The 57671-nt window shown below is 71.4% G+C and carries 47 protein-coding genes (1 of these 47 running past the window's edge); 32 read left to right on the top strand and 15 right to left on the bottom strand.

Going from position 1 to position 57671, the window contains the following annotated elements; genetic code table 11:
• Positions 1-1206, top strand: partial view of an adenylate/guanylate cyclase domain-containing protein gene (locus tag K8638_RS10990; protein WP_223754418.1) — the 3' portion only. Its footprint begins 270 nt before the window's first position; 1206 of the gene's 1476 nt are visible here — the last part of the coding sequence; its start codon lies beyond the left edge, outside the window; its stop codon occupies positions 1204-1206.
• Between the two features lie 390 nt (positions 1207-1596).
• Here K8638_RS10990 and K8638_RS10985 read toward each other — a convergent pair whose 3' ends face one another.
• The gene (locus tag K8638_RS10985) at positions 1597-2055 is read right to left on the bottom strand and encodes a hypothetical protein (protein WP_223754417.1); all 459 of its coding nucleotides are present in this window, start codon (positions 2053-2055) and stop codon (positions 1597-1599) included.
• A gap of 165 nt (positions 2056-2220) precedes the next feature.
• Here K8638_RS10985 and K8638_RS10980 point away from each other — a divergent pair, with 165 nt between their 5' ends.
• The 8 genes from K8638_RS10980 (at position 2221) to K8638_RS10945 (ending at position 15127) form a co-directional block, all read left to right on the top strand.
• Positions 2221-3030: a GNAT family N-acetyltransferase gene (locus K8638_RS10980; protein WP_223754416.1), complete on the top strand. Its 810-nt coding sequence runs from the start codon at positions 2221-2223 to the stop codon at positions 3028-3030.
• 42 nt (positions 3031-3072) lie between these two features.
• Positions 3073-3957 (top strand): hypothetical protein, encoded by an 885-nt coding sequence (locus tag K8638_RS10975; protein WP_223754415.1) that lies wholly within the window; start codon positions 3073-3075, stop codon positions 3955-3957.
• Between the two features lie 40 nt (positions 3958-3997).
• Positions 3998-4786, top strand: coding sequence for a GNAT family N-acetyltransferase (locus K8638_RS10970; RefSeq protein WP_223754414.1), 789 nt, complete (start codon positions 3998-4000; stop codon positions 4784-4786).
• 155 nt (positions 4787-4941) lie between these two features.
• Positions 4942-8181: a PD-(D/E)XK nuclease family protein gene (locus K8638_RS10965; RefSeq protein ID WP_223754413.1), complete on the top strand. Its 3240-nt coding sequence runs from the start codon at positions 4942-4944 to the stop codon at positions 8179-8181.
• Entirely contained in the window at positions 8178-11843 is a 3666-nt protein-coding gene (locus K8638_RS10960; protein ID WP_223754412.1) for a UvrD-helicase domain-containing protein, read from the top strand. Before K8638_RS10965 ends, K8638_RS10960 begins: the two co-directional genes overlap by 4 nt.
• Positions 11844-11855: 12 nt before the next feature.
• Positions 11856-13166, top strand: coding sequence for an adenylosuccinate synthase (locus K8638_RS10955; RefSeq protein WP_223754411.1), 1311 nt, complete (start codon positions 11856-11858; stop codon positions 13164-13166).
• 86 nt (positions 13167-13252) lie between these two features.
• Positions 13253-14632: a tetratricopeptide repeat protein gene (locus tag K8638_RS10950; protein WP_223754410.1), complete on the top strand. Its 1380-nt coding sequence runs from the start codon at positions 13253-13255 to the stop codon at positions 14630-14632.
• 63 nt (positions 14633-14695) lie between these two features.
• Entirely contained in the window at positions 14696-15127 is a 432-nt protein-coding gene (locus tag K8638_RS10945; RefSeq protein WP_223754409.1) for a PH domain-containing protein, read from the top strand.
• A gap of 32 nt (positions 15128-15159) precedes the next feature.
• On the opposite strand, the gene K8638_RS10940 is transcribed toward K8638_RS10945, so the two are convergent.
• Entirely contained in the window at positions 15160-16083 is a 924-nt protein-coding gene (locus K8638_RS10940) for an FHA domain-containing protein (protein WP_223754408.1), read from the bottom strand.
• A gap of 123 nt (positions 16084-16206) precedes the next feature.
• Positions 16207-16977, bottom strand: a complete 771-nt coding sequence (locus K8638_RS10935; protein WP_223754407.1) for a YqjF family protein — start codon at positions 16975-16977, stop codon at positions 16207-16209.
• Between the two features lie 122 nt (positions 16978-17099).
• Here K8638_RS10935 and K8638_RS10930 point away from each other — a divergent pair, with 122 nt between their 5' ends.
• A complete protein-coding gene (locus K8638_RS10930) occupies positions 17100-18299 on the top strand; it encodes a carbohydrate-binding family 9-like protein (RefSeq protein WP_223754406.1) in 1200 nt (399 codons plus the stop codon).
• Positions 18300-18313: 14 nt separating this feature from the next.
• On the opposite strand, the gene K8638_RS10925 is transcribed toward K8638_RS10930, so the two are convergent.
• Together K8638_RS10925 and K8638_RS10920 are read right to left on the bottom strand one after the other, a co-directional pair.
• Positions 18314-18568 carry a hypothetical protein gene (locus K8638_RS10925; protein WP_223754405.1) on the bottom strand — a complete coding sequence of 85 codons (255 nt, stop codon included), beginning with the start codon at positions 18566-18568 and terminating at the stop codon, positions 18314-18316.
• Positions 18501-21035 (bottom strand): DNA internalization-related competence protein ComEC/Rec2, encoded by a 2535-nt coding sequence (locus tag K8638_RS10920; protein WP_223754404.1) that lies wholly within the window; start codon positions 21033-21035, stop codon positions 18501-18503. The genes K8638_RS10925 and K8638_RS10920 overlap by 68 nt, the downstream gene beginning before the upstream one ends.
• Before the next feature lie 186 nt (positions 21036-21221).
• Between K8638_RS10920 and K8638_RS10915 the strand changes: the two genes are divergently transcribed.
• Entirely contained in the window at positions 21222-21716 is a 495-nt protein-coding gene (locus K8638_RS10915) for a CarD family transcriptional regulator (RefSeq protein ID WP_223754403.1), read from the top strand.
• Positions 21717-21790: 74 nt separating this feature from the next.
• On the top strand, positions 21791-22441 hold the full coding sequence (locus tag K8638_RS10910; protein WP_223754402.1) for a hypothetical protein: 651 nt from the start codon (positions 21791-21793) through the stop codon (positions 22439-22441).
• A 377-nt stretch (positions 22442-22818) separates the two neighbouring features.
• Here K8638_RS10910 and K8638_RS10905 read toward each other — a convergent pair whose 3' ends face one another.
• Entirely contained in the window at positions 22819-23871 is a 1053-nt protein-coding gene (locus K8638_RS10905) for an FHA domain-containing protein (protein ID WP_223754401.1), read from the bottom strand.
• A 124-nt stretch (positions 23872-23995) separates the two neighbouring features.
• Between K8638_RS10905 and cysS the strand changes: the two genes are divergently transcribed.
• From cysS to K8638_RS10875, 6 genes are all read left to right on the top strand, one after another.
• Positions 23996-25507 carry a cysteine--tRNA ligase gene (cysS, locus tag K8638_RS10900; RefSeq protein ID WP_223754400.1) on the top strand — a complete coding sequence of 504 codons (1512 nt, stop codon included), beginning with the start codon at positions 23996-23998 and terminating at the stop codon, positions 25505-25507.
• Between the two features lie 48 nt (positions 25508-25555).
• Positions 25556-27259, top strand: coding sequence for a M28 family metallopeptidase (locus K8638_RS10895; RefSeq protein ID WP_223754399.1), 1704 nt, complete (start codon positions 25556-25558; stop codon positions 27257-27259).
• 55 nt (positions 27260-27314) lie between these two features.
• On the top strand, positions 27315-29441 hold the full coding sequence (gene uvrB, locus K8638_RS10890; protein WP_223754398.1) for an excinuclease ABC subunit UvrB: 2127 nt from the start codon (positions 27315-27317) through the stop codon (positions 29439-29441).
• 22 nt (positions 29442-29463) lie between these two features.
• The gene (gene uvrC, locus K8638_RS10885) at positions 29464-31404 is read left to right on the top strand and encodes an excinuclease ABC subunit UvrC (RefSeq protein WP_223754397.1); all 1941 of its coding nucleotides are present in this window, start codon (positions 29464-29466) and stop codon (positions 31402-31404) included.
• Positions 31405-31539: 135 nt separating this feature from the next.
• Positions 31540-32058, top strand: coding sequence for a DUF507 family protein (locus tag K8638_RS10880; RefSeq protein ID WP_169349410.1), 519 nt, complete (start codon positions 31540-31542; stop codon positions 32056-32058).
• A gap of 67 nt (positions 32059-32125) precedes the next feature.
• The gene (locus tag K8638_RS10875) at positions 32126-34093 is read left to right on the top strand and encodes a hypothetical protein (protein ID WP_223754396.1); all 1968 of its coding nucleotides are present in this window, start codon (positions 32126-32128) and stop codon (positions 34091-34093) included.
• Positions 34094-34112: 19 nt separating this feature from the next.
• On the opposite strand, the gene K8638_RS10870 is transcribed toward K8638_RS10875, so the two are convergent.
• From K8638_RS10870 to K8638_RS10855, 4 genes are read right to left on the bottom strand one after another with little or no spacing between them, the layout of a single operon-like run.
• Positions 34113-34484, bottom strand: coding sequence for a hypothetical protein (locus K8638_RS10870; protein ID WP_223754395.1), 372 nt, complete (start codon positions 34482-34484; stop codon positions 34113-34115).
• 60 nt (positions 34485-34544) lie between these two features.
• Positions 34545-35450 carry a DUF3108 domain-containing protein gene (locus K8638_RS10865; RefSeq protein ID WP_223754394.1) on the bottom strand — a complete coding sequence of 302 codons (906 nt, stop codon included), beginning with the start codon at positions 35448-35450 and terminating at the stop codon, positions 34545-34547.
• Between the two features lie 19 nt (positions 35451-35469).
• Positions 35470-37155, bottom strand: a complete 1686-nt coding sequence (locus K8638_RS10860) for a DUF4091 domain-containing protein (RefSeq protein ID WP_223754393.1) — start codon at positions 37153-37155, stop codon at positions 35470-35472.
• A 26-nt stretch (positions 37156-37181) separates the two neighbouring features.
• Positions 37182-37988 carry a DUF3108 domain-containing protein gene (locus K8638_RS10855; protein ID WP_223754392.1) on the bottom strand — a complete coding sequence of 269 codons (807 nt, stop codon included), beginning with the start codon at positions 37986-37988 and terminating at the stop codon, positions 37182-37184.
• Between the two features lie 313 nt (positions 37989-38301).
• On the opposite strand from K8638_RS10855, the gene K8638_RS10850 reads away from it, so the two are divergent.
• Positions 38302-38508, top strand: coding sequence for a hypothetical protein (locus K8638_RS10850; RefSeq protein ID WP_223754391.1), 207 nt, complete (start codon positions 38302-38304; stop codon positions 38506-38508).
• A 19-nt stretch (positions 38509-38527) separates the two neighbouring features.
• Here K8638_RS10850 and K8638_RS10845 read toward each other — a convergent pair whose 3' ends face one another.
• Entirely contained in the window at positions 38528-39199 is a 672-nt protein-coding gene (locus K8638_RS10845; protein ID WP_223754390.1) for a YggS family pyridoxal phosphate-dependent enzyme, read from the bottom strand.
• Positions 39196-39795: a nucleoside triphosphate pyrophosphatase gene (locus tag K8638_RS10840; RefSeq protein ID WP_223754389.1), complete on the bottom strand. Its 600-nt coding sequence runs from the start codon at positions 39793-39795 to the stop codon at positions 39196-39198. Before K8638_RS10840 ends, K8638_RS10845 begins: the two co-directional genes overlap by 4 nt.
• Positions 39796-39848: 53 nt before the next feature.
• Here K8638_RS10840 and K8638_RS10835 point away from each other — a divergent pair, with 53 nt between their 5' ends.
• Complete coding sequence (locus tag K8638_RS10835) at positions 39849-40937, top strand: diguanylate cyclase (protein WP_223754388.1); 1089 nt, start codon at positions 39849-39851, stop codon at positions 40935-40937.
• A gap of 93 nt (positions 40938-41030) precedes the next feature.
• Here K8638_RS10835 and K8638_RS10830 read toward each other — a convergent pair whose 3' ends face one another.
• On the bottom strand, positions 41031-42599 hold the full coding sequence (locus K8638_RS10830) for a peptidylprolyl isomerase (RefSeq protein WP_223754387.1): 1569 nt from the start codon (positions 42597-42599) through the stop codon (positions 41031-41033).
• A gap of 220 nt (positions 42600-42819) precedes the next feature.
• On the opposite strand from K8638_RS10830, the gene mreC reads away from it, so the two are divergent.
• From mreC to K8638_RS10805, 5 genes are all read left to right on the top strand, one after another.
• Positions 42820-43680: a rod shape-determining protein MreC gene (gene mreC / locus K8638_RS10825; RefSeq protein WP_223754386.1), complete on the top strand. Its 861-nt coding sequence runs from the start codon at positions 42820-42822 to the stop codon at positions 43678-43680.
• A complete protein-coding gene (locus tag K8638_RS10820; protein ID WP_223754385.1) occupies positions 43677-44177 on the top strand; it encodes a hypothetical protein in 501 nt (166 codons plus the stop codon). Before mreC ends, K8638_RS10820 begins: the two co-directional genes overlap by 4 nt.
• Complete coding sequence (mrdA, locus tag K8638_RS10815; RefSeq protein ID WP_223754384.1) at positions 44174-46213, top strand: penicillin-binding protein 2; 2040 nt, start codon at positions 44174-44176, stop codon at positions 46211-46213. The genes K8638_RS10820 and mrdA overlap by 4 nt, the downstream gene beginning before the upstream one ends.
• A 7-nt stretch (positions 46214-46220) precedes the next feature.
• Complete coding sequence (gene rodA / locus K8638_RS10810; protein WP_223754652.1) at positions 46221-47348, top strand: rod shape-determining protein RodA; 1128 nt, start codon at positions 46221-46223, stop codon at positions 47346-47348.
• Between the two features lie 113 nt (positions 47349-47461).
• The gene (locus tag K8638_RS10805; RefSeq protein WP_223754383.1) at positions 47462-48160 is read left to right on the top strand and encodes a PilZ domain-containing protein; all 699 of its coding nucleotides are present in this window, start codon (positions 47462-47464) and stop codon (positions 48158-48160) included.
• A gap of 130 nt (positions 48161-48290) precedes the next feature.
• On the opposite strand, the gene K8638_RS10800 is transcribed toward K8638_RS10805, so the two are convergent.
• Together K8638_RS10800 and trxA are read right to left on the bottom strand one after the other, a co-directional pair.
• Positions 48291-48632: a hypothetical protein gene (locus tag K8638_RS10800; protein WP_223754382.1), complete on the bottom strand. Its 342-nt coding sequence runs from the start codon at positions 48630-48632 to the stop codon at positions 48291-48293.
• A gap of 406 nt (positions 48633-49038) precedes the next feature.
• Positions 49039-49368: a thioredoxin gene (gene trxA / locus K8638_RS10795; RefSeq protein ID WP_223754381.1), complete on the bottom strand. Its 330-nt coding sequence runs from the start codon at positions 49366-49368 to the stop codon at positions 49039-49041.
• Positions 49369-49551: 183 nt separating this feature from the next.
• Between trxA and K8638_RS10790 the strand changes: the two genes are divergently transcribed.
• From K8638_RS10790 to K8638_RS10760, 7 genes are read left to right on the top strand one after another with little or no spacing between them, the layout of a single operon-like run.
• Positions 49552-49929 (top strand): hypothetical protein, encoded by a 378-nt coding sequence (locus K8638_RS10790; protein WP_223754380.1) that lies wholly within the window; start codon positions 49552-49554, stop codon positions 49927-49929.
• Positions 49930-49961: 32 nt separating this feature from the next.
• Complete coding sequence (locus K8638_RS10785; RefSeq protein WP_223754379.1) at positions 49962-50783, top strand: inner membrane protein YpjD; 822 nt, start codon at positions 49962-49964, stop codon at positions 50781-50783.
• A 2-nt stretch (positions 50784-50785) separates the two neighbouring features.
• Complete coding sequence (gene hemA, locus K8638_RS10780) at positions 50786-52120, top strand: glutamyl-tRNA reductase (protein WP_223754378.1); 1335 nt, start codon at positions 50786-50788, stop codon at positions 52118-52120.
• Entirely contained in the window at positions 52117-53058 is a 942-nt protein-coding gene (gene hemC, locus K8638_RS10775; protein ID WP_223754377.1) for a hydroxymethylbilane synthase, read from the top strand. The genes hemA and hemC overlap by 4 nt, the downstream gene beginning before the upstream one ends.
• 13 nt (positions 53059-53071) lie before the next feature.
• Positions 53072-53833: a uroporphyrinogen-III synthase gene (locus K8638_RS10770; RefSeq protein WP_223754376.1), complete on the top strand. Its 762-nt coding sequence runs from the start codon at positions 53072-53074 to the stop codon at positions 53831-53833.
• 45 nt (positions 53834-53878) lie between these two features.
• Entirely contained in the window at positions 53879-55675 is a 1797-nt protein-coding gene (locus K8638_RS10765) for a matrixin family metalloprotease (protein ID WP_223754375.1), read from the top strand.
• Positions 55660-57504: a GspE/PulE family protein gene (locus K8638_RS10760; RefSeq protein ID WP_223754374.1), complete on the top strand. Its 1845-nt coding sequence runs from the start codon at positions 55660-55662 to the stop codon at positions 57502-57504. The genes K8638_RS10765 and K8638_RS10760 overlap by 16 nt, the downstream gene beginning before the upstream one ends.
• Positions 57505-57671: the final 167 nt, after the last annotated feature.

Genomic DNA, 57671 nt, shown 5'->3' with positions numbered 1-57671 from the left:
GGAGTCACGGGCCTCGCGGGCCTGGCCTGGCACGCCTTCAGCTATCCGCACTTCCCCTTCTTCAGTCACGTGAAGCTCGCCGTGGGCTACTGGCTGCTCGGCGGAGGCATCCTCACGCAGGTGGAGTACCTCATCTTCGAGTACCTCCAGCCCTCCACCCAATCCCCAGCGCGACGCCTGAGCGAGCGCCTGGGGCGCCGGCTCATGGAGAGCTTCATCCTCTTCACCACCGTCCCCGTGCTGGTGCTGCTGCTCACCCTGTTGCGAATGGTGGACGAGCTGGGAGGAGGCCGGCAGTCCCTCATTGATGCGGCTCTGCTCTCCGGCGTCATCACCGTGGCGGCGCTCCTCGCGGCCCTGCTGTACGGGCGGAGCGTGAGGCAGGACTCGGAGCGGCTGCTGGACGCGGTGCGCCGGGTCGGCAGCGGTGACTTCCAGCCGGGCGTCGTGACCAGCCGCCCCGACGAGTTGGGCCTCGTCGCCGGCGGTATCAACGACATGGCCGAGGGACTCCAACTGCGCGAGCGCATCCGTGAGGCCTTCGGCCGCTTCGTCTCGCCCCAGGTCGCCAACGAGTTCATCGAGAAGTACGCCCGCCCGGGGCGCGCCGCGGAGCTGGGAGGCCGGCGCCGCGACGTGGTCCTCCTCTTCAGTGATCTGCGTGACTTCACGCCCCTGTCGGAGTCGCTCTCTCCGGAAGAGCTCATCGAGGTGCTCAATGGCTACTTCGCGGAGATGGTGGCCGCCATCCAGATGCACGGTGGCATGGTGGACAAGTTCATCGGCGACGCGGTGCTGGCGGTCTTCGGTCTCACCGAGGGCGCGGACAATCCGGCCGCCGCCGCCGTGGCCGCCGCGCGGGAGATGGAGCGGCGCCTGAAGGACTACAACGCGAAGCTCGCCGGGCGTGGACTGAAGCTGCGGTCCGGCATCGGCATTCATGCGGGCGAGGTCGTCGCGGGGTACCTCGGCAGCACGGAGCGGCTGGAGTTCACCGTCATCGGCCACACCGTCAACGTGGCCGCCCGTATCGAGAGTCGCGCCCGCGAGCCATTGCCCTCGCTCCTCTTCAGCGAGGATGTGGCCCGCCGTCTCGCGGGAAGGCTCGCCGTCCGTGAGGTGGAGTGTGTCTCCCTCAAGGGAGTCGCGGAGCCGATGCGCCTCTTCACGGTGGCGCAGGAGGCCGGCGACTCCCGGGCCGCCTGATTCATTGCGCGGTAGGGAATCGCACGAGAGGGCTCTCGCTCCTCGCATCCCCCATCTCGAAGCCCAGACGCGCGAGGCGGCACAGCTCGCTGTCGGCCCACTGGCGCACCCGGCCCAGGGGGCCGACATGGCGGGGAGGCAGGGGACCCTGAGCGGCGAGGACCTGGCGGGTCACGCGGAACGGACGCTCCATTCCGCGCCAGGGTGGTCCGGGAGGGACTGATATGGCGGGGAGGCAAGGGCGATGAACCGTGCGGGCCTGGCGGGCCATGTGGAATGGAAGTTCCATTCCGCCCCTGGACGGCTCGGGGGAGGCTGGCATGCCGGAGAGGCAGGGCTGGTGGGTGGAGAGAGCCTGGGCGGCATCCGCGTGCTGAATGAGTCTGTCGCTCACCTCCGGCCGGGAAGCACCGTCACCCAGAACGCGTCAGGCGCCTTCGCCGCCGCGCCACGCAGCAACCGCTCGCGCTGGCGTGCCTCGGTGACCCAGACCCGGCCATCTCCCGTCACGGTGAGGTTGACGGGAGACTCCATTCCGGAAGTGAGGACCTCGATGGGCCGGGGCCCCGGCGTATCGCCGAGCACGTCGATGCGGACCACGCGCCCGTCGCCGCTGCCAATCGCCCCTTCCAGGACGAGCAGCCGTCCATCGGCGGCGAAGCGCATCCCGTCGGGGTTCTCCAGGCGGCGGGGCAGTTCCACCTCCGTGACGGTGGGGGCGGCTCCCTGCCCGCCGGATTCCAGCCTCGTGGTCCGGCGCTCGCCACCAACCACCGCATCCTCTGCGCCGCCCCTTCGTAGCTCCGGGGCCGCCGGCCCCTGACGAAGCCCGAGGACCTGGGCCAGCATGCGTGCCTCTACTTCAGCCTCCTCTCGGATGGACAGTCGTGGACCCTTCACCGGGGTGAGGAGCAGGTGCAGGCGCGGGGCCGCCCGGTGCTCGTCGCGGACAATGCGGAGGCGCGGCCGGGCCGGGGGCTTCGCAGCGTGGGATTTGCTAGAGACTCCCACCGCATGGAACTCACGCCCGCCTCCGAGCTGCCGCTCCGCGCCCTGTCCACGCTCTTCGCCCGCTCGTTCGAGGGCTACTTCGTCACCGTCCCCGATGCGCCCGCGCTGTTCGACGCACGCGTGCGGAGCGAGCACATCTCCCTGGCGGACAGCCGCGTCGCTCGAGTGGACGGAGCGCCGGTGGGGCTGGTGCTGATGGCCCGGCGGGGGAGGGTGAGCCGCGTCGCGGGCATGGGCATCGTGCCCTCGCATCGCAACCGCAAGCTCGGCGGCGGCATGCTGCGGCCGTTGATGGAGGAGGCCCGTGCCCGTGGCGACGCACGGATGCTGCTGGAGGTCATCGAGCAGAACGCCCCCGCGGTGAAGCTCTACGAGCGGCTGGGCTTCCAGCGCGTGCGCCGGCTGGTGGGCTTCATCGGGACGCCGGCGCCGGAGCCGGCCTCGCTGGAGGAGGTGGAGCCCCGGGACTGCGCGCGGCTCCTGCCGGAGGGGTTGCCCTGGCAGCTCACGCCGGCCACGGTGGCGGGGCTGTCGCTGCCCGCGCGGGCGTTCCGGCTCGGGCCCGCGGTGGCGGTGCTCGGGGAGGTCTCCGCGCCCACGCTCGCGCTGCGGGCCCTCGCGGTGGAGCCGGAGGCGCGGGGGAAGGGCTTCGGACGCAGGTTGCTTCGCGCGCTCGTGGCGGCGTGGCCCGGCAAGCCGCTGGCGGCGAGCGCCATCGTTCCGGAGGGGCTGTGCGACCGCTTCTTCCTCGGCGCGGGGTTTTCGTATCCGGCGCTCTCGCAACTGGAGATGTCCCACGAGCTGTCGCTGTAGGCTGGCTCACATGGGGAGGGCCTCGTGATGAGATGCACGCGTGTGCCGAAGCGCATTCTTCCGTGGGTGGTGCTGGGCATTCTGGCCGGCGGGGCCGCTCCTCGGCCCCGGGCACCGGCAGCGGATTGTGGCACCCGCTTCGAAGGCCTGGAGCGGCTGCTGCAACCCGGAGCCACGGTGCTGCTCGGTGAAGTGCACGGCACACAGGAGATTCCCCGGCTTCTGGGCGACCTCGTCTGCCAGGCGGCGAGCCGGGGCATCGGCGTCTCCGTGGCGCTGGAGATGTCGGCCGAGAACGACGCATCCTTCGAGGCGTGGCTCTCCTCCGCTGGCAAGGAGCAGGACCGCCAGCGGCTGCTGTCGGGGCGGGTATGGAGGAGCCCCTACCCGGATGGCAGGACGAGCAAGGCCATGCTCGGCATGCTCGACCGGCTGCGGGGGTTCAGGCTGCGCGGCTGGCGCGTACGGGTGTTCGGAGCCGGTCTGGATTCACCGAGCCGTTCCGGGGACACGGCCATGGCCCTCGGCGTGCGCCGCATTCGAGAGGAGGCTCCCCGGGACCTCATCCTCGTCCTCGCGGGCAACAATCACACGCGCGTGGACGCGGAGCAGGCCATGGGGGGCCACCTGCGCGTGTGGGGTTTCCCATTGACGTCGCTGGTCGTCACGACCGCCGGGGGGACCGTGTGGACGTGCCGGGGGCCCACCTGCGGCGAGGCGCCCCTGAAATCGGAGACACCGGACGGAAAGCCCCACCTCGACCTCACGCCCAAGGCCACGAGCGTGCAGGGGGGCTGGGCGGAGGCGTCCTCCTCGCACCCCGCCTGGCATGGAAGCCTCTTCATCGGGCACGTCACGGCCTCGCCGCCGGCGGGGACTCCGGATGACCCGGAAGCACCGGCGAAGAGCAGCTCCGGAGCCCCGTAGCCGCCCGGGCGCTGCGCTGCACCTGCTACGGTGCGCCGCCATGAACCTCATCGAGCGCCTGCAGGACTCCATGCGCCAGTCCGCGAGGGAGCGGTACACGGCCGTCCACGTCCCGCCCTTCACGGCCTTCTTCCACCCGTTCGATGCGATGGTCTACTTCAACTACGCCATCCCGGACGGGCCCGTGCCGGGAGACGTGAGCGACGCCCTGCGGCGGTTGCGCTCGGAGTTCGAGGCGCGCCAGCGCACTCCGCGCTTCGAGTACGTGGATGCACTGGCCCCCACGCTGGCCAGCCAGCTTCGCGACGCGGGCTACCAGCAGGAGGCCGAGGCCCGGCTGATGGTCTGCACGCGTGACACCTACGTTCCCTTCCGCGCGCCGGAGGGACTCTCGTTCTCGGTGCTCTCACCCGACTCGCCCCGCGAGGAGGTCCGCGAGTTCTGCGTCACCACGCGCAAGGGCTTCTCCCCCGGCGAGTCCGTCGTGGTGAGCGATGACGAGGTCTCCAAGACTATCGCCGACCTCAAGGACGGCCGGGCCTTCCTGGCGAGGATGAACGGGCAGCCGGTGTCGGGCGGACTGATATCGCCACCGCATCGGGGCACCTCCGAGCTCGCCGGGGTGGCGACGCTCCAGGAGTGGCGCGGGCGCGGCATCGGCGCGGCCCTGGTCTCCCGGGCGGCCGAAGAGGCCTTCGCGCGCGGGGTGGAGGTGCTGTTCCTGAGCACCATCTCCGAGGAGGCCGGCCGTCTCTACGAGCGCGTCGGGTTCCGGTTCGTCACGCGGATGCTCTTCTACGTGGATGCCCCGGCCCCCGCGCATTCGTGAGTCCCGGGAGAACGTGGCCGCGTCCACCGGGATGATGTCGGAGTAGTCCACATTCTCAGGGAGGGCAGGCAGGCGACCGTTGAAAGACCCTGGGCGGCGGGCCCGGAATGGAGCATGAAAGTCACCCGTCCGGTCGTTCTACACTCCGCTCTCGCATGTCCTCCCGCCCCGGCCGCACCCTCCATGTGTACCCCGACGCCGGCCGGCGGCAGGCCGCGCTGCGCGCCCTGGGGGATGCGAGCGGCCTGACGGTGGGCACCAGCCTGCTCACCTGGGACGACCTGCTCCAGGGACTGGGCGGTGCGCGTGAGCTGAACCGCCGCCCGTGTCCGGCGGTGGCGGCGCGGGCCGTGGTGGCCTCGCTGGGGCCGGCCCTCGGGCCCACCCCGTTCGGCGAGTACGTCCGGGAGCCCGCCTTCGCCCGCGCCGCGCTGGACGTGGTGCTGGACCTGAAGGCCGGCCGCCTCACCCCGCGTGAATTGCAGGACGCCGTGGAGGTGCTCCCGCAGGAGCGGCGGGCGAGGGTGCGGGTGCTCGCCCGCCTGTACCACCTGTACGAGCAGAAGATGGCCGAGCTGGGGCTGGCGGACCGCGAGGACGTGTTGCGCGGCGCTCGCGAGGCCCTGGGCCGTGGCGCGTGGCCGGTGGGCTGGGAGGGCGTGGGTACGCTCGTGCTGCACGGCATCTACGACGTGCGGCCCTCCGGGCTGGAGCTGCTGCTGGCGCTGGCCGCGGCGTGCGAGTCGCGGCGGGTGACGCTGCGGGTGGAGACGCCGGTGGGTGGCTCGCCCTCGGCGGACGCGGCGCTGGCGGCCCTCTTCCGCGCCTTCGAGAACCGCGGCGAGACGATGCCGCACGTGGACCTCTTCAAGGCGGACGTCACCTTCGAGGGCCGGCCCCTCATCGACCTGGGCCGCCACCTGTTCTCACCGCGCGCCGAGCGCGACGTGCTGAAGGACGCGGTGCCCGCGCTGCGAATGTGGAGCGCGGCCACTGCCCGGGAGGAGGCCCGCCTCGTCGCTCGCGACGTGAAGCGGCTCATCGCGGAGGGCGCCTCGCCCGGGGACATCGCCATCGCGTGGCGCGAGCCGGGGCCGGAGGCCGCGTGGCTCTCGGAGTCGCTGGGCGAGCTGGGCGTGCCCGTGCGCCTGCCGTGGGGCGAGCCCCTGGCCCTGGCGGGGCCGGTGCGCCTCGCGCTGGACCTGCCGCTGCTGGTGGAGGACGGCTTCCCCGCCGAGCGCGTCGCGGACCTGGTGGGCAGCCGCTACGCGCCCACGCTGTCGCGAGGGGGCCCGGACGCGCCCGCCAGCCTCTTCGCGCTGGCCGCCGTCCGTGACGACCGGCTGGGCGCGGTGCGCGGGCGCGGCGCGTACGACGTGCGCCTGGAGGGGCTCGCGCGCAGGCAGCTGGCGCTCTACGGCGCGCAGAAGAAGGACGCCGGCAACCGCGTCCACGCCGTGCAGGTGCTGCGCGAGCGCTGCATGCTGCTGGTGGACTTCTGCCGCCGCATCCCCGAGGAGGGCACCGCCGGGGAGTTGCTCGCCGCGTGGTGGTACGTGGTGGAGCGGCTGGGCCTGATGGACTCCGAGGGGCCGCTGGAGCCGCGCGAGGAAGGCGGTCTGGGGGCACGGGCGGTGGATGCGCGGGCACGGGACGAGGCCGCGCGCGAGGCGCTCCGCCTGCGCGTGCAGGGACTGTTGCGGACGATGAAGGCGGTGGGCGGTGGGCCGAAGCTGCGCCGCCGCACCTTCGGCCGGTGGCTGCGGGACGCCATGGCGGACGCGCACCTGCCGCCGCGCGGGCCCCGGAGCGCCGCGGTGGAGGTGCTGGAGGTCGCCGAGCTGCCGGGCCGCACGTTCCGCCACCTCTTCCTCGCGGGAATGACGGAGGGGCGCTTCCCGGGGCGGGACGTGCCTTCTCCGCTGCTGGGGGACGCGGAGCGCGCCGCCCTCAACAAGCACCTGGGCCGCGACATCTTCCGCCTCACCGGCGGCGAGTTCGAGGACCGCGCGCCATGGCGCCTCACGGAGGACCGGCTGCTGTTCGCCAGCGCGCTGGTGGCCGCGGAGGCGACGGTGAGCCTGTCCTTCGCCATGGAGGCCGCGGGCGGGCAGGAGCAGGTGCCCTCCGCGTTCCTGGAGGAGGTGCGCCGGCTCACCGCGCTGAAGTGGACGCCGCGCTCGCTGCCGCCCATTCCCCCGCTGGACGAGGTGCTCACCGAGGCCGAATTGCGCCGCTGCGTCGCGCTGGAGGCGCTGGCCCACCCGAAGCTGCGCGTCACCGAGCCGGACTCCGCGGCCCCGTTGCTGCGGCGCCAGTTCGAGAAGGAGGTCTGGTACGCGGGCGCGCGCGAATTGGCGGAGGTCGAGCGGGAGCGACTCCTGTTCTTTACCCACCCGGATCAGGCTCCGGGGCGGTACACGGGCTCGGTGGATGCGAACACCCTGCGCGAGTCGCTGCGGGAGACGTTCCGCTTCGACCTCACCCGCCCGCTGTCCGCGTCGGCGCTGGCGCGCTTCGGCAACTGCGGCTTCCAGGGCTTCCTCACGTACGGGCTGAAGGTGGCGGAGCCGGACCAGCCGGGCGAGGAGTTCGACGCACGCGGGCGCGGCACCTTCTGGCACCGGGTGGTGGAGGAGGTGTTCCAGGCCCTCAAGAAGCATGGCCTGCTGGGCAAGGCGCCCGAGGAGATTCCGGACGAGGTGCTGGACGCCGCGCTCAAGTCCGCCATCTCCCACTTCGAGAAGTTCCACCACGTGGGCCATCCGGCGCTGTGGAAGCTGGCGCATGAGCGTGCTCGCGCCATGGCCCGCCGCATCCTCGTGGACGAGCGGCGCGGACTGCCCTTCGAGAAGATGGTGCCGGAGGGGTTCGAGCTGCAGTTCGGCCCCGCCGCCGAGGACGACAAGTGGCGCAACGTCATCCTCCCCATCCAGGGGGACGCCATCGTCTTCGAGGGCAAGATTGACCGGCTGGACCAGGCGGGCGGCGACGTGGGCGTCATCGACTACAAGTCCGGCCGGCTGGACAGGCGCGCGCTGAAGGAGAAGTTGCTCACGTCGGACTTCCAGCTCCCGCTGTACCTCTTCGCGGCGCGGGCCAGTGGCCACCGGGACGCGAAGCAGGCGGCCTGGTTCTCGCTGCGCACGGGTGCCACCATCCACCTCACCGAGGTCGTCTCCGAGCAGGAGTTGGATGAGCTGCTGTCCACGGACCCCGAGGTGCGCGCGAAGGTGGCGGAGAAGAACGGCCTCAACCTGCCCAACGCGGTGGAGTCGCTGGTGAACACGCTGCGCGAGGGGCGCTTCGCCGCGCGGCCCCAGGACTGCGGCATGTGCGGCTTCCGCGCCGTGTGCCGGATTACGGAGCGCCGGATGACGGAGGAGGGCGGATGAGCGGCGCTCCCTCCCCGTTCGCGCTGGAGCGCAACCTGGCCCTGATGGCGGGCGCCGGCGCGGGCAAGACGTACAGCCTGGTGACGATGACGCTGCACCTCCTGGCCGGCGCGCGCGAGGCCGGCCCCGCGGTGCGCCCGTCGCGGCTGTGCATGCTCACCTTCACGGACAAGGCCGCCGCGGAGATGCGCTCGCGCGTGCGCCAGCGCCTGGACGGACTGGCCCAGGGTGACACGCGGCAGGACCAGGAGAAGGAGCTGCGCGCCTCGCTGGAGCGGCTGGACAAGCCCTTCCCCCTGCCGGACGCGTGGCGCCAGCTTCGCGAGGAGCTGGGCGCGGCCACCGTGGGCACCTTCCACTCGCTCTGCGGGCAGCTCCTGCGCCGCGCGCCTCCGGCGGTGGGCATCGACCCCAGCTTCGAGGTGCTGGACGAGCTGGAGGCCACGGGCCTGGTGCAGGACGTGTGCGAGCGCGTGGTGCTGGACGCGCTGGAGGACGGCGACGCGCAGGTGCGCGAGCTGTGCCAGGAGCTGGGCTTCTCCGGCTCGGGCTTCTCCGACGGGCTGGTGGCCGCGCTGGTGTCCGTCTACCGCAAGCTGCGTGAGGAGGGACTGCGCGCCGCCACCGCCGCGGTGGGAGACGCGGCCGAGGCCCGCGTGGAGCTGGACGCGGCCATCACGGATTGCATTCGCCTGTGCTCCGAGGCGCGTGGGCTGGACGCGAAGGGCGAGTGGAGCCGGCTGCTGGGCGGGCTGGAGCGCGCGCTCAACGGGATGACGGCGGAGAACTTCGGCCAGGGCGAGCGCTTCCCCTGGCTGCGGGCCTGCTTCAAGGCGGACGGCCGCAACTTCGCGAGGCTCAGCAAGGGCGCGGCGGCCCCCGTGCGCGAGCTGTACTGGCGCGTCTTCGGCAAGAGCGACGGCTCCGTGCCCCGGCTGGATGATGCCTGGGCCGCATGGCGCACCGCCCCCTTCGAGGCCACCTTCCGCGAGCTGCTGGGGCAGGTGGAGGAGCGCCACGACTCGGAGCTGTCGCGCCGCAACGTGTTCGACTTCACCTCGTTGCTGGTGAAGTCCCGGGACTTGCTGCGCGACTTCCCGGAGTTCCGCCGGCAGGTGCAGGAGCGCATCGGCGCGCTGCTGGTGGACGAGTTCCAGGACACAAACCGCCTCCAGCTGGAGCTGGTGCTGCTGTTGTCGGAGCAGCGAGAGGGTGGGCCACGCGAGCTGGCGCCGGACGCGGACCTGGTGGCGTCGCTGCCGCTGGAGCCCGCCTTCCTCTGCGCGGTGGGTGACCGGAAGCAGTCCATCTACGAGTTCCGCGGCGCGGACGTCTCCGTCTTCTCCGTGCTGGCGAAGAAGATTGAAGCCGAGGGCGGCACGCGCGACTTCCTCCAGCACAACCGCCGCTCGGTGCCGGGGCTGCTGTCCTTCTTCAACCGCACCTTCGCCGGGGTGCTCGTCGCGGCCGACGCGCACGCACCGCGCCCCTTCGAGGTCGTCTACGTCCCCGAGGAGGACGACCTGTCCGCCGTCCGCTCCTCGCTCACCGAAGCGCCGGTGGTGGAGCGGCTGCAGCTGGAGGAGGCCGACACGGCCGCGGACCTGCGCTGGCTGGATGCGGACTGCGTCGCGCGGCGGTTGCGGTGCCTGCTGGCGCCCGGGGCGCCGCCCACCGTGAAGAACGAGGACGGCGAGGGCGCTCGCCCGGCGCGCGGTGGCGACGTGGCCATGCTCTTCCGGACCTTCACTCACCTGGAGGTGTACCGGCAGGCGCTCATCCGCCACGGCGTGCCGCACCGGGTGCTGCGCGGGCGCGGCTTCTACGGCGCACAGGAGGTGCTGGACCTCGCGTCGCTGCTGTCGCTGCTGGCGGACGCGGAGGACTCGCTGGCCTTCGCCGCGGTGCTGCGCTCGCCGCTGGTGGGCCTGTCGGACGCGTCGCTGTTCCTCCTCGCGGGGGACCAGCCCCTGTCCCTGACGTCACCGAGGCTGTCGGACTCGCGGGTGCTGGAGCCGCTCCCCGAGCGCGAGCGGACACGGCTGGAGCGCTTCCTCGGCGCGCTGCCCGCGCTGCGGCGCGAGCGGGACAGGCTGGGCGTGAGGGAGCTGCTGCTGTCGGCGCTGGACGTGACGGGCTACCGCGAGGCGCTGGCGGGCTCGCCCTACGCGGAGCAGGCGAGCGCCAACGTGGAGAAGCTGCTGTCGCTGGCCTCGCGCCGGGACGAGCGGGGCACGGGCGGGTGCGTGGCCTTCGCGCGCGAGCTGCGGATGCTGGCGGAGAACGACCCCACCGAGGCGCAGGCGGACCTGCTGGACGCGGGCGACCCGCGCGCGGTGCAGCTCCTCACCATCCACCGCGCCAAGGGCCTGGAGTGGCCCATCGTCGTGGTGCCGGCCCTGGGCGGACGGCGGCGCACCACCAGCGCCCGCGCGCACTTCGAGCGCGCGCACGGCATCGCCCTGCGCCCCTGGGTGCCGGACTCGCTGGACGGCTACACCTCCAAGCGCTTCGAGGCGGTGAAGGCCGAGCTGAAGGCGCGCGAGGACGCCGAGTACCGCCGCCTCCTCTACGTGGCCCTCACCCGCGCCCGCGACATGCTGGTGCTGTCCGGTGGCGCGGAGCCTCGCGGGGGCAAGGACTCGTGGTGGCACCTCATCGACGGGCGGCTGGAGGTGGACGCGGAGCTGCGCGAGCTGGTGGACGACCTGGACGTCGACTCGCTCCCGCCGCCCGCGGACCCGGAGCCGCCGGGGCCGGAGGCGATGGCTCGCGCCGGGGCCCGGCTGGAGGCCGCGCTGCTGCGGGTGCGCGGCGCGCACGCGGAGGAGGGTGACTCGCGGGGGACGGCGGTGTCCTCCGTGGACGCGGTGCGGGACTTCCTCGCGTGCCCCCGGCGCTTCCACTACGTGCATCGGCTGGGACTGAAGGGGGCGGCGTGGCCCTGGGAGACGCCGCCCCGGGACGCTCCGCCGCTGGTGGAGCCCGACGGGTGGCTGCCCGCCGGGAGTCCGGAGGGGCTCACGCTGCGCCTGCTGCGCGGGGTGGACCTGCGGCTGGCGGCGGCACCGGACGCGGAGCCCGCCGAGCGCCGTGCGCACCTGGAGGTCCTGCTGCGGGACGCGGGCGCGCTGCCGGATGAAGAGGGCATGGAGGGCGTGCTGGGCACGGTGGAGCGCTTCCTGGGCACGGAGCTGGCCCGGCGCATGTCGGCGTCTCCGGCGCAGGCCGTCCACCGCGGGCTGCCCTTCCTGCTCTCCCTGGACGGTGGCGCTGCCCTGGAGGGCGAGGTGGACCTCCTCTGGGAGTCACCGGAAGGGGAGGCGGTGGTGGTGGCCTTCAAGTCCGGAGGGCGGCACCCGCTGGGCGCGGCGGCGTACGCGCACGAACTGGCCGCGCTGGAACTGGCCGCGCGGCGGATGGTGCGTGAAGGCGTGCCGGTGCGGGTGGGTGTGGTTTTCCTGGTGGAGGCGAGTCCGGAGCCGGAGTGGCTGGTGGGGGCAAAGGGGCTGGAGGCGGCAGCCGGGCGGCTCGCCGGGGCGGTCCGGGCGCTGGCGCGTGGGGAGGTCCAGGGGGACTGGCCGGGACGCGAGAGGGCGACCTGCCAGGCCCTCCATTGCGGCTTCTCGGAACACTGTCACCCGGCCCCCCGCGCGTGCTAAGGCGCGGGCACCATGCCGAACGTCGTCGTCATCGGAGCGCAGTGGGGAGATGAGGGTAAGGGCAAGGTCGTTGACCTGCTCACCGAGCATGCCCAGGTGGTCGTCCGTTTCCAGGGCGGCAACAACGCGGGCCATACGCTCGTGGTGGGGGGCCAGAAGACGGTCCTCCACCTGATTCCCTCGGGCATCCTCCACCCGGGCAAGACGTGTGTCATTGGCAACGGAGTGGTGGTGGACCCCGCCGTCCTCGTCGGGGAAATCGACGCGCTCAAGGCGCGCGGCTTCCTCAAGGACGATGGGCAGCTCCTCATCTCCGACAATGCCCACGTCATCTTCCCGTGGCACAAGCTGCTGGACAGCTTCCGCGAGAAGGCACGCGGCGGCAGCGCCATTGGCACCACGGGCCGTGGCATCGGCCCGTCCTACGAGGACAAGGTCGCCCGCCGCGGCATCCGCATGCGCGACCTGCTCAACCCGGAGCGGCTGCGCAAGCGGATTGAAGAGCGCCTGCCGCTGGCCCTGGAGGAGCTGAAGGACCTCTGCGCGCAGGCCGGCGCAGACGTGCCGCAGCTCGAGGTGCCCCAGGTGCTGGCCGAGTTCTCCGCCCTGGGCGAGCGGCTCAAGCCCTACGTGCACGACGCCTCGCTCTACCTCTCCGAGCAGGTGCGCCGCGGCGCCCGCATCCTCTTCGAGGGCGCGCAGGGCACGCTGCTGGACGTGGACCACGGCACCTATCCCTTCGTCACCTCGTCCAACTGCGTGGCGGGCAACGCGGCGGTGGGCTCGGGCCTGGGCCCCACGGCCATCGACAAGGTGATGGGCATCAGCAAGGCCTACACCACCCGCGTCGGCGGCGGCCCGTTCCCCACCGAGCTGAACGACGCCATCGGCGAGCAGCTCCGCAAGGTGGGTGACGAGTTCGGCGCCACCACCGGCCGCCCCCGCCGCTGCGGCTGGCTGGACGGCGTGGTGCTTCGCTACGCCGCGCGCGTCAACGGCCTGTGGGGCATGGCGCTCACCAAGCTGGACGTGCTCAGCGGCCTCAAGACGCTGAACATCTGCAACGCGTACGACCTGGACGGCCAGCGAATCACCGAGCTGCCCGGCGACTACGAGGACCTGGCCCGCGTCAAGCCCATCTACGAGACCATGCCGGGCTGGGACGAGAAGCTCGCCGGCGTGCGCACCTTCGACGAGCTGCCGGAGAACGCCAAGCGCTACGTGCGCCGCGTGGAAGAGGTCAGCGGCGTCCCCGTGGTGTGCGTCTCCGTGGGCGCCGACCGCGGCGAGACGGTGCTCCTCCAGAACCCGTTCCGGAGCTGACCGCACGGGGGCCCCGGCTGGAGTGGGCTGACGCGGCCCCCCGTTTTCTGCTACGGCTTCCGGGGTTGGCATCTCCGGGAGCCGTCATGGTCGTCTTGCGCAGGTTCGTCATCGCCATGTCCGCGGCGTTGCTGCTGGGCGCCGCGGAGCCCTCCGCGCCCGCGCGCGCCGCCTTCGAGCGGGCCGAGTCGGCGCTGTCGGCCGGCAGGTTGGACGAAGCGGCCGCGGCCTATCGTGAAGCACTGACCGCCACGCCCGGCTACGCCGCCGCGCTGAACGGCCTGGGCACCGTGCTCTTCCGCAAGGGGCAGGTGGCGGACGCCATCGCCCGCTTCCGCGAGGCCACCCAGGCGGACCCCGGGATGAAGATGGCGTACTTCAACCTGGGCTACGCCGCGCGCAAGGCGGGCGACCTCGCCACCGCGGCCCAGGCGTACGAGCGCTACACCCAGCTCGAGCCGAACGACGCGGACGGCTACTACGGGCTGGGGGAGTGCTACCGGCAGCTCGGCCAGAAGGACAAGGCGATTCCCGCGTACCAGGCGTACATCGCGCGCGAGAAGCGCCCCGGCGAGCAGGTCTGGGTCCGCAAGGCGCGAGAGCACCTGGCCGCCATGGGCGCCGAGCCGCTGCCGGCCACCACGGCCACGGCCTCCGCGCAGCCCGCGGCCGCCTCCGCGCCGGTGGCGGAGCAGCCCGCGCCCTTTCCCGAGTCCCGTCCCACCGGCGCCGCCGCGGTGCCCGAGCCGGAGCGCACGCCGAACCCGGCGCTCGCGGCCTCGCGCATCCGCGACGGGGATGCGCTGATGAAGGAGCGCCGCTACCGCGAGGCGGCCTTCGCCTTCCTGGACGCGTCGCACGCGGACTCCGGCCATGTGGAGGCGCTCTTCAAGCTGGGCAACGCGATGGCGGTGCTCGGCTATTACGGGCAGGCGGTGGAGAAGTGGGAGCGCGCGGCACAGCTCACCCAGGACGCCGCCATCCGCCAGAGCGCGCAGGACAACATCACCCGGGCGCGGGCGAAGATGGCGCAGGCGGGCGCCTCGCCGCAGGCGGCGGGACAGCCCCCGGGCTCCGGACCGGTGGCGGATACGACGCGGGCCCAGGCCCGCCGCGCGTACGAGCAGGGCGTGCAGCGCATCGGCAGCCGGGACTACGGCGGCGCGTTGACGAGCCTCACCCAGGCCATCCAGCTCGAGCCGATGCTGGCGGTGGCCTACACCGCCCGGGGCAGCGCGAACATCGGACTGCGGCGCTATGCGGAGGCCGCCGCGGACTACCAGTACTCCCTGGAGCTGGAGCCCGCCGCGGCGTCGCCGCTGTACGGGCTGGCCGAGTCCTACCGCGCGCTGGGGCGCAACGCGGAGGCGCGTGTCCTCTACGAGCGGTATGCGGCTTCGTCCGCCACGGACGTTCGCGCCCAGCTCCAGGAAGAATCCCGACAGAAGGCCGCGAAGCTGCGTTGACCGCCCGCCAGCAGGGCGGGGGGGCAGGTGGACCCTGTCAGCCGTAGGCACTAACTTGGAGGTATGACCGGGCGCGACGCGGATGTGGACGGACGGCAGGTCTTCAGGCCCCGCAGGGTCCTGGCGGCCTGCATGGCTGTGGCAGGGCTGCTCTGGGTCTCGGTGTTGCTGTACCTCTTCCGCTTCGACGGGGTGCCGCTGAAGACCTTCTTCTCCGCGGGCTTCTTCGTCCTCTTCTTCGCCGTCTCGCTCGCGTACTACGCGCGCACGCTCATCGTCGTGGACTCGCGGGGCATCACCTACCGCGGCATGGTCCGCACGCGGCGCTTCTCCTTCGCGGACATCCGCAAGCTCGACGTGTTGCCCGGGCCCGTGACGGTCTACGCCATCCGGGGCAAGTGGGGCTTCGTCCACTTCACCAGCTTCTTCCAGCACCACCGGCGGCTCGCCCGGATTCTCGTGGAGCGGGCCGGGCTGGCACCGCTGGCGGGGTGATGGGCGGGGAGGGGCGGCCCTGCTTCGGCCGCTCAGCCCGTGCCCGCCAGCGCGTACGTGACGAGGAGTCCAGCGAGCGCCGCCACCGCGCCCAGGCCAATCAGCCACCATTCGCCACGGACCTTGAAGGCCGCGCGCTTGGCCGCCGCTTCCGTCCCGGGGGACGGGGCCTCCGTTGGCACGGTGTCCGTGTGCAGCGGTGTCCCGGGCTCCTGGGCTGCGTCCTGTGACGGGGAATCCGTGGCCCCCGAATCCGGGGCGACGGGCTCGGGAGGAGGGGCAGGCGGGGGCGGCGGTGGTGGTTCCGCCAGGGGGGCCTGGAAGCGCAGCAGTGAGCGGCCCAGCTCGATGACGTCCCCGTCCACCAGGGGCGCGCGTCCCAGCACGCGCTGGCCGTTGATGAAGACTCCATTGGGGCTGGCCAGGTCCTCCAGTGTGAAGCCGTCCTCGTCATGGAGGATGCGCGCGTGGGTGCGGGACACGGCCCGGTCTCTCAGGCGGAGCGTCACCTCGCTGCCCCGGCCGATTTCCGTGCACTGCTCCGCGAGCGCGTGGGTGCGGCCCACGTCCAGCCCGGTGAGGCAGGTGAGGGTGGCCGCCCGCGAGGGCGCCAGCCCCTCCGCGCTCGTGAGCAGCCCCTTGAGCACGGCCACCGTGCCCACGCCGCGCTCGCCCTCCGCCTGCTGGAGCACCCGCAGACACATCTCTTCCGGCAGGCCGAGCACTTCCCCCGGCAGCACCAGCCGGGGGACGCCCGGAGGCGCGAGCACTCCATTCACGGAGAAGGTGCGCGCCGCCTCCACCATGAGCCGCCGGGCCTCGATGCGCAGGGCCAGCAGCTTCGGGGGCAGCCCCTCCAGCCGGATGTGGTCCTCCGGGCCGCCGCCCAGCAGGTGCAGTCCCTCGGACAGTTCGAACGGGGTGGTGGTGCCCAGGTGCTCGAATTCGAAGCGCATGGCCCGGCCCGGGAGCAACCCACGGACCGGCGGGACACTCCGGGTTCCGCGAGGTTGCCGGACCGGAGCGTCCACGCGGGGCGAGGGCCGTCCATGCCGTGGGACGGTCGCCCCCTGGGTCACCTACGCCGCCTGGCCGGCTCGGGGCGCTGGTGTCCCACTCCCACCGAGCGGCAGCCGGGTGCCCGGGTACACGGACACCTCCGAGCCGTCCGCCACGAACGCCGAGCTGGGCGTCCCGCGCAGGAACGGGGCGAAACGCGCGCCATACATGGCGCTCACGTCGCAGTCGAGCTCCGCCCCGTCCACCTGCCACACGGACCAGCGCGGGTGCTCCACGCGGTACTCCGCGCACCCGCCGTCCCGCTGCGGCGTGTAGCCCCAGTAGTGCTCGGTGATGAACTCCGCCTCCGAGTCCGGCGCGCTGGCCTGGGGCGCGCCGCGTGTCTTCGCCGCCAGGTGGTGCCAGCGCCCACCCGCCTTCCAGGCGTACTCCAGCCGGCCCGGAGTGCCCCGCTCCGCGTCCCGCATCTCCACGGTGTGCCGCATGGGCAGCGCCACGTACGGCTCGTTGTAGAGGACACGCGCCACGGTGGCGATGGCCACGCGGGGGACGATTTCCTTCACGAACGCCACGCCCCGGCGCCAGCCCTCGGGGCCCCGGTAGCGCACGTAGTAGCGCAGGTTGACCTCGTCGAAGTTCTGGTGGAACGGCACGGAAAGGCCGCGCACGCGCGTGTCCAGGAAGCGGAAGCCCACCATGCTGGCGAAGGCCTTGCCCTGCCACAGGTCCAGCTCCGTCCCCCGGGGCACCAGGGGGCGCAGCACCTCCGGGTCGACCTCGTAGTTGAGCATCACGAGATACCGCCACGTGGCTGTCAGGAAGGGGCGCATGCGCTACTCGTAACGCGCGCAGCGTCCGGACGTCCAACCCGCCCCGGCTCCCCATTCGCGGGAACTCATGGGACGTAGCAGCCCCCATCCCGCGTCGAAGCCCGCTAGGATGCCCGGCCCCGATGCGCCCTCCGTCCCCTGTCCTCGCCCCGCTCCTGATGCTGATGTGCCTCGCCGCCGCCTGCCGCGACGAGCAGGCCGGTCCGCCCCAGCGCGCGCCCCGCCTGCCCGCGCCCGCGCAGGCGCGTACCCTGGAGGCCGCGCCCACGGACCTCACCTACCGCAGCGGCGCCACCTTCGCCGGCGGCGCGGTGGTGTACCTGGGCTCGAAGGTGACGCCACAGAAGGCCGCGCCCGGCGAGCAGGTGCGGCTGGCCCACTACTTCCAGGCCCAGCGCCCGCCGCCGAAGGGTTACGGCTTCTTCGTCCACGTGGTGGACGCCGCCAGCGGGGGCATGCTCTTCAACGCCGACCACGAGATTCAGGACGGCGCCGCGCCGCTCGCGACCTGGCCCGTGGGCAAGGTCGTCGAGGACGTCCACTCCGTGCCCATGCCGGGCGTGCCCGCGCGCGTGGTGCTCGGCTTCTGGAACGACGACGGCCGCCTGCCCGTGGATGACCCGCGCGCGCATGACGGCATCCAGCGGATGCTCGGGCCTCCGCTCGGCGGCGCTCCGGAGCTGCCCGAGTACCCCGTCACGCGCGCGAGCAAGGCCCCCACGCTCGACGGTGTGCTCGACGACGCGGCGTGGAAGGCAGCCCAGCCCGTGGTGCTGCGCGGCAGCTTCGACGGGCGTCCCGCCCAGCTGCGCACCGAAGCGCGCCTCGTCTACGACGACGCGGCCCTGTACGTGGCCTTCGACATCGAGGACCCGGACATCTGGGGCACGCTGAAGCAGCGCGACGACCCCATCTACGAGCAGGAGGTGGTGGAAATCTTCCTCGACGCCAACGCGGACGGGCGCACGTACAACGAGCTGCAGGTGTCTCCGCACAACGTCATCTTCGACGCCTACTTCCCGGCGCGCCGGCAGGGCATGGACAAGACCTGGGACTCGGAGATGAAGACGGCGCTGAAGGTCCGCGGCACGCTGGACGACGCGAGCGACCGCGACGAGGGCTGGACGGTGGAGATGCGGATTCCCTTCGCCCGCCTGGCCGAGGTGCCTCACGTGCCACCCCAGAAGGGGGACCGCTGGCGCTTCAACCTCTACCGGCTGGAGCACCACGGGCGCCGCGCGGTGGAGGGGCAGGCCTTCTCGCCCCTCTTCGTGGGTGACTTCCACGCGCTGCCGCGCTTCGGCTGGCTGACCTTCCAGTAGACGGAGGCCCCGCGCTACGCGTGCGGGCTGATTTCCCAGTGGGCGTCTGCTACCGAGCGCTCGGACGGGTCCCCCAGGAAGCGCAGGAAGCCGCGCAGCTCCAACGTGTCGACGAGCTCCTCGGCTTCGAGCTCCGAGAAGCCCTTTATTTCCACGAGCAGGTCTCGCATGAGCGCCTTGCCGCGCAGGTAGCCCACGGGCTCACCGGGGCCAAGCGAATGCTTCAGGTCGGTGGTCAACTGCTGGAGATCGAGGTCCTCGGAAATCATCCTCGCTACGGTGCGGATGCTCTTCCCGGCGGGCAACCCGGGCTTCCTCCGGCGACGGCTCGCGTGCAAGGAAGGAAACCAGCCGGACGTCCTGCCCATCACTCTCCACCGTGATGGCTCCGCCCAGGTCCGTTCTCCAGCACTCACTGCCCAGGGCCCGGTAGCGCGCCTCGACCTCCGGGTGGGGGAAGCCGTAGCGGTTGCGCCGCCCCACGCAGAAGACGACGTGCCGGGGCCGGGTCCGCGCCAGCAGGGACTCCGTGGACGAGGTGCGCGAGCCATGGTGCGGCGCCTTCATCACCGTCACCGGCCCCAGCCGCTCCACGAGCGCGGCCTCTCCGGCCTCCTCCACGTCACCCGCGAGCAGCACGGTGACGTCGCCATGCCGCACGAGCAGCACCACGCTGCGGTCATTCACCCCTTCCAGCAGCTCGCGCTCCTCCGGCCCGGGTGGCCCCAGGACCTCCAGCGTGGCCTCACCCAGGCGCAGCGGTGGGTGGCCGGCCTGCACCTCCTCCACGCGCGCCTCGCGGGCCGCGGCTCTCACCTGGCGGGACAGCGGTCCGTCCTCGTCGCCCGCCGGCAGCCACAGCCGCTCGGTGGACACCTGCGCCAGCGCGGAGGCCAGCCCCAGCGCATGGTCCGGGTGGGGATGGGACAGCACGGCCACGTCCAGCGCGGAGATGCCCCGGTGGCGCAGGTACGGGAGGACGAAGCGCTCCCCGGTGTCCATGCCCCCGGGCACGCCTCCGCCGTCCACCAGCGCGTGGTGTCCGCGAGAGCTGAGCACCACCGCGTCCCCCTGGCCCACGGAGAGGAAGGTGACGCGCAGGCCCGGCTCCGGCGCGAGGCTGGGTGCCAGCACCGCGCCCACCACGGCAAGCGGGGCCAGCCATCCGCCCAGCCTCCAGCGCCCCGAGCCGAGGCTCCACGCCAGCAGCCCGGCCGCGTACAGCGCCGAGGCCAGCCCCCCCAGCGCGGGCACCTCCACCGCGGCCAGGGGCGCGGCGGCGAAGACGCGGGTGATGACCAGCAGCAGCTCGGACGCCCAGGCTCCGGCCCACAGCACTGGCGTGGCGAGCACGGGCGCCACGACGAAGAGCGCGGCCCCACCGGCGGCCAGTCCCGTGAGCAGCCCGCAGAGGGGCAGGGCGACGACGTTGGAGAGGAGCCCCGCCAGACTCACGCGCCCGAAGGCCGCGGCCACCACGGGCAGTCCCGACAGCGTGGCGGCGGCGCTGGCGGCCAGCGTCTGCGCCACCGACTCGCGGGCCTGTGCCCACCAGCGGAGGAGCCGCCGGGGCTCGCGCGGGTCCGGCGGAGCCAGGGGCAGGGCCTGCCGCAGCGCGGGCGACAGCAGCACCAGGCCCAGCACCGCGAGGAACGAGAGCCGCAGCGAGAGGTCCTCCACGCTGGAGGGCGCCCACGCCACCATCACCACCGCGGCGGCCGCGAGGCCATTGAGCCCGTCCGAGCGCCGCCACAGCGCGAGCCCCAGCAGCACCACCGTGGCCATCACCGCCGAGCGCACCGCGGGAGGCTGGTTGCCGGTGAACAACACATAGGCCCAGACGAAGGGCACCGCCGCCGGTGCCGCCACCTGGCGCGCGTCCAGCTTCCGCCACCGAGCCCCCGCGCGGACCAGCGCGCGCCGCAATAGCGCGAGCGTCATCAGCGCCAGCGCCGCCACATGCAGCCCGCTGACGCTCAGCACGTGCGCCAGTCCCGCGCGCGAGAAGGCCTCCTCCCACGCATCGTCCAGCTCCGCGCGCTGCCCCGCGGCCAGCGTGAGGAACAGCGCCGCCGAGTCACGCGAGGGCGCCACCGCGTGCACCGCCACCGCCAGCCGTGCGCGCGCGTCCTCCAGCACGCGCCGCCAGGCCGGGGCGGGGGAGAGCACCAGCACGCGCCCCGCGTCGGCCCCGCCGGTGAACGCCACGCCCTGGCGCCGCCTCGCTGCCCCGAAGTCCTTCTCCCCGGGATTGCCGGGAGGCGCATCCGGCAGAAGCCGCGTCTCCACGCGCACGCGCTGCCCGGGCAGCAATTCCGGCGGCGCTCCTCGAATGGACAGGTTCACCCGGAAGCGGGCGGGTTCCATCGACCCCTCGGGAACCCCCGCACGCGCCACCGCCACCCGCACCCGCGTGGTGCCGTCGAAGCGCTCCACCCGCTCCGCCTCACCCTCCAGCAGCGCGGGGCCTCCGGCGGCGAGCCCCGCTGGCACCTCCACCCGGGCTTCCCAGCATGCGAGCCCCGCCCCCGCTGACCAGAAGGCACCCAGCACCGCGAGATGGGCACCAGGCAGGCGAGCAAGCGCAAGGCCGAGTGCTCCCAGCAAAGCCCCACAAAGCAGAAATGATCCGCTCGAGAAGTGTGTTGCTGGTGCGCAGAGAGCGCCGAGCGAGAGGCTCAGCGCCGGAAAGAATAAAGGGCGCGCTCCGACGTCGCGCCATGCATGACGATCCACCGCCCGCCCCCAACCCACCGCCACACGTCACGTTGGCGCGCACAACCGGCGACACCGCGTACGAAAACCGACAACGTAGTCGGGCGCGGATTGGGTGGTCAAGGCGATATCGTTGCCAGTGTATGTGGTTTGTGGTAGTAGTGCCCGGCTGGAAGGCCGGGAGCGAGTCTTTCAAGGAGGCAGTTAGTGCAGACCAGCTTCAAGACTGGTGACAAGGCGGTTTATCCGGGCCAGGGCGTCGGTGAGGTGATGGGTATCGAGCACACCGAAGTGGCCGGACAGCGCCAGTCGTTCTACGTGCTGCGCATCCTCGAGAACGGGATGCGGATCATGATCCCGATCAACAAGGTCGGGTCGGTCGGCCTCCGCGAAATCATCAGCGAGGAGGACGTCAAGCAGGTCTACTCCATCCTCAAGGAGAAGGACATCTCGGTCGACTCCACGACGTGGAACCGTCGCTACCGGGAGTACATGGAGAAGATCAAGACGGGCTCCGTCTTCGAGATCGCCGAGGTTCTGCGCGACCTCTACCTCCTGAAGGGCGACAAGGACCTGTCCTTCGGCGAGCGCAAGATGCTCGACACGGCCCGCTCGCTGCTCATCAAGGAGCTGTCGCTGGCCAAGGACTGCTCCGAGGAAGAGATCGAGGCGGACCTGAAGAAGATCTTCAACCTCGCCTGAGCCACCGGGCTTTCCGCCCGAGACTCTCCGCCCCGGGTTCCCTCGCAGGGACTCGGGGCTTCGTCTTTATGCGCGTGAGCGAGCCGCAGCCCACATCACCGGAGCAGGAGGAGCGGGACCGCCGCATCGCCGAGCTGGAGGCGCGGATGGCCCGGCGCCGCGTGGGCGTGAAGCCCGTGTCGGCGGTGCTGGCCATCGCCGTGGCCCTCGTGCTGCTGGGCATGCAGTGGCGGGACCTGGCGTACTTCTTCTCCCCACGGGAGCCGCTGACGCTGGGGGCGGAGGGCGCGTACCGCGTCGGGGCGCTCGACTCCAACCGCTACGCGCAGGTGCACGGCGTGCCCACGGTGCGCGGCGCCTACGAGCGTGGTGGCGACGGCGCCCTCTACGTGCTGGTGGGGCTGCGCGAGTCGCCCTTCATGGTGCGCCGGGCCGCGCTGCCCGGAGAGGAGTGGAGGACGGGGCGGCCGCCGCCACAGCCGGACCAGCGCCCCTTCGCCGTGCGTGGGCGGCTGCTGGTGGAGGACGAGGCCCCGCGCTACCGCGAGGCGCTCACCCTGCTGCGGAGCATGGGCGAGGTCCAGCCGCATGACGGGAAGCTGTGGCTGATTGTCGAAGGGGAGCGGCCGGGAGCGGACAGGGGACGGGTGCTGGTGGCCCTGGCGCTGCTCGCGTTCATCGCGCTCAACGCGGTGCTGCTGGTCAAGGGGCTGCGGCGGGGCTGAGGGCGTGGCAGGCCACGTGGAATCGAGGTTCCGTTCCGCCTGGGGCGGCCGGGGCTGACCTGCCGGGAAGGTGGAACTCCTGGGGGGCGAGGGCGTGGCAGGCCACATGGAATCGACGTTCCGTTCCGCCTGGGGCGGCCGAGGGGCTGACCTGCCAGGGAGGTGGAGTCCCTGGGGAATGGGAGCGTGGCGGGCCATGCGGAACGGACGTTCCGTTCCGGATAGAGGCTCCCGGGTGGCAGGCATGCCGGGGAGTCGGGGCTGGCATGCCCTCAGGCTCCGGGCATTCCGAGCATGTCCTCGGTTCCGTTCCTGCTACCGCCTGGGCGAGAGGGCTCCCCGGCGGAGCGCATCCGCGTCCTGAATGCGCCGGCGCATCAGCGCCTGCGCGAAGAAGGCGCGACCTTGCCGCGTGCCACATCCGCCGCGCTGGGGCCGGGCTCCGCTTGCCGCGTGGCTTCGGTCCGGGGTCCGGGCTCGGCGACCTGGGATTGTTCGGGCGAGGTGGGAGCCGTCACCGGGCTCGCGGAGGTCTCGGCTCCGGCTGCGGGAGGCTCGGCATCCGGCGCCGCTGCCGTCTGTGCCTCCGGCGTGCCGTCGGAAGCCTCCGCCGGGCCCGGGGCCGCTGGCGCGTCCTGCTCGGGAGCCATCCGCATGAGCGGCGCCGAGGGGCCCGGCTGGGGCGCCGGCGGCGTGGACGCGGCCTCGTCCCCCTCCGGCAGGCTCACCGCGATGAGGGTGAGCAGGGCCGCCACCGCGGAGCCCACGGCCGCCGCGATGAGCGCCACCCTCAAGGTGTCCGTGCCCGTCCACCGCCGGCCCGTGGCAATGGTGGCCGTCACCGAGGGGGCACCCACGGCTGGTGTGCTTCCGGGGCCGCGCAGGCGCAGCAGCGCGTTGCCCATGGAAATCTCGTCGCCGGGCATCACCACCACCTCGGAGGTGACGCGGTTCCGATTGAGGAAGGTGCCGTTCTGGCTGCTCAGGTCCTTCAGGAAGAAGTTGTCTCCGCGCCGGGTGAGCTGCGCGTGGCGGCGGCTGATGGACGGGTGCTGCAGCCGCAGGTCGGACGAGGACGAGCGCCCCATCACCAGCGGCCCCTGCTTCACGGGGACGAGCTGGCCCGTACCCGGTCCCCGCTCGACGTACAGGAAGGCAGGCGCATAGCCCGGGTCCGAGTACTCGCGGCCCAGGTCGAACCGCGCGGCCAGCTCGCGGTCATGGCTGCCGCGCTCCGTGCCCTGCCGCCGGCTCCGGCGCGAGCCCGCCGGGTACTGCGGCACGCGCTGCGGGCGCGGGTCGTCAGCCCGGAGGGGGGCTACCTCGTCATCATCGAAAGGAAGCTCCAACTCCACATCGGAGTCCTTCGGCGCCTGCGTGCCCGGCGGGCGGGGAGGGCGGGGCGGGCGCTTGGGATTCGGTGGAGCCATGTGGCCATTCTCCCTGATTGGAGGGCGGCGGGGAGGGGCGTTGTTCCCTCGCGTCCGAAGTCCACCATCCCCCTCGAATCCCCGGGCGAATGCTGGCCTGTGTGGGGACCTGGATCCTAGAGTGATGGCCACACCCACGACCACGGACACAGGAGGATCGTCGCACGTGACCCCGCAATCCATCCGGCTCTTCAACACGATGACCATGCAGAAGGAGCTGCTGGAGCCCGCCGTGCCCGGCGAGGTGGGTGTCTATGTGTGTGGTCCCACGACCTATAGCTACATTCACATTGGCAATGCCCGTACCTTCACCTCGTTCGACGTGGTGGTCCGGTACCTGCGCCACCGGGGGCTGAAGGTGACGTACGTCCGCAACTACACGGACGTGGACGACAAAATCATCAAGGCCGCGGCCGAGACGGGCGAGGCGCCGGTGGCCCTGGCGGCCCGCTACGTGGAGATCTTCCGCGAGGACGCGCGGGCGCTTCACCTGCTGGAGCCGGACGTGTCGCCCAAGGTGAGCGACCACATCCCCGAAATCATCGGCATCATCCAGAAGCTGGTGGACAGGGGACACGCGTACGCGTCCCAGGGCGACGTGTACTTCTCGGTGAAGAGCGACCCGGACTACGCGAAGCTGTCCAAGCGCAACCTGGAGGACCTGTCCGTCGGCGAGCGCGTGCAGCCGGGCGAGCAGAAGCGCGAGCCGCTGGACTTCGCGCTCTGGAAGGCGGCCAAGCCGGGGGAGCCCGCCTGGGACAGCCCCTGGGGGCCCGGGCGGCCGGGCTGGCACATCGAGTGCTCGGCCATGAGCGCGAAGTACCTGGGCGAGTCGTTCGACATCCACGGCGGCGCGCTGGACCTCATCTTCCCGCACCACGAAAACGAGATTGCCCAGAGCGAGTCGGCCAGCGGCAAGCGGCTCGCGAAGTACTGGATGCACTGCGGCTTCCTGGACCTGGAAGGCGCGAAGATGTCCAAGTCGCTGGGCAACGTGGTGCGCCTGCGCGACGCGCTCGCGAAGGTGGACCCGGAGGCCCTGCGCTTCTTCTTCCTCTCCACGCACTACCGCCACCCGCTCAGCTTCACCGACAAGGGGCTGGCGGACGCGGAAGCGCGCATGGAGTACTTCTACGAGACGCTGCGCAAGGTGGACGAGCGCGTGGCGGGCAAGGACTTCGGCAAGGGGCCGGTGCATGGCGAGCCGCACCGCTTCTTCACCGAGTTCGAGGCCGCCATGGACGACGACTTCAACACCGCGGGTGGCCTGGGCGCGCTGTCCGGCCTCTTCGTGCTGATGAACGAGCTGGCGGACAAGCCCCCGGTGAAGGACAAGGCGCTGGTGGGCCGCACGCTGCAGGCGCTGCGCGAGGACGTGCGCAAGGCCTCCGGCATCCTCGGCCTCTTCGAGGATGACGCCGGCCAGTGGCTCTTGCGCCGCCGAGAGCGGGCCGTGCGTGAGCGGGGCATCGACGTGGCGGAGGTGGAGCGCCTGATTGGTGAGCGGGCGGCCGCCCGTGCCGCGAAGGACTTCGCCGCGGCGGACCGCGTGCGCGGGACGCTCAAGGAGAAGGGCGTGGAAATCATGGACACGCCTGCCGGCACGACGTGGAAGGTGGCCCCGGCGCAGGGCTGAGGCGGCTGCTGCATGGGCCCGGAGCTTCGTGTTAGGGCTCCGGGCATCATGAAGCGCCTGCCGGCCCTGCTCCTCGCCCTGTGCTCCCTGACCGCGCTCGCGCAGCGCGCGCCGCTCGTCACCCCCGCGGAGCAGTCCGCCGCCAGGGACATCGTGCCGGACGTGCTGCGCGCGCACGTGCGCTTCCTCGCGAGTGATTTGCTGGAGGGCCGTGGCCCCGGCACTCGCGGGGACGCCCTGGCCCAGGCCTACATCGCCTCGCAGTTCGAGGCGCTCGGGCTGAAGCCCGCCGCCGAGGACGGCTCGTACTTCCAGCGGTTCGACCTGGTGGGCATCACCAGCAATCCCCAGCAGATGACGTTCCGCGCGCCGGGCGGCACGGCGGAGCTGAAGTTCCACGAGGACTTCATCGCCGTGTCCGGCGTGCAGGCGCCCGAGGCGAAGCTGGAGGAGTCCGAGCTGGTCTTCGTGGGCTACGGCATCCAGGCGCCCGAGTACCAGTGGGACGACTTCAAGGGGATGGACCTGCGTGGCAAGACGCTGCTCATCCTCAACAACGACCCCGAGGACGACCCCCAGCTCTTCGCGGGCCGCACGCGGCTCTGGTACGGCCGCTGGGATTACAAGTACGAGCAGGCGGCGAAGGTGGGCGCGGCCGGCGCCATCATCCTCCACACCACGCCCAGCGCGGGCTACCCGTGGCAGGTGGTGCAGACGTCGTGGTCGGGCGAGCAGTTCGAGCTGCCGGCCAGCGAGGAGGGCCCGCGCGTGCAGGTGAAGGCGTGGACCACGGAGGCCGCCACGCGCCGCGTGCTCCAGCTCGCGGGGAAGGACCTGGACGCGCTGCGGGCCGCCGCCCAGAAGCGGGACTTCCAGCCGGTGCCGCTCGGGGTGAGGGTGTCCACGCGCTTCCCCAGCGAGGTGCGCCGCCGGCCCACCGCCAACGTGCTGGCGATGCTGCCCGGAAGCGACCCGAAGCTGTCCCAGGAGGTGGTGCTCTACAGCGCGCACCATGACCACCTGGGGAAGAAGGAGGGCGGCAAGCCGGGCGAGGACACCATCTACAACGGCGCGCTGGACAACGCGGCCGGCGTGGCGGCGATGCTCGCGGCGGCGAAGGCCTTCCGCGCGCTGCCCCAGCCCCCGCGCCGCTCCATCCTCTTCGCCGCCGTGGCCGCGGAGGAGCAGGGCCTGCTGGGCTCCCAGTACCTCTCCGAGCACCCGCCGGTGCCTCACGGCCGCGTCGCCGCCAACATCAACATCGACGGCGCCAACATCCACGGCCGCACCCGGGACCTCACCGTCATCGGCCTGGGCAAGTCCAACCTGGACGCGCTCATCATCGGCCTGGCGAAGACGCAGGGCCGGGTGGTGAAGGCGGACCAGCTCTCCGACCGGGGCTTCTTCTACCGCTCGGACCAGTTCAACTTCGCGAAGCAGGGCATCCCCGCCGCCTACTTCGGCAGCGGCATGGACTTCGTGGGGCGGCCGGAGGGCTGGGGCAAGCAGCAGCGCGAGGCGTGGGAGGCGAAGCACTACCACCAGCCCTCGGACGAGCTGCGTCCCGAGTGGGACTTCTCCGGGGCGGTGGAGGACGTGCGCCTCTTCTTCCTCCTGGGCGCCCACATCTCACGCGCCCCGGAGCTGCCCCGCTGGAACCGGGGGGATGAGTTCGAGTCCGCCCGCCTGAGGGCCCTGGAGGCGCTCAAGGCCCCGAAGATGCCCCGGACTTCCGAGGGCGCTTCGAAGTAGCGAGCAGGCACGAACCGGCGGCCTTCTCGTCCGTGGAGTGTTAAACCTCACGGATATGCCCGAGTTCCAGATCGTCAGCGACCACAAGCCCGAGGGCGACCAGCCGAGGGCCATCGGAGAGCTCACGGAGGGCGTGCTGCGGGGTGACCGCTACCAGACGCTCCTGGGCGTCACGGGGTCCGGCAAGACGTTCACCATGGCGAACGTCATCGCCAACGTGAAGCGGCCCTCGCTGGTCATCGCCCACAACAAGACGCTGGCCGCCCAGCTCTACGGCGAGTTCAAGGCGCTCTTCCCGAACAACGCCGTCGAGTACTTCGTCTCGTACTACGACTACTACCAGCCCGAGGCCTACGTCCCGTCGACGGACACCTTCATCGAGAAGGACTCGTCCATCAACGACAACATCGAGCGGATGCGCCACTCGGCCACCCACTCGCTGCGCACCCGGGACGACGTCATCATCGTCGCCAGCGTGTCCTGCATCTACGGCCTGGGCGCGGCCCGCAGCTACGTGGACCTGGCGGTGCGCGCGGACGTGGGCGGGGAGCTGGACCGCGACACGTTCATGCGCCAGCTGGTGGCGGCTCAGTACGAGCGCAACGATCTGGACTTCCACCGCGGCACCTTCCGCGCGCGCGGCGACACCGTCGAGGTCTTCCCCGCCTACGAGGAGGAGCGCGCCGTGCGCGTCTCCTTCTTCGGCGACGAGGTGGAGAAAATCACCGAGTTCGACCCGCTGCGCGGCGTGACGATTGGCACGCTGGACAAGATCGTCATCTTCCCGGCCAGCCACTACGTGGCCGGAGAGGACGTGCGCAGGCGTGCGTTGCAGACCATCCGCGACGAGCTGTCCGAGCAGCTCCAGACCTTCAAGCGCGATGGCAAGCTGCTGGAGGCGCAGCGGCTGGAGCAGCGCACCATGTTCGACCTCGAGATGATCGAACAGGTGGGGTACTGCAGCGGCATCGAGAACTACTCGCGCCACTTCTCCGGCCGCGCCCCGGGGGAGCCGCCCCCGTGCCTCATCGACTACTTCCCGCGCAACCTGATGGTCCTCATCGACGAGAGCCACCAGACGGTGCCGCAGATTGGCGCCATGTACCGGGGCGACCGCGCGCGCAAGGAGACGCTGGTCAACTTCGGCTTCCGCCTGCCCAGCGCGCTGGACAACCGCCCGCTCAAGTTCGGTGAGTTCGAGGAGCTGGTGCCCCAGGCGCTCTTCGTCTCCGCGACGCCGTCCGAGTACGAGCTGCAGAAGTCCCACGGCGTGGTGGTGGAGCAGATCATCCGCCCCACCGGCCTGACGGACCCGGAGGTGGAGACGCGCCCCGTGGGCAACCAGGTGGACGACCTGCTGGAGGAGGTGCGTCTGCGCGTGGCCCGCAAAGAGCGCGTCCTGGTGACGACGCTCACCAAGCGCATGGCGGAGGACCTCACCGAGTACTTCGCAGACGTGGGCGTGCGCGTGCGCTACCTGCACTCGGACATCGACGCGATTGAGCGCACCGCCATCATCCGCGACCTGCGCAAGGGTGAGTTCGACGTGCTGGTGGGCATCAACCTCCTGCGCGAGGGCCTGGACATCCCCGAGGTGTCGCTGGTGGCCATCCTCGACGCGGACAAGGAGGGCTTCCTGCGCAGCCACGTGTCCCTCATCCAGACCATCGGCCGCGCCGCGCGCAACCTGAACGGCCGCGTCATCATGTACGCGGACACCCTCACCGACTCCATGAAGAAGGCGCTGGACGAGACGGCGCGCCGCCGCGAAATCCAGAAGAAGTACAACCAGGAGCACGGCATCACCCCGCGCTCCGTCAAGAGCAACATCACCGACCTGTCCGAGCACGCCGCCTACGACGCGGAGGACGCGGGCGCCCTGCCCATGGCCGCCGAGGGCGAGGACGACGTCCTCCAGCCCAAGGAGATCAAGCGGCTCATCGAGGAGTTCACCAAGGACATGCTCGCCGCCGCGGACGAGATGCAGTTCGAGAAGGCCGCCGAGTACCGGGACCGGGTGCAGCTCCTCAAGGACATGGACCTGGGGCTCAAGCCGGCGTCCCGCTCGCTGCTGAAGTCCCCCGCGAAGAAGGCGGAGGAGGAGCCGGCGCGCGGGCGTGGGAAGGGCCGGGGACGGGCTGGCGCGGGGGGCCGCACGTCGCGGGCCCGCGGGCGCCGGTAGCCGGTAGGAGGGGACCGCGCGAATGGACGTGAAGCTCCAGGAGAAGCTGGACGCGCTGCCCACCGAGCCCGGCGTGTACCTGATGAAGGACCGCCGCGGGCAGATCATCTACGTGGGCAAGGCCGTCAACCTGCGCAACCGGGTGCGCTCGTACTTCACGCGCACCGGGGACACGCGCGTCTTCGTGTCGCTGCTGGACCAGCTCCTGGGCGACATCGAGACGGTGCTCGTCCACAACGAGAAGGAGGCGCTCCTCCTCGAGAACGAGCTCATCAAGAAGCACAAGCCGCGCTTCAACGTGCTGCTCAAGGACGACAAGCAGTTCATCTCCTTGAGGCTCGACAGGACGCAGGCGTACCCGCGCCTGGAGGTGGTGCGCAAGTACGAGAAGGACGGGGCGCGCTACTTCGGGCCGTACTCCAGCGCGGGCGCCATCCGCGAGACGCTGCGCATCATCAACCGCTTCTTCCGCCTGCGCACCTGCACGGACCACGTGCTGGCCAACCGCAAGCGGCCGTGCCTGCTGCACCAGATTGGCCGCTGCCCCGCGCCGTGCGTCTACCCCGTACCCCCCGAGGACTACCGCCGCAGCGTGGACGAGGTGACGATGTTCCTGGAGGGCAAGGCCACCGAGCTGGTGGAGGGCCTGCGCCTGCGCATGAAGCGCGCCTCACAGGAGCTGAAGTTCGAGGAGGCCGCGCGCGTGCGCGATCAGCTCCAGGCGATTGAGCGCAGCCTGGAGCGGCAGAAGGTGGCCACCACCGACTTCAAGGACCAGGACGTCTTCGCCCTCTACCGCGAGGGAGACCGCATCCTGTTCTACGTCCTCTGGGTGCGGCAGGGCCGCCTCAACGGCGGGCAGGCCTTCCCCTTCGGGAGCCAGGAGTTCCCGGACGCGGAGCTCATCTCCTCGTTCGTCAACCTCTACTACGACCAGGGCAGCTTCGTGCCGGAGGAGGTGCTGCTGCCGCTGGAGCCCGACGACGGCACGGAGGGCCTGGAGGTCCTGCTCTCCGAGCGGAGGGGCGAGCGCGTGCGCATGCTGGTCCCCAAGCGGGGGGAGAAGCACGACCTCGTGCAGATGGCCGTGAAGAACGCCGAGCAGGCCTTCCTGGAGCGCCGCCGCACCAAGGACGAGACGGACGGAGTGCTCTCCCGCCTCCAGCAGAAGCTGGGCCTGCGCAACTTCCCGCGCCGCATGGAGTGCTTCGACATCTCCCACTTCCAGGGCTCGGCCATCGTCGCCTCGCAGGTGGCGGTGACGGATGGCGAGACGGACAAGTCGCGCTACCGCAAGTACAAGATCAAGACGCTGGAGAAGCAGGACGACTTCGCCAGCATGTACGAGGTGGTGACGCGCCGGCTGAAGCGCGGGCTGGAGGATGGCGACCTGCCGGACCTGCTCGTCATCGACGGCGGCAAGGGGCAGCTCGCCAGCGCGCACGCGGCCATGAAGGACCTGGGCGTGGAGAAGGTGGACGTGGTGGGCCTGGCCAAGAGCCGCGATCTGGAGGTGTTCGACCGGGACGCGGAGAGCGCCCGGAGCCCCGAGCGGGTCTTCGTGGTGGGGCGCAAGGACCCCATCGTGCTCCAGCAGAACTCCGCGGAGCTGTTCATGCTGACGCGCATGCGGGACGAGGCGCACCGCTTCGCGATCACGTTCCAGAAGCAGGTGCTGCGCAAGAGCCGGGTCCGCTCCGCCCTGGAGGACATTCCCGGGGTGGGGGAGGCGCGGCGGAAGATGCTGCTGCGCCACTTCGGTTCGCTCAAGCGGGTGGGGGAGGCCACCATCGAGGAGCTGGCGGAGGTGGTGGGGCCCGCGGTGGCCGAGCGGGTCCATGCCGGCCTCCACGGCCACCCGGAGGAGGATGTGGAGGACCCCGTACGTCAGGCCTCGCTGGACGACGCGAGCGAGCCGGTGGACGAAAAATCGCAGGGAGGGTCGCCACCCGGAGCAGCGTGATTAATTTCCGCTCCAGACTGCGGGGGAAGCGCGCTGAAACCGCGAAGTTCCCGGGGTTTTTCATTGCGACTGGGCTCGGCGCTGATTTATAGCGGTTGACGATCCGAGCATGTTTCTAGAGGGTGAGGGACCGACATGAGGCTGTATCCGAAGGTGATCCCGATCATCTCGCGCGAGGGAATTCAGCAGCTCATGCAGGACGGGGACATCGAGGTGGAGCCGATGCGCGTGGCTGACGCCGAGATGGACCTGTCGGCCATCATGCGCGAGTACCTTGCCAACGAAGAGCGTGTGAACCAGGCGACGCGCGAGGCGCTGGAGCGTCGCGGATATGACTACTCGAAGTTCAACCAGGTGAAGCGCGAGATGGCGGACGTCCGCGGCTTCAAGATGGGCGACGAGGGCATCGAGTACGTCATCAACCAGATGATCGAGTTCCTGCTCATCAGCCGCAACGTCGAAGAGGTGTACGCCGCCGACAACGTGCTGCGTCAGAAGCTCTTCGCGGTGATGAAGCGGCACCTGGACGTGGACGACGAAATCGACAAGGAGGCCCGCTCCCGCCTGAAGCACCTGCAGGAGGGCACCAGCGCCTTCGACATCGAGTACAACAAGACGGTCGAGCAGATCCGCCGCGCGCGGGGCCTCATCTAGCCTTTCGGGGAGGGGACTGCCGCGCCCCGCTCCGCTGCCTACCTTGTAAGACAAGGAGGCAGCGTCGATGGCGGGACCCTTCACCACGCTTCTATTGGCCGGTCTGCTGGCCACGTCGCCAGGCGGGTTCACGTTCGAGGGCCGGGAGGCCAGCGCGAGGACCGAGCGGCCGGACGGCTTCTTCATCCAAGGCCCACTGCCCTTCACGGACCTCGCCGAGAGTGGCTCGGGGAGCGCCTCGTTGTCGGTGGAGGACCGGGTCTCCCTGCCGGGCGCCACCTACGGAGACCTGGGCCAGCTCTCCGCCACCTTCCGCCTGGGCGGGGTGGAGTACCGGGTCGAGCTGACCCGGCCCGGCTTTCCACCTCCGCAGGCCTTGGGGCGGGCTGTCTCGGGCCCGCTTCCCCCGCCGCCACCTCATGCGATTGGGGGTGGGGTGCTGCTGGACGTGCCGATGTACGGCGACAGTGGCTTGAGCTGGGCGGTGATGACGCGCACGCACGCGGCGGTGGCGGTGTGGGGCGTGGGCAGCGTGTGGCGCAACGGGCAGCTCCTCACGGACATGGCCTTCGTCCACGCGGCGGCGCTGGCCGCGGGCGCGTACGCGGATGACGGCACGCACCGGTTGCTGCGGCAGGCGCGCTTCGGGGACTCGGAGCTGGTGGTGGCGGCGTGGAACCTGCCCGTGAGCGTGGAGCCTCGGGGCTTCGTCCAGTTCGTGCTCGAGGACGTGGCCATCTCCGTGGGCGGCGTGGACGTCCCCTCGGTGGCCTACCTGGAGAACACCGGGAACCCGCCCGCGGACTGGAGCCTGCTGACGCCGGTGCCGCCCACGGCCATCCTCGGAGCGCCGCCCCTCGCGTCGCCGCCCCCCGCCGAAACGGGCGTGGGGGGCGGGGGGACCGCTGGGGGCGCGACGGACCTGGAGGCGGCGCCCGGAGGCGCTCCGGAGACGACGCCCGGGGCGGCAACCGGACTGGGGGTTGCGGGCGGAGGGCGGGACATCGTCGGCACCGAGGGCGGCGGCGTGGTGACGGTGGGCGGGGCCACCATCGGGGGCGAGGGGACGGGCGGGAGCGGTGGCGCCGGCGTCGGTGACGGCACCGCGACGGGCGTTGGCGTGGGCACCGGAACAGGCGCTGACACCGGGACGGGGATGGGCGTCGCCACCGGGGCCGGGGCGGGCTTTACCTCCGGAGGGGGCACCGGGGCGGCCTCTGGCATCGGGGTGAGCGTGGGGACTGGCACGGTGCCGGGGACGGCGGAGTCCGGCGCCGCGCTTCCGGCGGGCGAGACGGGCGTGATTGGCGGGCCGGTGACGGCGACCACTCCCGCGCCCGCGGAGGGCTCGGGGGCCCTCGCCGGCACCGGGCAGCCCTCGGTGGCCGGCGTGGCGGGCGGGGCGGCGGTGACGCCACCGGGCTCGGCGGTGGGGCCGGCGCTGCCGGGCTCGGAGGTGCCGGGCCTTCCGGTGACGCCGGACGTGACGAGCGGCACGTTCCCCGTCACCGGGGCACCGAACCCGCCGGTGAACATCTCCGGCACGGTGCCGGGCACTCCCGCGCCGGGCTCGGCCCTGGCCGAGGAGGGCGTGGCCGTGCCGGGAACGGTGCCGCCGGGGACGCCGTCGGGCTTCGGGCCGGCGCCGCGCGCCTTCGCGCAGCCTCCCACGGTGTCCCTCTCGGGCTCCTTCTTCGTGCCGCCGCTGACGCCCGGCAGCTTCGAGTCGTTCCAGGGGGAGGCCCAGGTCACCTCGGGCATCATCGCCACGGTGCCGCCGCTCAACTCCGACCCGTCGACGCCTCCGCCGGCCCTGCTGGGCTCGCCCGCGCCGCTCAACGCCGGCCAGGCGCCGCCCCTGCTGGGCTCGCCGGCGCCGCTCACCGCCGCTCCGGCCACGCCGCTTCCGGCGGCGCCCGCTCCGGCCAACGTGAGTCCGGGCACCACCACTGCTTCACCGGGCGCGGCGGCTCCCCCGGCTCCGGCGGCGGCGCCGGGCTCACCCGGAGGCACGGCGGTGCCGCCGTCCATCTGACGCCCGGAGGCGCGCGGCTTCAGCGGGAGCGCGTGGCGGCGTGCGCCGGGTGCCTCAGGCTCGCGGCCTGGGACAGGCGCTTGCGGACCTGGACGATGACGTGGTGGAGGTAGTCCAGGCGCTGGAGGACGCGCAGGTCCTCTCCGGCCTCCAGCAGCGCCACCGGAGACAGGTTCTCCGTGCGCAGCGTGTCCAGCAGGTCGGTGAAGTGGGCCTCCACGTCACCGAGCGCGTCGAGCCCCTCGCGCAGGTCATCCTCGAGCAGGTCCACGAGCACGGCGGCGTCCGCGCGGGCCGGCAGGGAATGGGCGAGCCGCTCCATGGCCACGCGGACCGGGTCGGCGCGGCGCGGGAGCGCGGGGGCGGCGAGGGCGAGGGCCGGAGGGGGCATGCCCATGACGCTACAGGTGGGTAGCACCCCGTCAATTTTCCGGCCGGGCGGTCCGGCCGCTCACCACTTCATGTCTTCCTCGCCCCTGGCCTCCTGGCGCTTCTCGCCGGGGCGGGAGACGGAGGTGAGGGTGGCGCGCACGGCGCCCAGGTCCAGGGTGCCCACGGCGGCCAGGGGCAGGCGGCGGGCGTCGTCGGAAATCCACACGTGCACCTCGCGCTTCTGCGAGGGGCGGTCCAGGCGAATCGCGGTGCCCGTCATGTGCCAGGCGTTGAACTGGCCCAGCGGGGTGGTCACCTGCTCGCGCTTGAGCACCGAGCCCTGCATGCGCCACAGGCGGCGCACCCCGTACACGTCGAAGCACACCTGCATGTTCTCCTGCAGCGGGAGCTGGCGGAGCAGGTAGATGGAGCCGGCCACGTCCAGGCCGTCCTTGTCATAGGTGTAGTTGTACTGGCCCTTGGGGCGCTTGCCGATCTGGTAGTCCACCTTCACGGAGCGGTCCTTGTGGCCGAAGGCGACCTCCACCTTGCGGCGCATCTCGTTCTCCGTGGTGTCCTCGACGTAGCGCCGGGGGCGCAGCGTGCGCGGGTGGAGGTACGTGGTGGCGCTGCCGCGGACCCGGCGCACCTTGGAGAAGAAGGAGTTGGTCTGCGCCTCCACCTCCACCGGCAGGTGCCCGTCCTTCTGCTTGTGCACGCGCATGGTCATCTTCCCGGCCTGTGCGCCCATGGCGTCCAGGTCGAACTCGAGCACCTCGCCGGGCATGAAGGCCATGGGCGTGCGCAGCGCCGGCAGGGCCTGCGCGCAGGGCTCCACCTTGAGGCGTGACGCCTTCTTGTCCTTCTCCGTTTCCGCCGGCTTGTCGCCATCCGGCTTGTCGGCATCCGAGTCCGGGAGCTGGGCCCAGGCGGTGGCGGTGGACAGCATCAGCCAGGCCGCGAGGAGGGTGCGCATGGAGCTCATCCTTTTCCTTCCACAGGGACTACGGGGTGCTGTTGGGCGTCTGACGGCCCGGGCGCTTCGCATATTCGGATTCCGGCCACCGCTGCCGGAGCCGGGCCGTGACTTCCTGGCGGACCGCCTCCCATTCTCCCGCATCCCGGGTGATGTCCCAACCCGAGCGGGCCAGCCGGCCCGCGGCCGCCCGGGCGAAGGCGCCATCCCCCAGCTCCGTCAGGAGGCGGAGGTACTCGTAGTCCTCCAGGCCGTCGCGGATGTGCTTGAGGCGCAGGCTGACCACCGGCTGGTGGCCGGACGTACCCAGGCGGGCTGGTGTGCCCGGGTAGAAGAGGGTGCCGTCGCCGTTACCGCCGAACTCGAAGACGTCCGCCCACGGGTCCTTCTTCGTGTTGTAGGCGAAGACGGTGTCGAAATAGAGCTCGCCGTCCACCCCGGCCGAGAAGGCCAGCACGCCCATGGCCCGGTTGAGCGGGGCGGGGTGGTCCACCATGTAGGAAGCCCACCCGCTGTAGGCGGCGTCCACGGCCGGGTCCTCCGGCGGCCCGCCGTTGCAGCCATGGGAGTTGCAGCTCTGGTACCACCACACCTTCGCGCGCTTCGGCAGGCGCTCGCGCAGCGTGCCCGGCGTCAGGACGTTGCGGCACGTCTGGGGCCCGGGGCGCGGGTAGAAGCAGTTGAGCGTGGGGGTGAGGATGTCCGCCGCGCCGCGCAGCGCGTCATCCAGCGGGCTGGTGACGAGCACGGGGATGCCGCCGGCGGCGCGCACCCGCTTCGACTGGGCGTGCACCAGCGGCACGTCCTCCGGCTTCGGCTCGTCCTTGGCGTAGAAGAAGAGCTGCGCCGGCCAGCCCTTCCGCCGGAAGTGCTCGGCGAAGGCGCGGTAGTACGCCGTCTTCTCCGCGTCCGTGGAGGCCTGCCGGCTGTCGCGCACCTCGGCGGTGGTGAAGCGGGCCCCCGAGGGCAGCAGGCCGCCGTCGAGGAAGGGCCCCATCTCCGCGTCGTACGCGCGCCAGTCCACCACCGCGCGGCCGTCCTCGAAGCGCACCGGCGGCGGCGTCATGCTCATGCCGTGCGCGCTCACCCGGTGCTCCAGCAGGGCACGCCCGTACGCGCGCAGCAGCTCCCGGGCCTCGGGGGACTCCGGTGACACCCCGTGCCCGCGGGCGATGCTGTACAGCGACACGCCGAAGCTGGTGGGCAGCGACGCGGTGGCCGGCAGCGCGAAGGGTTGGACCTCCACCGTGAAGGGCACCGGCACACCCCGCGCGCCGTCCGCCTTCACCTTCAGCTCGCCGCGGTAGGTGCCCGGCGCCTGCTTCTCCGGCGCGCACACCTCCACGTAGAGGACGGCGGGGTGGCTCGTGTTCGCGACGGGCGCCTCCACCGGCACCAGCGCGTCCGGCCAGGGGCCCGGGCGGCCCTCTCCGTTGGACGGCGTCTTCACGTCCACGAAGACCTGGCGCCACACCGAGGCCTTCAGCGCGGCCCCGGGGCCCTTCAGGGACAGCGGCTCCGCCCGCGCGCGCTCCACGTGTCCGGGCAGCACCACCTGCGTGGCCTCGCACTCGCCTCGTGCCACGCTGAGCCGGGCCTCGCGGCGTCCCTCCACCGCGACACCCGGACGGATTTTCACCAGGGGCGACACCACCCGAGGCCCCGGGGTGGCGGACATCGCCGCCACCACTGCCCACGCCCATCCCGCTCCCATCCGCCCCCTTCACTCTCCAGCGGCCGTTACCCGCCGTTCTCCGCCCGGGCCACCGCCATGATGCGGCCCGGCTTGTAGTCGGTGATTTCCGCCACCATCGTCCCCAGCGCGAACTCCGCCTCCACGCGCACCGGCACGTGGGTGGGGTCGGTGGTGAGGTACACGAACATGTCCCGCTTGGACGCCAGGCTGCCGCCGAACTCCGCCTGCACGCGGACCTTGAAGACCTCCTTCGGCCCCAGGTCCGTCTTCATCACCTCGCGCGACTCCACCTTCGCGCGCATGGTGAAGCTCTTGCTGCCGGTGAAGACGGGGTAGTCGTACTCACGGCCCACCTCCAGGTCGCGGTTGCGCAGCGCGAAGGTGGCACCCGTCACGTCCAGCGTGCCCGTCTCCAGCTCGCGCGTGGACTCGCGCGGCGCCTCGCCCTCCTTCTGCTTCACGACGAGGGCGCTCCTGCCGTCCGGCTGCATCTTGATGCGCTGGCGGCGGCGCTTGCCGTTCTCGTCCGCGTGCAAATCACTCCCCAGCACGCGCTGTCTGGCGGCCTGCCAGTACGAGACGAACTTGTCCTTGATGGGCCACACGCCGATGAGGTCGTGGCTCTTCGCCAGCGCGACGATGGGCCACACGTCCTCGCCCCACTGCTTCATGGGCGCGCCCACCGTCACCTGCGCGGTGCCCGCCGTCACGCCGAGGTACTTCACGCGATACTGGGACTGCTCACCGGGGCCGAAGGCCGGATTGGCGGAGGACTCCTGGGCCATGGCCGTCGCCGACCACATCAGGCCCGCCAGCACCGCCGCGAATCCCCACTTGGACTGCGCACGCATCGAGTGAGCTCCCTCGCTAGGAAGTTAAGTAGCCTGGTCGTGGTCCGCCAGACCCGCCCCGGAACCATTCCCGACGCCGCCCATTTCCACTGACGTGCCTGGAGTCCAGGCATTCAACGGGTGCCCGCTCCCTCCACGAGGGGGCACGTGGAAGCGTCGCGGGCGCCACACTCTCGCACGCAAGGCCGACCTTGCGCCTCTTCCCGGCTTGAGCCCGGCCGCCCCCCGTGCGGCTTGCGGTGTCCACCGGAGGACAGCGCTGGTAGCCTTCGCCCCGGGCGGCCCTTCGGGGCGCCACCTGCCAGGAGGGTGCATGGCCAGCGACTACGACGACGATGATGACAAGGGCGCGGCGGGCGGCAGCCGGGTGTTCAAGGAGTTCGACTGCCCGGACTGTCACGCCAACAACCCCGTGGACGAGACGTTCACCGACGGGGACGAGGTGCGCTGCAACTACTGTGGCAACGAGTACAAGGTCCTCGTCAACGCGGAGGGCCGGGTGAAGTTCAAGGAGCTGTGAGTCCGGCCCACGGCCGGCTTCAGGTCCGCTCGCCGAAGATGGCGGTGCCCACGCGCACCACGGTGGCCCCTTCCTGGATGGCCAGCTCGAAGTCGTGCGTGGTGCCCATGGACAGGCCCGGCAGGCCGTGCGTCCGGGCCAGCTCGCGCAGTGTCTGGAAGTAGCCGCGCGCCCGCGCCTCGTCGTCCGTGGGCGGCGGCAGCGACATGAGGCCGACGAGCTGGAGGCCGGGCAGGGCGCGCGCCTCTTCCAGGAAGGCCCCGAGGGCCCCGGGCTCGAGGCCGCTCTTGGTGGCCTCTCCGCCCACGTTCACCTCGACGTAGCAGGGCAGGGGAGGCGCGCCCTCGCGGCGCTTGGACAGCTCGCGCGCAACCTCCGGCCTGTCCAGCGCGTGGAAGGCGCTGGCCACCCGCGCCACGTACTTCACCTTGTTCGTCTGCAAGGGGCCAATCGCGTGCCAGCGCAGGCCCTCGAGGTCCGCCAGCTCCGCGGCCTTGTCCCGCAGCTCCTGCGCGTAGTTCTCCCCGAAGTCCCGCTGGCCCGCGGCGTACGCCTCGCGGATGAGCGCCGCCGGCTTCAGCTTGGACACCGCCAGCAGCGTCACCGACTCCACCGGCCGCCCGGCGCGCGCGCACGCCGCCGCCACCCGCTCCCGCACCGCCGCCAGCCGCTCCGCCACGCTTCCACTCATGGTGAGGCCCTCCACGGCAGCGGCACTCCGGCGCGCTCCAGCAACGCCATCGTCTCGCCCAGCGGCAGGCCGATGACGTTGGTGGGGCTGCCCTCCACCGCGGCTACGAGAAAACCTCCACGTCCCTGGACGGCGTAGGCGCCCGCCTTGTCCAGCGGCTCGCCGGTGCCCGCGTACCAGGCAATCTCTCCCGCGCTGAGTGCTCGAAAGGTGACACGTGTACGGACCACCAGGGCCTCCTCGTGCCGGCCCGCCAGCGCCACGCCGGTGTGCACCTCGTGGGTGCGCCCGGACAGGCGGGAGAGCATGGCCCTCGCCTCCTCGGCGTCCCGGGGCTTGCCCAGCAGCTCCGGGCCCAGCACCACGGTGGTGTCCGCGGCCAGCACCCAGGCGCCGGGGTGGCGGGCGGCCACCGCGAGGGCCTTCTCCCGGGCCAGCCTCAGCACATAGGCCTCGGCCGCCTCCCCCGCGCGGGGCGTCTCGTCAATATCCGCCGCGGAGACGGTGAAGGACAGACCGAGCTGTGACAACAATTCCCTGCGCCGCGGCGAGGCCGATGCCAGGATGAGGGACGTTTGCTCTGCGTTCATGTGCATGTTACGGCTCGGCGCGGCCTTACCAGACTTGCGCCTCGGAGTGGACTCTTCGGATGAAACCCGCAGACCTCGTGTCGGCCATGAAGCGGACGGTGGAGCAGCTCGCCGCCTTCAACGAGATGGCGAAGGCGCTGACCTCCACGCTGGAGCTGCGCGAGGTGCTGGCGCTCGTCATGCAGAAGGTCAGCAGCCTGCTGCTGCCCCGCAACTGGTCCCTCATCCTCCAGGACGAGCGCACCGGGAAGCTCTACTTCGAAATCGCGGTGGGCGACGGCGCCGAGGTCTTGAAGGGCCTCCAGCTCAACCCCGGCGAGGGCATCGCCGGCGCCGTCTTCACCTCCGGTGTCGCCCGGCTCGTCCATGACGTGGGCGGCGACCCCAGCTTCTCCCCCCGCTTCGACCAGGCGTCCGCCTTCCACACCCGCTCCATCCTCGCCGTGCCCCTCATCGCCCGCGGCCGGGTGCTGGGCATCATCGAGCTGGTCAACGGCCCCTCCGACCCGCCCTTCACCAACGAGGACCTCACCACCCTCACCGCGATTGCCGACTACGCGGCCATCGCCATTGAAAACGCGCGCAACTTCCGCCGGGTGCAGGAGCTCACGATTACCGACGAGCACACCGGCTGCTACAACGCCCGGCACCTGCGCGCGCTGCTGGAGCACGAGGTGAAGCGCGCGGCGCGCTTCCGCCACCCGCTGGCGCTCGTCTTCCTGGACCTGGACCACTTCAAGAGCATCAACGACAGCCACGGGCACCTGATGGGCAGCGCCGCCTTGAAGGAGGTGGGCGACATGCTCATGGGCCTGGGGCGGCAGAACCTGGACGCCGTCTTCCGCTACGGCGGAGACGAGTTCGCCATGCTGCTGGTGGAGACGGACCTGGACGGGGCCACCGTCATCGGCCAGCGCATCTGCGACGCCTTCCGCGGGCGGAGCTTCCTGAAGGAGCACGGGCTGGCCGTGCGCCTCACCGCCAGCGTGGGCGTGGCCACCTTCCCGGACCACGCCAGCTCCGCCATGGACCTCATCCGCGCGGCGGACTTCGCCATGTACGCGGCCAAGGCCCGGGGCCGGGACGGCCTCAGCATCGCCGTGCCTCCCGCCCCCGACAACGGCTCCTCCGACTTCCCCGCGCGCTGACGGCGGGGCTCCTGAAAAGGCCAAGGGCCGGGAAGGGGAGCAACCCCCGGCCCGGCCCTCGTGGCACGTCCCTCGTGTGAGAAAGGAGGGGCCTCAGCCCGCGCCCAGCACCGAGTCGATGGCCTGGGCGTTGGTCACCACGTTGCCGCTCTTCTTCAGCGCCTTGAGGAAGGACTCCGTCAGCTCGATGGACTTGGCCTGACGGGCCTGGGCGCGCAGCTCCTCCTTGCGCTTCTCGAAGCCCTCGGCGTCCGGCTTCTGGCGCTCCACCACCTGCGCCACCACGAAGCCCTCGCCCACCGGGAAGACCTGGTCCAGCGCCTGCGGGCCGCTGGCCGCGAAGGCCGCCTTCACCAGCGCGGGCGCGGGGCCCAGGTGCGGCACCGCCTCACCCTCGGCGGTGAACTTGTCCGTCTCCACGGCCTCCGGACGCGTCTCCGTCTCGAAGCGCAGCAGGGCCGGCTGCTCCTTCTCCGGCGGGAAGAGCTCCTTCAGGCCGCGGCCGCCCTGCACGGTGGCCAGCGCCTTCTCCGCCTCGGCGCGGGCCGTCTCCTTCGCGCGCTCCTGCTTGTAGAGCGTGGTGGCGATCTCGTCCTGGACCTCCTCCAGCTTCTTGTCCTGGGCGGGCTGCTTCTCCTCCACCTTCACCACGTGCACGCCGAACTTCGTCTCCACCGGCTGCGTCATCTCTCCGGCCTTGAGCGCGAAGGCCGCGTCCGCCAGCGCCGGCTCCCAGCTGCCGCGCTCCACCCAGCCCAGGTCGCCGCCGCGCGCCTTGCTGCCCGGGTCCTCGCTGCTCTCGAGCGCCACGGCGGCGAAGTCCTTGCCGCCCTCGATTTCCTTGCGCAGCGCCTCGGCCTTCGCCTTCGCCTGGGCCTTCTGCTCGCCGGTGGCGTCCGGGGCCAGCTTCACCAGCACCTGCCGCGCGCGGATGCGCTCCGGCTGCTGGTACACGAAGCGGTTGGCCTCGTAGTAGTCCTTGATTTCCTTCTCGTGCGCCTTCTTCCACTCCGCGAGCTGCGCGGCGGTGGGGGCCTGCACCTTCTCCGCGTACATGGTGGGCAGGAAGCGCGCGAAGACGACCTTGGCCTGGTTGCCCTCCTTCTCGTAGCGGGCCCGGACCTCGTCGTCGGACACCACCGCGTTGGCGCGCACCACCTCCACCATCTTCTGGGCCGCGAGCTGACGGCGCAGCTCACCCTCGAACTCCTGCGGCGTCTTCCGGTAGAAGTCGCGCAGCACCTGCTGGTAGCGGGTGAAGTCGAACTGGCCCTCCTTGTTGTGGAAGTCCGGGCTCTGGTGGATCAGCTTGCGCAGCTCCTCGTCGGACGGGCTGATGCCGTGGCGCTCGGCCGCCTGGGCGAGCAGCTCGGTGTTGACCAGCCCCTCGAGCACCTGGTTGTGCATGCCGAACTGGCGGGCCATGGACTCGGGGATGGGGCTACCCTGGGCGCGCAGGCGCTGCATCTGCCGGGCCCACGCATTGGCGAAGTCCCGCATGGGGATTTCCTTGCCATTCACCGTGGCCACCGAACCAGGGGCCGTCGTCGTGCCCGTGCCGCCGAAGCCGCTGCTGCCCGGCCCGAACGACAGCGTGAACACCACCGCGATGGCGATGATGAACACCAGCGATATGACCTTCCGGGGATTCAGACCGTCCATTGTCGTCACTTCGAGGGCAAACGCGCCGAGAAAACCCGTGCGGAAGGACTCGCGACGCGGTGTTGTTGGTAGCCCGGCCGGTGGGTGGTGGAGCTGCGACCACCATCGACACAGGGCCTTGACTGCCTAGGACAACGCACCGGAAAATGCAAGCGATTTAGAGACTTTAGCCCGCCCCCACCCCTCCCGCTCCCACCCTCCCACCCCGGGATTCCGCCCCTTGCTGTCGCTCCTCAAGCGATACCGCCGCCCCCTCATCGTGGGCATCCTGCTGCTCTACCCGCTCATGGCCTTCCTGCTGAGCGGGCGGAGGGTCAGGGACCCCAACCCCCTGGACAGGGCCGTCATCGCCCTGTCCTCGCCCGTCCAGCAGGCGCTCACCGCCGCCATCGAGGGCTCGGTGGCCGCCGTCCGGGGCTACCTGGACCTGCGCGGGGTGCGGCAGGAGAATGACGCGCTGCGCCTGGAGAACCTCCAGCTCCGGGCGGCGGTGCAGTCGCTGGGGGAGGCCCGCACGGAGAACGAGCGGCTGCGCAAGCTCCTGGGCTACGCGGAGACGGCGGAGGGGCCGGAGATTCCGGCGCGGGTGGTGGGCGTCAACCCGGTGGCGAAGCTCCTGTCGGTGCGCATCAGCAGCGGGGAGAAGGACGGGGTGTTCCGTGGCATGTCGGTGGTGACGCCGGACGGCATCGTCGGGCAGGTCATCCGGGCGACGGGGGGCTACGCGGACGTGGCGCTGGTGACGGACCCGCAGAGCCGGGTGGCGGTGCGGGTGCAGCGCTCGCGGGCGCGTGGCACGGCGGCGGGGACGGGCGCGGGGCCGCTCAAGCTGGAGAACATGCTGCGCACCGAGGACGTGGAGAACGGCGACCTCATCATCACCGCGGGAACGGATGGCATCTATCCTCCGGGCATGGTGGTAGGCACGGTGACGAACCTGGAGAAGAAGGAGCACGGCATGTTCCAGGGCGCGGACATCGTTCCGGCGGTGGATACGAGCAAGCTGGAGGAGGTGTTGGTGGTGGGCAGCCCCTATAGCGCCATGGCACCGGGAAGCACCGGGGAGGGCGCGTCGAAATGAAGTTCCTGGTGACGGTGGGTCTCGCGCTGGCGTTGCTCACGCTGGAGTCGGTGGTGGTGAAGCAGGCGGGCCTGGTGCTCGGCCGGATTGACGTCACCGTGGTGCTGGTGGCGTTCCTGGCCCTGCGCGCCACGCTGCTGGAAGGGGCCTTCTCCGCCTTCGCGGTGGGCTACCTGCTGGACCTCATGAGTGGCCAGCCCACGGGGCTGTTCACCTTCCTGGCCGTCTTCACCTTCCTGGTGGGCCGGCTGGTGTCCACCTTCGTGGACGTGCGCGGCGCCATGTCCTTCGCCCTGTTCGCCATGGGCGCGGACGTGGGGCACGGGCTGCTGGCCGCGTTCTTCACCTGGCTGACGGTGAAGAACGGCAGCACGTCCTCGCTGCTGTCGGGCCTGCCCCTGCAGGTGGTGCTCACGGGGGCGGCGGCGCTGGCGCTCTTCCCGCTCCTGCGCCGCTTCGAGGCGGGGCAGGACCGCCAGGTGGGGCTCTTGCGGTGACACCTCCCACGCTGGGCAACACGACGCCGGGCCGCGAGCTGAAGCGGCGCTTCCTGTGGCTGGGCCTCGCCATGTCACTGGGCCTGGTGATGCTGTCCATCCAGCTCTACCGGCTGCAAATCACCCGGGGCGACGAGTACGCCGCCAAGAGCGTGGCCAACTTCGTCAAGGAGGTGCGGCTGCGCGCCGACCGCGGCGTCATCAAGGATGCGCGCGGCACCATCCTGGTGGACAGCCGCCCGTCGTTCGACGCCTTCATCACCCCGGCCTTCTGCACGGACTGCTTCGAGCAGGTGATTCCGCGGCTCGCGGAGCTGCTCCAGTGGGACGCGGACCAGCGCAAGAAGGTGGAGGACACGGTGCGCATGGGACGGCGCAACGCGCCCTTCCAGCCGGTGCCGGTGCGCGTGGACCTCACCCGCGACGAGTACGACCGGCTGGCCGCCCGCCGCGACATCCTCGACGGCGTGGAGGTGGCGCCCGTCCCGCACCGCTTCTACCGCACCAACACCGTGCTGTCGCACGTGCTGGGGTACATGAACGAAATCACCCAGGAGGAGCTGGAGCGGCTCAACGCCGACGGCGGGCGGTACGCCCTGGGGGACTACATCGGCCGGCGCGGCCTGGAGCGCTACTTCGAGCAGCGCCTGCGCGGTCAGGACGGCGTGCGCAAGGAAGTGGTGAACGCGCGCGGCCAGACGATTGAGGAGCTCAACGTCAAGCTCGGCGACAACGCGGTGGTGCCGCCCGTCGCCGGCAGCAACCTGGTGCTGTCCATCGACATGCGCCTGCAGGAAGAGGCGGAGCGCGCCTTTCCGGGCGCGACGGGAGCGGTGGTGGCCATCGACGTGAACACCGGCTTCATCAAGGCGCTGGTGTCCCGGCCGGGCTTCGACCCCAACCTGCTCACCGGCCGTGTCACGCCGGCGCAGATGGCCTTGCTGTCGAGGGATCCGCTGGAGCCGATGGTCAACCGCGTGGCCGCCGAGCACTACAGCCCGGGCTCCACCTTCAAGGTCGTCACGCAACTGGCCGCCTACAAGTCGGGCAGCTTCCGCCCGGAGACGATGGTGAGCTGCCCCGGCGGCTACCGGCTGGGCGCGCGCACCTGGCGCTGCCACAAGGACAGCGGCCACGGGCTCATGGACGGCTACAACGCGATGAAGACCTCCTGCGACACCTGGTTCTACAAGGTGGCGGATACCATCGGCCTGGACCCGATTGGCGAGATGGGCAAGGCGCTGGGCCTGGGGGCGCCCACGGGCATCAACGTGGTGGCGGAGGTGCCGGGCATCATGCCGACCAGCGCGTACCACGACAAGGCGTCGCCCGGCGGCTACACCAAGGGCATGGCGCTCAACAGCGCCATCGGTCAGGGCGACAACAACGTGACGCCGCTGCAGCTGGCGCTGGTGTACGCGGCCATCGCCAATGGCGGCACGCTCTACAAGCCGCAGATGGTGCAGCGGCTGGAGAACCTGGACGGGCAGGTCATCGAGGAGTTCAAGCCGGAGGTCGTCCGCCGGGTGGACATCCCCCGCGCGCACCGCGACGCGGTGGTGGAGGGGTTGGTGAAGGTGGCCCAGGAGCCGGGTGGCACCGCGTACCGCGCGCGCATGGCGGGCATCAGCGACAAGAGCATGAAGGTGGCGGCCAAGACGGGCACCGCGCAGGTGGCCCGGCTCGGCACGGTGCGTCTGAAGACGCACCAGATGAGCTACTTCGAGCGGGACCACGCGTGGTTCGCCGGCTTCGCTCCGGCGGACAAGCCGGAGCTGGCCATCGTCGTGCTGAACGAGCACGGCGGCCACGGCGGCTCGGACGCGGCGCCCACGGCGATGGCCGTCATCCAGAAGTACTTCGACTTGAAGAAGCAGGACGCCACGGCGCCGCCGCCGCGTCCCAACCAGCCCTACACGCCGTCCGTGTCGCGCCGCGCGCCGAGCGCCGACGAGGCGGCGCTGACGCGGGGCGTGCTGCCTCCGGCGCAGTTGCCGGGTGACGAAGAGGACGACACGCGTGCAACTGCGGATTGAGCGCCGGATGGTGCCCCACATTCCCTGGGGCCTCATCATCTGCGTGCTGGCGGTGTGCCTCCTGGGCATCTGGAACCTGGCCTCGGCCTCGCGTCCGCCGCTCGCGCCCGTCTGGTCCAGCCAGGCCCTCTACCTGGGGCTGGGCATGGTGGCCGTGCTGGTGGTGTGCCTGGTGGACTACCGGTGGATTCAGCGCATGGCGCTGCCCATCTACGCGGCCAACATCCTGGCGCTCATCGCGCTGCGCTTCTTCGGCCACACCGCCAAGGGCGCGGAGAGCTGGTTCATCATCGGCCCGTTCCGCCTGCAGCCGGCGGAGTTCATGAAGATTGGCGTGGTGCTGATGCTGGCCAAGGTCTACCACGACGACTTCCGGCCCAACGAGCCGTCCTACGGGCTGATGCGCCTGTGGAAGCCGGTGCTCGTCTTCGGCGTGCCCTTCGTGCTGGTGCTGGTGCAGCCGGACCTGGGCACCGCGCTGATGATTGGCCTGACGTCGCTCACCGTCATCCTCTTCGGCAAGGTGCGCTGGTACCTGGTGGCCACGCTGGTCGCGGGAGTCCTCGCGGGCGCCATCATCATCTGGAACGACTACATCCGTGAGGTGCCCGAGCCGCGTCCCACCATCGTCCGGCACCACCTGAAGAAGCACCAGAGCCAGCGCATCTCCGGGTGGTTGGACCCGGAAGCGGACCTGCGCGGCAGCGGCTACCACGCGGCCCAGTCGAAAATCGCGGTGGGCAGCGGCGGCGTCTCCGGAAAGGGCTGGCGCGAGGGCACCCAGACGGGCCTGCGCTTCCTGCCCGAGCAGCACACGGACTTCATCTTCTCCGTGTGGGCGGAGGAGCACGGCTTCGTGATGTGCGTGCTGCTCCTGCTGCTGTATGGCGCCATCTTCATCTTCGGGCTGGGCGTGGGCTTCAACGCCCGCGACAGGTTCGGCGCCTTCGTCGCGGTGGGCGTGGTGGCCATGCTGTTCTGGCAGGTGTTCGAGAACATCGGCATGGTCATCGGCCTGCTGCCGGTGACGGGCATCACCCTGCCGCTGATGAGCTACGGCGGCTCATCCATGATGTCCGTCATGCTCAGCGTCGGCCTGCTCGTGAATATCAGCATGCGCCGGCACATGTTCTGAGCCATCCCCGGATTCCCCGGGGACTCCGGCCGCGCCGTCGCAAGAGGGTGTGAATCACCCCACCATTGCGGGTAGGAAGGCGGTAGCTTTCCGCGCAAGGTGGAGGTGGAGTCATGCAGAGGAAGGTTGCCCAGAAGGGGAGTGGGACGGCCCGCGCCGCGGTGGCGGAGGCGCCAGTGGGGAAGGAATCCCGTCCGGACGCGGGACGGGGGCCGGAGTCCCGCCCGGCGGCGGTGAAGGAGCCCCGCCCGGTGGTGGGAGTGGCGCTGGAGTCCCGCCGGCCCGCCGCGCCTTTCGTCGCGCCCCTCATCGAGATGAACCAGGGCGAGGCCGAGCACCGGCAGTTTCCCCGGGCGCAGCTCGCCACGCGCTTCGAGGTATGGGTGGACGGCGGGGACGGGGAGCGGCGCTTCGCCGCGAGCTTCACCTCGGTGAATGTCAGCGTCAGCGGCGCCTTCCTGGAGAGCACCTTCTACCTCCCGATGGGGACGGTGCTGGGGGTGCGTTTCTCGCTGGAGCCGGGCGCGGCGCCGGTGCAGGCGCGCGCGGAAATCGTCCGGGAGGAGCGCGGCAACGGGCCCGGCGGACGCAGCGGGTTCGGCATCCGCTTCCTCGACTTCAGCGGGCAGACGGAGGTCGCCCTGGCGCGGCTCTTCGTGGGCATGCGCCTGCGGGCCTTCGCGGAGGATTACCTGAAGTCCCAGCGGGCCCGCTCACTGCCCAATGAGGTGGAGCGCGTGGTGGACGTCCTGGCCGCCTGGGAATTGCTCAAGGCCACCACCTCTTCCACGGACCCCTGGCAGGGTACGTAGGGAGAGGGCCGAGCACGTTTCAAAAGTCGAGACACCCTGGCGCGACAGAGGGGTGTGGGGAGCGCCGGGGTATTTGACGCAAGCGAATCGCCCAGGGCCGTGGGCGTATTCCGCGAGCGCCGGGGGGGGCTCAGGCGGGCTTCCCGCCCGCCAGCAGCCGGCGACGCTCCGCCTGGTAGTGCGCCGAGCAGAGCCCCTTCGAGCGCTGCTCCCGGCCACAACCATCCACCGTGCAGCGCCGGTCCGACGACACCAGTCCGTTGCCGGAGAGCATCTTGGGCGGACGGCCCCGGCGGCGAACCGCCACGCCGTTGCCCGCACCATGGGAGACACCGTTGCCACCGAGTGACGGGATGCCGGTGTTGAGCGCCCGCAGCATGCCGCGGCCGATGGCGTCTCCCAGGGCTTCCGCCCAGTTCACCATGGCCGGTGTCAGTGGGACATTGGACAATTCTTTGCGTGGACGTGCCATGAATACTCCGAGTGAAAACGATTAATCAAGACAGACACTGCTATGTGCCTATTTGGCGGGGGACGTCATCGCTGTCAACACAGCCGTGCAGGGTCTGTCGCGACTCGTAAACGATCTCAAAAAATTGGTGACAAGGCTGCAAATGGATACGTATTTCCCGCATGTCCTTGGCTGTGCAGGTGGTGCTTTTCTCGGTTTTATCGTTTTAAAAGGAAGGCAGTGAGACGTATGAGACAGGGCTGTCGGGCGGTCCGTGTGTTCGAGTTTGGGACGCGCCGGGCCCGCGAAGCTCTTCGAGGCGCGCGGAGAGGCGCACGCCTTCAAGAAGAACGAGCTGGGGCGGCGCGCGGAAGAAGAGCGGGGTTCCTTCCGCGCGCTCGAGCCCCGGGCTCGCCGGGACAGCGGACTACAGCGACTTCTTGAGCGCGTCCTCGATGCGCGCCTTCGGCACCGCGCCGACGATCTGCTCCACCACCTTGCCGCCCTTGAAGATGAGCAGCGTGGGGATGGAACGGATGCCGTACTGCTGCGGCGTGTCCTGGTTGTCGTCGATGTTGAGCTTGGTGAACTTCACCTGCCCCTGGTACTTGGAGGCGAGGTCCTCGATGGCCGGGGCAATGGCCCGGCAGGGGGCGCACCAGGTGGCCCAGAAGTCCACCAGCACGGGCTGCTGGGAGTCCAGCACCTGCTGCTTGAAGTCACCATCCCCGATGTTCGTCACGTCAGCGCTTGCCATGCGGTCTCCTTCGGGCCCGTGTCCGGCCAATCCGGCGCGTCCTCTAGTACGCGACCGGTGGCCCTGCAAGGCTCGGCCGGTCATCAGCCCATCTGGCCGCACAGATGCGGACGAATGGGGGGCGTTTCAACCCAATCTCCCGAACCGCCCCCTCCCGGAGGGAGCCTGGTGTAAGCTGGGGGCGTGACGAAGCTCTTCCTGCCCCAGACCCAGCTCGAGGAGTGGGCCCTGGCGGACAAAGCGGACCTGCGCGAGGGCAAGCTGGTGGTCATGGCGGAGGGAGGTGCGACCTTCCCCCTCACCCCGGCGGTGCACTTCGTGCAACTCGTGTCGGGTGAGGACACCCAGGGGCTGGTGGCCCGGGTGAAGACCGAGGAGCAGCTCTCCCGCCTGGGGGCCGAGCAGATGGCCGACTCGGTGCTGGTGGGGGAGAACGCCTATGAGGTCGTTCCGGGGTATGTCACGGAGGTGGCTTCCGCGCCCCGGCCCGAGGGTGGGGAGAAGAAGCCTGACTCCGAGGCGGACCTGCTGGCCGCCTTCATCCTCAACAAGATGGGCTGATTCGCCCGTCTTCAGCGGTTAAGAGCCTGCCCATGAGCCATACGCTGGTCTCGCTCGCCTGCCACGCCTACGGCATCGCCGCCGTGGCCTACCTCGCCTACCTGGTCCGCCAGACGGAGCTGCTGGCCACGGCCGGTCGCGTGTTGGTGGGCGGCGGACTGGCGCTGCACGGCGTGGCCCTGTTCGAGCTGCTCGGTGCCCAGTCGGGGCGGCCGGTGGGGCTGGCCCAGGGCTTCTCCGCGCTGGCCTTCCTCCTGCTGGCCATCTTCCTGGCGCTGGACGTGCGCTACCGCCGGCCCGTCATCGGCGCGTTCCTCACGCCGCTGGCGGTGACGGTGTTGCTGCCGGGCCTGCTGCTGGAGGGCGGCCAGGCGCCGCTGCCCCCGGGTGTGCGCCAGCCGCTCCTGCCGCTGCACATCAGCCTCGCGCTGCTGGGGCTGGCCGCGTTCGCGGTCGCCGCGGGCGTGGGCGTCATGTACATCCTCATGGAGCGGCAGGTGAAGGCCAAGCGCTTCGGGCTGCTCTTCTCGCGCCTGCCCTCGCTGGAGTTCCTGGACACGCTCAACCGGCGGCTGGTGCTGTGGGGCTTCATCGCGCTGTCCATCACCCTGGTGACGGGCACCCTCTTCGTCCTCACCGCGCCCGGCCTGGCCTGGCACTGGGACGGCAAATCGATTGCGACGGTGGTGGCGTGGACCGTCTTCGCCGCGCTGGTGAACGCGCGCATCTTCGCGGGGTGGAGGGGACGGCGCGTGGCGCTGCTCACCATGGCCGGCTTCTGCCTGGTGCTGGTGTCCTTCCTGTCCTCGTACGACCTGACATCGCCGGCGGCGTCGGCCATGAGGTTGCCCTGAGTATGGAGCTCATCTGCATAGGCCTGTCCCACCGGACGGCGCCCCTGACGGTGCGCGAGCGGCTCGCGCTGCCGGAGGCGCGGCAGGTGGAAGTGCTCCAGCGGCTGGCGCAGGCCCCGGTGGAGGCGCTCTGGGTGTCCACCTGCAACCGCGTGGAGGTGTACCTCGCCGCGCCGAACGCGGCGGTGGCCCGGCAGCGCGTGGTGGAGGAAATCCAGGCGCTGGGCGGCCCGGAGGCGCTGGAGCACCTGTACGAGCACCAGGGTGAGAATGCGCTGGTGCACCTGTTCCGCGTGGCGGGCAGCCTGGACTCCATGGTGCTGGGCGAGGCTCAAATCCTGGGCCAGGTGAAGGACGCCTTCGAGCGGGGCCAGGGCGCGGGCTCGGTGCGTGGCGAGCTGACGCGCGCCTGCGCGGCGGCCTTCAGTTGCGCCAAGCGGGTGCGCACGGAGACGGCCATCGGCCGCGCGTCCACGTCCATGGCCGCGGCGGCGGTGCAGCTCGCCAGCAAGGTGTTCGACGGCTTGCGAGACAAGACGGTGTTGGTGGTGGGGGCGGGGGAGATGGGAGAGCTGGCGGCGCGTCACCTGAAGGGCGCGGGCGCCACGAAGCTGTTCGTCACCAACCGCACCCTGGCCCGCGCGGAGGCGCTGGCGGCGGAGGTGGGCGGCGCGGCGCGGCCCTTCGAGGAGCTGTTCTCGCTGCTGGCCGCGGCGGACGTGGTGGTGTGCAGCACGGCGTCACCGGTGCCCATCTTCACGAAGGAGAACGTCGGCGCGGTGGGGAAGTCTCGCAAGGGCCGGCCGCTGTTCATGGTGGACCTGGCGGTGCCGCGCGACATCGACCCGGGCGTGGGCTCGCTGGAGTGGGTGCACGCCTACGACGTGGACGACATCCAGAAGTTCGTCGCGGACAACGCCGCGGCCCGCGCCGAGGAGGCGCAGAAGGCGGGCGTGCTGGTGGCGCAGGAGGTGGCCCGCTTCGTCAAGGAGCGCGCCCTGCGCGAGGGCACGCCGGTGCTGGCCCGCCTGCGCCAGCGCGCGGAGGCCATTGCCCGCGCCGAGGTGGAGCGCACGCTGGGCGCGCTGGGCGACGGCCTCACCGAGAAGCAGCGCAAGAGCATCGAGGCCATGGGCCGCGCCATCGTCAACAAGCTGCTGCACGAGCCCACCTCACGGCTGCGCGCCGTGGGCCCGGAGGGCGAGGGCAACCGGCTGGCCGGCGCCGCCGCGGAGCTGTTCGGGCTGCTGGAAATGGAGGAGGCCGCGTCCGACGCGGCCACTCCCGCCGCCGTATCCGCCGCCGCGGCGCAGGCCGCCACCGGAGTGAAACGATGAAGGCCGTGAGAATCGCCACCCGTCAGAGCCCGCTGGCGCTCTGGCAGGCCCGCCACGTGGCGGCGCTGCTGTCCGCCCGCCACCCCGGCCTGGAGGTGTCCCTGGTGGAGATGACCACCGAGGGGGACCGCTTCCTGTCCGCGCCCCTGTCCGCCGTGGGCGGCAAGGGGCTGTTCGTGAAGGAAATCGAGCAGGCCCTGCTCGACGGCCGCGCGGACCTGGCCGTGCACAGCTTGAAGGACATGACGTCGGTGCTGCCGGAGGGGTTGATGCTCGCGGCGGTGCCGGCGCGCGAGGACCCTCGGGATGCCTTCTGCGGCAGCGCCGGGCTGACGCTGGACACGCTGCCGAAGGGCGCGCGCGTGGGCACGTCGTCGCTGCGCCGCAGCTGCATCCTGCGCTCGGCGCGGCCGGACCTGGACATCGTCAGCCTGCGCGGCAACGTGCAGACGCGTCTGGCGAGGACGCGCGAAATGGGGCTGGCCGGCGCGGTGCTGGCGTACGCGGGCCTCAAGCGGCTGGGCCTGGAGGGCGTCATCACCCAGGTGCTGCCCACCGAGGTGAGCCTGCCGGCGGTGGGGCAGGGCGTGCTGGCGATTCAATGCCGCACGGCGGACGCGGACGTGCGCGGGCTGCTGGCGCCGCTGGAGGACGCCACCACCCGCATCGCTGTGACGGCCGAGCGCGCGCTGCTGGCGAAGCTGGAGGGCGGCTGCACCGTGCCGCTGGCCGGCCATGCCATTGTCGACGGAGGCACCGTGCACCTTCGCGGGCTGGTGGGCCGCCCGGACGGCACACAGGTGGTGCGGGGCGAGGTGCGCGGCCCGGTGGAGAAGGCCCGGGAGCTGGGCGAGGCGCTGGCGGACGACCTGCTTTCGCGTGGCGCCGCGGACATCCTGCGTGATTTCGCTCGCCGCGCGGAGGCCCGGGAGTCCTAGAGTGCCGCCCCGCGTGGAACGGCGACTGGAAGGCATCCGAGTCTTGGTGACGCGCCCGCGTGAGCGGGCCGAGGAGCTGTGCTTCCTGCTGGAGGACGAGGGCGCGGAGGTGCTCAGCGTCCCCCTCCTGGAGCTGCGGCCTCCGGAGGACCCGAGGCCGCTGGCCTCGGCGGCGGAGCACATCCAGCGCTACCGCTGGGTGGTATTCGCCAGTCCCTCCGGGGTGGAGGCGCTGATGGAGGCGCTGCGCGAGGCGGACACGGTGGACCGGCTGTCCCGCGTGAAGGTGGCCGCCGTGGGCCCCCGCACCGCGCGCACCGCGCAGGGCTTTGGCCTGGACGTGGCCGCGGAGCCCGTGGAGGGCACGGGCGCGGCGCTCTTCGAGCTCATCAAGGACTCGCTCCAGCCGGGGGATGAAGTCCTGCTGCCCGCCGCGGAGGAAGGGCGGCGCGAGCTGGAGGACGGGCTGCGCGAACTGGGCGTGCAGGTCACCCGCGTGACGGCCTACCGCTCCACGCCGGCGCCGCTGCCGGAGGACGCACTGGCGCAACTGGAGGCGTCGCCTCCGGACGTGGCGCTCTTCGCCTCGCCGCGCACCGCGGAGGCCTTCCTGGAGGCGGTGGGCCGCGAGCGCCTGGGCGCCGCGAAGGTGGTGGCGATTGGCCCCACCACGGCCGCGGCCCTGGAGCGGCTGGGGATTCCGGCGGCGGCCGTCGCGGAGCGGCCCACTCCGGAGTCGTTCGTGGATGCCGCCGTCCGGGCGGTTCGCGGCTAGACTCCCCGCCCGTCGGCGTGTGGTCCGACGTGGAGGAGTCGAGCGATGATTCGGGGTCTGCCGAGGGGCGCGTGGGCGCTCTGTCTGTTGATGCTGTCCACCACGGCGGTGGCTCAGGGGACGATTACGGACCTGGGCCACCGGGTGCTCAACAACGCGCAGGATCCGCTCCAGTACTACCTGGACGCCCGCGCCAGCCAGCCCGCGGGCAACTCGCTGGACCAGGTGCAGGCCGCGACCGAGGCTGCCTTCAAGGCCTGGGAAGACGTGAGCTGCGCCTGGCCGGCGTTCAAGCTCGCGGGCCGCGCCACCAACGGCAACCCGATGGGCGACGTCGCGGACCCCACGGACCGCTTCACCGTGGTCCCCATCTGGGTGACGAGCGCCAGCGACCCCCGCTACAGGGACACCCTGAGTGGGAGCGACCTGCCCGGCGCCGCCAAGCCGCTGACCTTCGGTGGCTACGTCTACCAGTGCGACATCTACCTCAACGCGGTGGACTACCGCTGGTCCACGCTGGCGACCACGCCCACGGACGCCATGGACCTGCAGACCGTGCTGATGCGAGAGATTGGCCACTGCCTGGGCCTGGGCGACACCTACGACTTCGACCATGGCTCGGCGGTGATGTACGCGGTGCTGAAGACGGGGCAGAACCGGCGTCGGCTCGCGGCCTATGACACGCAGGCGCTCTGCCAGTTCTATCCGCAGACTGGCGCGGTGGGCTCGCCCTGCACGGGGACCTGCTCCAACGGGCTGACCTGTGTGACGGTCCCCTCCACCACCACTGGCAAGCAGGACTTGCAGGTGTGCGCGAAGGGCTGCACCGGCAGCACGCCCGGCGAGTGCCCGGCCCCGTACGTGTGCCGCGACTCCACCCTGGTCTCCGGCTTCACGAAGGCCTGCCTCCCCGCGCTACCGAACTCGCAGACGCCGGTGGGGAGCGCGTGTGATGGAACCCAGGGGAGCTGCCTCACCCCGAACGCGACCTGCATCATGCCCACCGCGCTTCCCTCGGGCCCGGGGAGCGGCTTCGAGCGGTGGGATGACGGGTACTGCACCGAGACGTGCAACGGGCGCGGCACCTGCCCCGGCGGCGCGGAGTGTGCCGACGTGGAGGGGCAGGGCAGGGTGTGCCTGAAGCGCTGCTCCAGCGCGAGCGACTGCCGCCCGGGCTACACATGCTCCCCTCGCCCCGAGGGGGACCTGTGCGTCCCCTCCTGCTACGGCGACGCGGACTGCAGCGGAAGCACCAACTCCATCTGCCGGCTCTGCGACCGCGTCTGCGTGGCGCCCGGAGCCGCCGGGCGGCAGGTGGGTGACGCGTGCACGGCGGACAGCCAGTGCGGCACCAACCAGTACTGCCTCAAGCCCAACGGCAACTCGCAGGGCGTGTGCGCGCAGCCGTGCGCGGCGAATTCCTGCTCATGCCCGAGCGGCACCTCGTGCCGGGTGGTGAGCGCCGACGGGGAGCGGGCGTGCGTGCGTGAGTGCACGCAGGGCACCTGCGCCTCGCCTTTGCAGTGCAGCGCGGTGGAGAGCAGCGCGGCCTGCCTGCCGGCCTGCCGGACCAGCCAGGACTGCCCGCCCAACATGCTCTGTGGCGGCGGGGGCGCCTGCTACGATCCCTCCGCCAGTCCGGACGCGGGCACGTGCGCGCTCTGTGGCGACGCGGGCACTCCGCCGCCGCCTCCTCCCACGGACGGTGGCACGGGAGGCTCGGTGGGCGGGCCGGATGGTTGTGGCTGCCAGGGCGCTCCGGTGTCCGCGGCGGCGTTCCTCGCCGGACTGGTGGGGCTGCTGTGGATGGCTGGAAGGAGACGCACTTGGCACAGGCAGTGAGCGGCGCGGGGGCCCCCCCCACTCCCTCGAAGAGCCGGGATGACTTCACCACGCTCTTCGTGCTGGAGGCGCTGGTTGCCCAGAAGCTGCTGACACCCCAGCAGGCGCAGGAAATCCTCGCCCGCGAGCCCGCCGCGCGCGCCCGCGTCCTCAAGGCGCAGGGCGCCACCGGCGGCAAGGAGGCGGCGCGCTACGACGTGTCGCCGGTGGAGGTGGTGGCCGCCTTCCAGGTGCCCCTGGCCAATGGCCGGGGCGCGCTGGACGAGGACCGCGTCACCGAGGCCGCCGCGCGCGCGGCCGGCATCCCCTACCTGAAAATCGACCCGCTCAAGCTGGACATGGCGCTGGCCACGCGCACGGTGTCCCGCCCCTACGCGCAGAAGCACGTGCTGCTGCCGCTGGAGCGCACCGAGCAGGGCCGGCTGCGGGTGGCGGTGGCCAACCCGTTCGACCGGGAGCTCTTCGAGAACTTCCACCGGCTCACCGGGCTGCCGGTGGAGCCGGTGCTGAGCGCCAAGTCGGACATCCTCAAGTCCATCGCCCACATCTACGGGTTCAACAAGACGCTGGCGCGCGCCGCGGACGACTTCGGCGGCGCGGGGGCCCCGGTCTCCAACTTCGAGCAGCTCGTGTCGCTCAGCGGCACGCAGGAGCTGGAGGCGTCGGACCGGCCGGTGGTGCAGGCGGTGGACTACCTCTTGCGCTACGCCTTCGACAACCGCGCCTCGGACATCCACCTGGAGCCCAAGCGCGGCACCAGCCTGGTGCGGCTGCGCATCGACGGTGTGCTGCACCCGGTGTACTCGCTGCCGGCGCAGGTGCATGCGCCCATCGTCTCGCGTGTGAAGATGCTGGCGCGCATCGACATCTCCGAGAAGCGCAAGCCGCAGGACGGCCGCATCAAGACGGAGCGCGAGGGACGCGAGGTGGAACTGCGCGTGTCCACGCTGCCCACCGCCTTCGGCGAGAAGGTGGTCATCCGTATCTTCGACCCGGAGACGCTGGTGCAGGACATCGCCCAGCTCGGCTTCGAGGCGGACGAGAAGGCCGCCTTCGAGTCGTGGATTGACCGGCCGCACGGCCTCATCCTCGTCACCGGCCCCACGGGCAGCGGCAAGACGACGACGCTCTACTCCGCGCTGAAGGCGCTGGCGGGGCCGGACGTCAACGTCACCACGATTGAAGACCCCATCGAAATGGTGTGGGACGCCTTCAACCAGGTGCAGGTGCAGCCCAAGGTGGGGCTCGACTTCGCGGGGGCGCTGCGCCACATCCTGCGCCAGGACCCGGACGTCATCATGGTGGGCGAGATTCGCGACGCGGAGACGGCGGAGAACGCCATCCAGGCCGCGCTCACCGGCCACCTCGTGCTGTCCACGCTGCACACCAACGACGCGCTGGGCGCGGTGGCGCGCATGAGGGACTTGGGCGTGCCGTCCTTCCTCCTGGCGCAGAGCCTGTTGGGCGTCATGGCCCAGCGCCTGCTGCGGCGGGTGTGCAGCCACTGCGCGGAGGAGACGACGCTGACCCCGGACGAGCTGCTGGCGCTCCAGGCGCCGCTGCCGCTGCTGCCGGGCGGGGTGCGGCTGCTCAAGGGCGCCGGCTGCGTGCGCTGCCGTGGCACCGGCTTCGTGGGCCGCACGGGTGTCTTCGAAATCGTCACCTGCGGCGGAGAACTGAGGGACCTCGTCTCCCGCGAGGCACCCTACGACGCGCTGGTGGACGCGGCCCGGCGCTCGGGCATGCGCACCCTGCGCGAGGCCGCCGTGCGCAAGCTGGCCCAGGGCCTCACCGCCTTCGACGAGGTGGTGCGGATGACGTCGGCCTGAGCCCCCGGGGCCTCGAATGACAACGGCCCGGCCCCTCGTGAGAGGAAGCCGGGCCGCGGTGCTTCTGGAGGCCCGTGCAGGGCCGGAGGACTAACACTACTGCGTCAGGGGTAGGCAGGGGGGAGCGGGCAAGTGAGGGCTGTGCGCCCTGGCCACTATTGCGTTGT

This window comes from Myxococcus sp. RHSTA-1-4 (assembly GCF_020037125.1).
GTDB lineage: Bacteria > Myxococcota > Myxococcia > Myxococcales > Myxococcaceae > Myxococcus.
This window is presented reverse-complemented; position numbering and strand designations above follow the sequence as displayed.

Excerpts from the sequence above, each read along its gene's own strand:
- K8638_RS10985 (WP_223754417.1), bottom strand. The coding sequence starts at position 2,055 with ATGCTGGCCCAGGTCCTCGGGCTTCGTCAGGGGCCGGCGGCCCCGGAG.
- K8638_RS10980 (WP_223754416.1), top strand. The coding sequence starts at position 2,221 with ATGGAACTCACGCCCGCCTCCGAGCTGCCGCTCCGCGCCCTGTCCACG.
- K8638_RS10970 (WP_223754414.1), top strand. The coding sequence starts at position 3,998 with ATGAACCTCATCGAGCGCCTGCAGGACTCCATGCGCCAGTCCGCGAGG.
- K8638_RS10965 (WP_223754413.1), top strand. The coding sequence starts at position 4,942 with ATGTCCTCCCGCCCCGGCCGCACCCTCCATGTGTACCCCGACGCCGGC.
- K8638_RS10960 (WP_223754412.1), top strand. The coding sequence starts at position 8,178 with ATGAGCGGCGCTCCCTCCCCGTTCGCGCTGGAGCGCAACCTGGCCCTG.
- K8638_RS10955 (WP_223754411.1), top strand. The coding sequence starts at position 11,856 with ATGCCGAACGTCGTCGTCATCGGAGCGCAGTGGGGAGATGAGGGTAAG.
- K8638_RS10950 (WP_223754410.1), top strand. The coding sequence starts at position 13,253 with ATGGTCGTCTTGCGCAGGTTCGTCATCGCCATGTCCGCGGCGTTGCTG.
- K8638_RS10945 (WP_223754409.1), top strand. The coding sequence starts at position 14,696 with ATGACCGGGCGCGACGCGGATGTGGACGGACGGCAGGTCTTCAGGCCC.
- K8638_RS10940 (WP_223754408.1), bottom strand. The coding sequence starts at position 16,083 with ATGCGCTTCGAATTCGAGCACCTGGGCACCACCACCCCGTTCGAACTG.
- K8638_RS10935 (WP_223754407.1), bottom strand. The coding sequence starts at position 16,977 with ATGCGCCCCTTCCTGACAGCCACGTGGCGGTATCTCGTGATGCTCAAC.
- K8638_RS10930 (WP_223754406.1), top strand. The coding sequence starts at position 17,100 with ATGCGCCCTCCGTCCCCTGTCCTCGCCCCGCTCCTGATGCTGATGTGC.
- K8638_RS10925 (WP_223754405.1), bottom strand. The coding sequence starts at position 18,568 with ATGATTTCCGAGGACCTCGATCTCCAGCAGTTGACCACCGACCTGAAG.
- K8638_RS10905 (WP_223754401.1), bottom strand. The coding sequence starts at position 23,871 with ATGGCTCCACCGAATCCCAAGCGCCCGCCCCGCCCTCCCCGCCCGCCG.
- cysS (WP_223754400.1), top strand. The coding sequence starts at position 23,996 with ATGGCCACACCCACGACCACGGACACAGGAGGATCGTCGCACGTGACC.
- K8638_RS10895 (WP_223754399.1), top strand. The coding sequence starts at position 25,556 with ATGAAGCGCCTGCCGGCCCTGCTCCTCGCCCTGTGCTCCCTGACCGCG.
- uvrB (WP_223754398.1), top strand. The coding sequence starts at position 27,315 with ATGCCCGAGTTCCAGATCGTCAGCGACCACAAGCCCGAGGGCGACCAG.
- uvrC (WP_223754397.1), top strand. The coding sequence starts at position 29,464 with ATGGACGTGAAGCTCCAGGAGAAGCTGGACGCGCTGCCCACCGAGCCC.
- K8638_RS10880 (WP_169349410.1), top strand. The coding sequence starts at position 31,540 with ATGAGGCTGTATCCGAAGGTGATCCCGATCATCTCGCGCGAGGGAATT.
- K8638_RS10875 (WP_223754396.1), top strand. The coding sequence starts at position 32,126 with ATGGCGGGACCCTTCACCACGCTTCTATTGGCCGGTCTGCTGGCCACG.
- K8638_RS10870 (WP_223754395.1), bottom strand. The coding sequence starts at position 34,484 with ATGCCCCCTCCGGCCCTCGCCCTCGCCGCCCCCGCGCTCCCGCGCCGC.
- K8638_RS10865 (WP_223754394.1), bottom strand. The coding sequence starts at position 35,450 with ATGAGCTCCATGCGCACCCTCCTCGCGGCCTGGCTGATGCTGTCCACC.
- K8638_RS10860 (WP_223754393.1), bottom strand. The coding sequence starts at position 37,155 with ATGGGAGCGGGATGGGCGTGGGCAGTGGTGGCGGCGATGTCCGCCACC.
- K8638_RS10855 (WP_223754392.1), bottom strand. The coding sequence starts at position 37,988 with ATGCGTGCGCAGTCCAAGTGGGGATTCGCGGCGGTGCTGGCGGGCCTG.
- K8638_RS10850 (WP_223754391.1), top strand. The coding sequence starts at position 38,302 with ATGGCCAGCGACTACGACGACGATGATGACAAGGGCGCGGCGGGCGGC.
- K8638_RS10845 (WP_223754390.1), bottom strand. The coding sequence starts at position 39,199 with ATGAGTGGAAGCGTGGCGGAGCGGCTGGCGGCGGTGCGGGAGCGGGTG.
- K8638_RS10840 (WP_223754389.1), bottom strand. The coding sequence starts at position 39,795 with ATGCACATGAACGCAGAGCAAACGTCCCTCATCCTGGCATCGGCCTCG.
- K8638_RS10835 (WP_223754388.1), top strand. The coding sequence starts at position 39,849 with ATGAAACCCGCAGACCTCGTGTCGGCCATGAAGCGGACGGTGGAGCAG.
- K8638_RS10830 (WP_223754387.1), bottom strand. The coding sequence starts at position 42,599 with ATGGACGGTCTGAATCCCCGGAAGGTCATATCGCTGGTGTTCATCATC.
- K8638_RS10820 (WP_223754385.1), top strand. The coding sequence starts at position 43,677 with ATGAAGTTCCTGGTGACGGTGGGTCTCGCGCTGGCGTTGCTCACGCTG.
- rodA (WP_223754652.1), top strand. The coding sequence starts at position 46,221 with ATGGTGCCCCACATTCCCTGGGGCCTCATCATCTGCGTGCTGGCGGTG.
- K8638_RS10805 (WP_223754383.1), top strand. The coding sequence starts at position 47,462 with ATGCAGAGGAAGGTTGCCCAGAAGGGGAGTGGGACGGCCCGCGCCGCG.
- K8638_RS10800 (WP_223754382.1), bottom strand. The coding sequence starts at position 48,632 with ATGGCACGTCCACGCAAAGAATTGTCCAATGTCCCACTGACACCGGCC.
- trxA (WP_223754381.1), bottom strand. The coding sequence starts at position 49,368 with ATGGCAAGCGCTGACGTGACGAACATCGGGGATGGTGACTTCAAGCAG.
- K8638_RS10785 (WP_223754379.1), top strand. The coding sequence starts at position 49,962 with ATGAGCCATACGCTGGTCTCGCTCGCCTGCCACGCCTACGGCATCGCC.
- hemA (WP_223754378.1), top strand. The coding sequence starts at position 50,786 with ATGGAGCTCATCTGCATAGGCCTGTCCCACCGGACGGCGCCCCTGACG.
- hemC (WP_223754377.1), top strand. The coding sequence starts at position 52,117 with ATGAAGGCCGTGAGAATCGCCACCCGTCAGAGCCCGCTGGCGCTCTGG.
- K8638_RS10765 (WP_223754375.1), top strand. The coding sequence starts at position 53,879 with ATGATTCGGGGTCTGCCGAGGGGCGCGTGGGCGCTCTGTCTGTTGATG.